This is a genomic window from Mesorhizobium sp. CA12 (assembly GCF_020165255.1).
Lineage (GTDB): Bacteria > Pseudomonadota > Alphaproteobacteria > Rhizobiales > Rhizobiaceae > Mesorhizobium.
The window spans coordinates 334,129-389,645 of sequence record NZ_JAIUHT010000003.1 but is presented as its reverse complement, the minus strand read 5'-3'; the positions used below and the strand labels follow the sequence as shown (position 1 = coordinate 389,645).

At 62.2% G+C, this 55,517-nt stretch carries 57 protein-coding genes and 1 tRNA gene (2 of these 58 only partly in view); 43 read left to right on the top strand and 15 right to left on the bottom strand.

The features are described 5' to 3' along the window. Positions 1-325, top strand: partial view of a hypothetical protein gene (locus LB520_RS08450; RefSeq protein WP_224637147.1) — the 3' portion only. The gene continues 86 nt to the left of window position 1, outside the view; the window shows 325 of its 411 coding nt (coding positions 87-411); its start codon lies beyond the left edge, outside the window; it ends in the stop codon at positions 323-325. A 365-nt stretch (positions 326-690) separates the two neighbouring features. Then, positions 691-918: a KTSC domain-containing protein gene (locus tag LB520_RS08445; RefSeq protein WP_318012080.1), complete on the top strand. Its 228-nt coding sequence runs from the start codon at positions 691-693 to the stop codon at positions 916-918. Here LB520_RS08445 and LB520_RS08440 read toward each other — a convergent pair. The 3 genes from LB520_RS08440 to LB520_RS08430 form a co-directional block, all read right to left on the bottom strand. After that, positions 915-1,097, bottom strand: a complete 183-nt coding sequence (locus LB520_RS08440) for a hypothetical protein (RefSeq protein ID WP_224637146.1) — start codon at positions 1,095-1,097, stop codon at positions 915-917. The two genes, LB520_RS08445 and LB520_RS08440, sit on opposite strands and share 4 nt — an antisense overlap. Positions 1,098-1,286: 189 nt before the next feature. Then, positions 1,287-1,559, bottom strand: coding sequence for a hypothetical protein (locus tag LB520_RS08435; protein WP_224637144.1), 273 nt, complete (start codon positions 1,557-1,559; stop codon positions 1,287-1,289). Continuing rightward, complete coding sequence (locus LB520_RS08430; RefSeq protein ID WP_224637142.1) at positions 1,510-1,698, bottom strand: DUF3606 domain-containing protein; 189 nt, start codon at positions 1,696-1,698, stop codon at positions 1,510-1,512. The genes LB520_RS08435 and LB520_RS08430 overlap by 50 nt, the downstream gene beginning before the upstream one ends. Before the next feature lie 122 nt (positions 1,699-1,820). Here LB520_RS08430 and LB520_RS08425 point away from each other — a divergent pair, with 122 nt between their 5' ends. Continuing rightward, the gene (locus LB520_RS08425; RefSeq protein WP_224637140.1) at positions 1,821-2,699 is read left to right on the top strand and encodes an RNA ligase family protein; all 879 of its coding nucleotides are present in this window, start codon (positions 1,821-1,823) and stop codon (positions 2,697-2,699) included. A gap of 1 nt (position 2,700) precedes the next feature. Here the strand turns inward: LB520_RS08425 and LB520_RS08420 are convergent, their stop codons facing one another. The 7 genes from LB520_RS08420 to LB520_RS08390 all read right to left on the bottom strand — a co-directional run bounded on the left by LB520_RS08420 (position 2,701) and on the right by LB520_RS08390 (position 6,514). After that, a complete protein-coding gene (locus LB520_RS08420; protein ID WP_224637138.1) occupies positions 2,701-2,940 on the bottom strand; it encodes a hypothetical protein in 240 nt (79 codons plus the stop codon). Between the two features lie 57 nt (positions 2,941-2,997). Continuing rightward, positions 2,998-3,237 (bottom strand): hypothetical protein, encoded by a 240-nt coding sequence (locus LB520_RS08415; RefSeq protein WP_224637137.1) that lies wholly within the window; start codon positions 3,235-3,237, stop codon positions 2,998-3,000. Further along, on the bottom strand, positions 3,234-3,527 hold the full coding sequence (locus LB520_RS08410; protein WP_224637136.1) for a CopG family transcriptional regulator: 294 nt from the start codon (positions 3,525-3,527) through the stop codon (positions 3,234-3,236). The genes LB520_RS08415 and LB520_RS08410 overlap by 4 nt, the downstream gene beginning before the upstream one ends. A 183-nt stretch (positions 3,528-3,710) precedes the next feature. Next, positions 3,711-4,403: an SOS response-associated peptidase gene (locus LB520_RS08405; RefSeq protein WP_224637135.1), complete on the bottom strand. Its 693-nt coding sequence runs from the start codon at positions 4,401-4,403 to the stop codon at positions 3,711-3,713. Between the two features lie 9 nt (positions 4,404-4,412). Next, a complete protein-coding gene (locus tag LB520_RS08400; protein ID WP_224637134.1) occupies positions 4,413-4,676 on the bottom strand; it encodes a hypothetical protein in 264 nt (87 codons plus the stop codon). Positions 4,677-4,687: 11 nt separating this feature from the next. After that, a complete protein-coding gene (locus LB520_RS08395) occupies positions 4,688-5,278 on the bottom strand; it encodes a hypothetical protein (RefSeq protein WP_224637133.1) in 591 nt (196 codons plus the stop codon). Between the two features lie 495 nt (positions 5,279-5,773). Next, complete coding sequence (locus tag LB520_RS08390) at positions 5,774-6,514, bottom strand: hypothetical protein (RefSeq protein WP_224637132.1); 741 nt, start codon at positions 6,512-6,514, stop codon at positions 5,774-5,776. 326 nt (positions 6,515-6,840) lie between these two features. Here LB520_RS08390 and LB520_RS08385 point away from each other — a divergent pair, with 326 nt between their 5' ends. The 6 genes from LB520_RS08385 (at position 6,841) to LB520_RS08360 (ending at position 15,278) form a co-directional block, all read left to right on the top strand. Then, entirely contained in the window at positions 6,841-7,056 is a 216-nt protein-coding gene (locus tag LB520_RS08385; protein WP_224637131.1) for a helix-turn-helix domain-containing protein, read from the top strand. A 139-nt stretch (positions 7,057-7,195) separates the two neighbouring features. Further along, complete coding sequence (locus LB520_RS08380; protein WP_224637130.1) at positions 7,196-7,705, top strand: hypothetical protein; 510 nt, start codon at positions 7,196-7,198, stop codon at positions 7,703-7,705. Further along, positions 7,698-10,241: a type I restriction-modification system subunit M gene (locus LB520_RS08375; protein ID WP_224637129.1), complete on the top strand. Its 2,544-nt coding sequence runs from the start codon at positions 7,698-7,700 to the stop codon at positions 10,239-10,241. The genes LB520_RS08380 and LB520_RS08375 overlap by 8 nt, the downstream gene beginning before the upstream one ends. Then, positions 10,235-11,533 (top strand): hypothetical protein, encoded by a 1,299-nt coding sequence (locus LB520_RS08370; protein ID WP_224637128.1) that lies wholly within the window; start codon positions 10,235-10,237, stop codon positions 11,531-11,533. Before LB520_RS08375 ends, LB520_RS08370 begins: the two co-directional genes overlap by 7 nt. Continuing rightward, positions 11,530-14,580, top strand: a complete 3,051-nt coding sequence (locus LB520_RS08365) for a type I restriction endonuclease subunit R (RefSeq protein WP_224637127.1) — start codon at positions 11,530-11,532, stop codon at positions 14,578-14,580. The genes LB520_RS08370 and LB520_RS08365 overlap by 4 nt, the downstream gene beginning before the upstream one ends. Then, a complete protein-coding gene (locus LB520_RS08360; protein WP_224637126.1) occupies positions 14,580-15,278 on the top strand; it encodes a M48 family metallopeptidase in 699 nt (232 codons plus the stop codon). Before LB520_RS08365 ends, LB520_RS08360 begins: the two co-directional genes overlap by 1 nt. A gap of 431 nt (positions 15,279-15,709) precedes the next feature. Here the strand turns inward: LB520_RS08360 and LB520_RS08355 are convergent. Next, positions 15,710-15,799, bottom strand: a tRNA-Ser gene (locus tag LB520_RS08355). Positions 15,800-16,125: 326 nt separating this feature from the next. On the opposite strand from LB520_RS08355, the gene LB520_RS08350 reads away from it, so the two are divergent. The 3 genes from LB520_RS08350 to LB520_RS08340 all read left to right on the top strand — a co-directional run bounded on the left by LB520_RS08350 (position 16,126) and on the right by LB520_RS08340 (position 17,903). Next, positions 16,126-16,821 (top strand): 50S ribosomal protein L21, encoded by a 696-nt coding sequence (locus LB520_RS08350; RefSeq protein ID WP_224637125.1) that lies wholly within the window; start codon positions 16,126-16,128, stop codon positions 16,819-16,821. Between the two features lie 99 nt (positions 16,822-16,920). Next, on the top strand, positions 16,921-17,190 hold the full coding sequence (gene rpmA / locus LB520_RS08345; protein WP_040991608.1) for a 50S ribosomal protein L27: 270 nt from the start codon (positions 16,921-16,923) through the stop codon (positions 17,188-17,190). A 125-nt stretch (positions 17,191-17,315) separates the two neighbouring features. Continuing rightward, positions 17,316-17,903 (top strand): GNAT family N-acetyltransferase, encoded by a 588-nt coding sequence (locus LB520_RS08340; protein WP_224637124.1) that lies wholly within the window; start codon positions 17,316-17,318, stop codon positions 17,901-17,903. Between the two features lie 180 nt (positions 17,904-18,083). Here the strand turns inward: LB520_RS08340 and LB520_RS08335 are convergent, their stop codons facing one another. Beyond that, entirely contained in the window at positions 18,084-18,947 is an 864-nt protein-coding gene (locus LB520_RS08335) for an endonuclease/exonuclease/phosphatase family protein (protein WP_224637123.1), read from the bottom strand. Between the two features lie 142 nt (positions 18,948-19,089). Between LB520_RS08335 and obgE the strand changes: the two genes are divergently transcribed. The 5 genes from obgE to LB520_RS08310 all read left to right on the top strand — a co-directional run bounded on the left by obgE (position 19,090) and on the right by LB520_RS08310 (position 24,770). Then, positions 19,090-20,118: a GTPase ObgE gene (obgE, locus tag LB520_RS08330; RefSeq protein WP_224528218.1), complete on the top strand. Its 1,029-nt coding sequence runs from the start codon at positions 19,090-19,092 to the stop codon at positions 20,116-20,118. A gap of 5 nt (positions 20,119-20,123) precedes the next feature. After that, complete coding sequence (gene proB / locus LB520_RS08325; RefSeq protein ID WP_224637122.1) at positions 20,124-21,263, top strand: glutamate 5-kinase; 1,140 nt, start codon at positions 20,124-20,126, stop codon at positions 21,261-21,263. A gap of 20 nt (positions 21,264-21,283) precedes the next feature. Further along, the gene (locus LB520_RS08320; protein WP_224637121.1) at positions 21,284-22,570 is read left to right on the top strand and encodes a glutamate-5-semialdehyde dehydrogenase; all 1,287 of its coding nucleotides are present in this window, start codon (positions 21,284-21,286) and stop codon (positions 22,568-22,570) included. Positions 22,571-22,629: 59 nt separating this feature from the next. Further along, entirely contained in the window at positions 22,630-23,262 is a 633-nt protein-coding gene (locus tag LB520_RS08315) for a nicotinate-nucleotide adenylyltransferase (RefSeq protein ID WP_224528208.1), read from the top strand. A gap of 221 nt (positions 23,263-23,483) precedes the next feature. Further along, complete coding sequence (locus LB520_RS08310) at positions 23,484-24,770, top strand: MFS transporter (RefSeq protein WP_224602142.1); 1,287 nt, start codon at positions 23,484-23,486, stop codon at positions 24,768-24,770. 27 nt (positions 24,771-24,797) lie between these two features. Here LB520_RS08310 and LB520_RS08305 read toward each other — a convergent pair whose 3' ends face one another. Beyond that, positions 24,798-25,649, bottom strand: coding sequence for a mechanosensitive ion channel family protein (locus LB520_RS08305; protein ID WP_224602412.1), 852 nt, complete (start codon positions 25,647-25,649; stop codon positions 24,798-24,800). Positions 25,650-25,893: 244 nt separating this feature from the next. Between LB520_RS08305 and rsfS the strand changes: the two genes are divergently transcribed. From rsfS to LB520_RS08260, 9 genes are all read left to right on the top strand, one after another. Continuing rightward, positions 25,894-26,271: a ribosome silencing factor gene (gene rsfS, locus LB520_RS08300; protein ID WP_095767215.1), complete on the top strand. Its 378-nt coding sequence runs from the start codon at positions 25,894-25,896 to the stop codon at positions 26,269-26,271. Positions 26,272-26,332: 61 nt separating this feature from the next. Then, positions 26,333-26,815 carry a 23S rRNA (pseudouridine(1915)-N(3))-methyltransferase RlmH gene (gene rlmH / locus LB520_RS08295; protein ID WP_224602145.1) on the top strand — a complete coding sequence of 161 codons (483 nt, stop codon included), beginning with the start codon at positions 26,333-26,335 and terminating at the stop codon, positions 26,813-26,815. Between the two features lie 196 nt (positions 26,816-27,011). Continuing rightward, positions 27,012-28,346 carry a murein hydrolase activator EnvC family protein gene (locus LB520_RS08290; RefSeq protein ID WP_224637120.1) on the top strand — a complete coding sequence of 445 codons (1,335 nt, stop codon included), beginning with the start codon at positions 27,012-27,014 and terminating at the stop codon, positions 28,344-28,346. A gap of 1 nt (position 28,347) precedes the next feature. Next, positions 28,348-29,679, top strand: coding sequence for a S41 family peptidase (locus tag LB520_RS08285; RefSeq protein WP_176477009.1), 1,332 nt, complete (start codon positions 28,348-28,350; stop codon positions 29,677-29,679). A gap of 185 nt (positions 29,680-29,864) precedes the next feature. Continuing rightward, positions 29,865-31,055 carry a divergent polysaccharide deacetylase family protein gene (locus tag LB520_RS08280; RefSeq protein WP_224637118.1) on the top strand — a complete coding sequence of 397 codons (1,191 nt, stop codon included), beginning with the start codon at positions 29,865-29,867 and terminating at the stop codon, positions 31,053-31,055. Positions 31,056-31,225: 170 nt separating this feature from the next. After that, complete coding sequence (locus LB520_RS08275) at positions 31,226-31,741, top strand: RNA pyrophosphohydrolase (RefSeq protein ID WP_140723373.1); 516 nt, start codon at positions 31,226-31,228, stop codon at positions 31,739-31,741. Positions 31,742-31,817: 76 nt separating this feature from the next. Next, positions 31,818-32,969, top strand: coding sequence for an alanine racemase (gene alr / locus LB520_RS08270; RefSeq protein ID WP_224602153.1), 1,152 nt, complete (start codon positions 31,818-31,820; stop codon positions 32,967-32,969). 87 nt (positions 32,970-33,056) lie between these two features. Further along, a complete protein-coding gene (locus LB520_RS08265; RefSeq protein ID WP_095767221.1) occupies positions 33,057-34,319 on the top strand; it encodes a D-amino acid dehydrogenase in 1,263 nt (420 codons plus the stop codon). A gap of 147 nt (positions 34,320-34,466) precedes the next feature. Further along, the gene (locus LB520_RS08260; RefSeq protein WP_224637117.1) at positions 34,467-35,039 is read left to right on the top strand and encodes a hypothetical protein; all 573 of its coding nucleotides are present in this window, start codon (positions 34,467-34,469) and stop codon (positions 35,037-35,039) included. On the opposite strand, the gene LB520_RS08255 is transcribed toward LB520_RS08260, so the two are convergent. After that, positions 35,036-35,917, bottom strand: coding sequence for a LysR family transcriptional regulator (locus LB520_RS08255; RefSeq protein ID WP_095767223.1), 882 nt, complete (start codon positions 35,915-35,917; stop codon positions 35,036-35,038). The two genes, LB520_RS08260 and LB520_RS08255, sit on opposite strands and share 4 nt — an antisense overlap. Before the next feature lie 364 nt (positions 35,918-36,281). Here LB520_RS08255 and LB520_RS08250 point away from each other — a divergent pair, with 364 nt between their 5' ends. From LB520_RS08250 to LB520_RS08240, 3 genes are all read left to right on the top strand, one after another. Continuing rightward, positions 36,282-37,778: a CoA-acylating methylmalonate-semialdehyde dehydrogenase gene (locus tag LB520_RS08250; protein ID WP_224528169.1), complete on the top strand. Its 1,497-nt coding sequence runs from the start codon at positions 36,282-36,284 to the stop codon at positions 37,776-37,778. A gap of 264 nt (positions 37,779-38,042) precedes the next feature. Then, the gene (locus LB520_RS08245; RefSeq protein WP_095767226.1) at positions 38,043-38,345 is read left to right on the top strand and encodes a hypothetical protein; all 303 of its coding nucleotides are present in this window, start codon (positions 38,043-38,045) and stop codon (positions 38,343-38,345) included. Between the two features lie 270 nt (positions 38,346-38,615). Next, entirely contained in the window at positions 38,616-38,933 is a 318-nt protein-coding gene (locus LB520_RS08240; protein WP_224637116.1) for a hypothetical protein, read from the top strand. Between the two features lie 27 nt (positions 38,934-38,960). On the opposite strand, the gene LB520_RS08235 is transcribed toward LB520_RS08240, so the two are convergent. Then, positions 38,961-39,665 (bottom strand): GntR family transcriptional regulator, encoded by a 705-nt coding sequence (locus LB520_RS08235; protein WP_224637115.1) that lies wholly within the window; start codon positions 39,663-39,665, stop codon positions 38,961-38,963. Positions 39,666-39,733: 68 nt separating this feature from the next. Between LB520_RS08235 and LB520_RS08230 the strand changes: the two genes are divergently transcribed. From LB520_RS08230 to LB520_RS08165, 14 genes are all read left to right on the top strand, one after another. Next, complete coding sequence (locus LB520_RS08230) at positions 39,734-40,669, top strand: dihydrodipicolinate synthase family protein (protein ID WP_224637114.1); 936 nt, start codon at positions 39,734-39,736, stop codon at positions 40,667-40,669. A gap of 14 nt (positions 40,670-40,683) precedes the next feature. Next, positions 40,684-41,994, top strand: coding sequence for an NAD(P)/FAD-dependent oxidoreductase (locus tag LB520_RS08225; protein ID WP_224637113.1), 1,311 nt, complete (start codon positions 40,684-40,686; stop codon positions 41,992-41,994). Between the two features lie 13 nt (positions 41,995-42,007). Next, entirely contained in the window at positions 42,008-43,009 is a 1,002-nt protein-coding gene (locus tag LB520_RS08220; protein ID WP_224637112.1) for a 4-hydroxyproline epimerase, read from the top strand. A gap of 163 nt (positions 43,010-43,172) precedes the next feature. Next, complete coding sequence (locus tag LB520_RS08215) at positions 43,173-43,874, top strand: haloacid dehalogenase type II (protein WP_224637111.1); 702 nt, start codon at positions 43,173-43,175, stop codon at positions 43,872-43,874. A gap of 393 nt (positions 43,875-44,267) precedes the next feature. Continuing rightward, positions 44,268-45,170 (top strand): branched-chain amino acid ABC transporter permease, encoded by a 903-nt coding sequence (locus LB520_RS08210; protein ID WP_224608749.1) that lies wholly within the window; start codon positions 44,268-44,270, stop codon positions 45,168-45,170. Between the two features lie 5 nt (positions 45,171-45,175). Beyond that, positions 45,176-46,771 carry a high-affinity branched-chain amino acid ABC transporter permease LivM gene (gene livM / locus LB520_RS08205; RefSeq protein ID WP_095767233.1) on the top strand — a complete coding sequence of 532 codons (1,596 nt, stop codon included), beginning with the start codon at positions 45,176-45,178 and terminating at the stop codon, positions 46,769-46,771. Next, positions 46,771-48,180: an ATP-binding cassette domain-containing protein gene (locus tag LB520_RS08200; protein WP_224637110.1), complete on the top strand. Its 1,410-nt coding sequence runs from the start codon at positions 46,771-46,773 to the stop codon at positions 48,178-48,180. The genes livM and LB520_RS08200 overlap by 1 nt, the downstream gene beginning before the upstream one ends. After that, a complete protein-coding gene (locus LB520_RS08195; protein WP_224608752.1) occupies positions 48,180-48,908 on the top strand; it encodes an ABC transporter ATP-binding protein in 729 nt (242 codons plus the stop codon). Before LB520_RS08200 ends, LB520_RS08195 begins: the two co-directional genes overlap by 1 nt. Before the next feature lie 117 nt (positions 48,909-49,025). Continuing rightward, positions 49,026-49,373 carry a DUF6867 family protein gene (locus tag LB520_RS08190; RefSeq protein ID WP_095767236.1) on the top strand — a complete coding sequence of 116 codons (348 nt, stop codon included), beginning with the start codon at positions 49,026-49,028 and terminating at the stop codon, positions 49,371-49,373. 137 nt (positions 49,374-49,510) lie between these two features. Continuing rightward, complete coding sequence (locus LB520_RS08185) at positions 49,511-50,626, top strand: branched-chain amino acid ABC transporter substrate-binding protein (protein ID WP_095767237.1); 1,116 nt, start codon at positions 49,511-49,513, stop codon at positions 50,624-50,626. Between the two features lie 270 nt (positions 50,627-50,896). After that, the gene (gene pyc / locus LB520_RS08180) at positions 50,897-54,355 is read left to right on the top strand and encodes a pyruvate carboxylase (protein ID WP_224637109.1); all 3,459 of its coding nucleotides are present in this window, start codon (positions 50,897-50,899) and stop codon (positions 54,353-54,355) included. A 268-nt stretch (positions 54,356-54,623) separates the two neighbouring features. Next, positions 54,624-54,884 (top strand): DUF2312 domain-containing protein, encoded by a 261-nt coding sequence (locus tag LB520_RS08175; protein ID WP_095767239.1) that lies wholly within the window; start codon positions 54,624-54,626, stop codon positions 54,882-54,884. 22 nt (positions 54,885-54,906) lie between these two features. After that, positions 54,907-55,347 carry a hypothetical protein gene (locus LB520_RS08170; RefSeq protein WP_140841746.1) on the top strand — a complete coding sequence of 147 codons (441 nt, stop codon included), beginning with the start codon at positions 54,907-54,909 and terminating at the stop codon, positions 55,345-55,347. A 10-nt stretch (positions 55,348-55,357) separates the two neighbouring features. Next, on the top strand, positions 55,358-55,517 hold the 5' portion of the coding sequence (locus LB520_RS08165) for a hypothetical protein (protein WP_224637108.1). The gene runs 137 nt beyond the window's last position; 160 of the gene's 297 nt are visible here — the first part of the coding sequence; its start codon is at positions 55,358-55,360; its stop codon lies beyond the right edge, outside the window.

The following is a 55,517-nucleotide window of genomic DNA, read 5'->3' as shown; positions in this document are numbered from 1 at the left end:
ATTCGCTGGGAGATCGGCAGATAGCTTCTTCTTACAGTACGGCCCGCCAGCGTCGTCCTACACCATGAATGATGGCAGACGCATGTATGTCTGGGCTGAGACGCAGCGTAATTTTCAGCTTCCCGGCAGTTCGACGTCAACGGTCAATGTGATCGGAAACACCGCCTATGTGAATACGACCACCACGCCAGGCGCCAACATCGCCATGCAATGTCAGGTTCGGTTGGTCGTCTCGAAATCGGGGATAATCGAGCAGATACAGGCGCAAAGCGATTCCATGGGCGTTTGGCAAACCAGTCGCTGCAACGAGGTCTTTGGAGGCTGAAGTTCCGGCCATTGCCCACTTGTCGCGTCCAGTGCTAGCCGCTTTCTGTAAATCCGATCTCGATAGAGCCCGCATCGTTGCCCCTCGGCCGGCTCTCTATTGCCGTAAGCGCAGCTCGGCGGCTAGACTAGAGCTTCGAGCGCCTCGACGTCAGGTGCGTAGGTTGCCGCGTGCGTTGGATAGCGCTCCTGCTGCTTTCGATAGCATCGTATCCCGTTCGGCAAGTCAGCGATCGGAAACGTTCCTGGCCATATGCCTTTCTCGAGCTTGAACGTGCCCGCCGTCGAATTGTATGTCGCAATCGCCTTCATGGGGGCGTTGTATGTTCCTGTTTGTGAAACAAAAGACCGGGCCGATCGTTTGCGATGAGCAAACAAGCGTTGTGCGCCATGCCCTCCACCTCTATCAGGAAAACCGAATACGATCCGGCAAGTAGGGTCTTATCCGTCTGGTTCGTGGCCAGCGGCAAGCGCTACGACTTTGAGGAGGTGCCGCCCGAGACGTATGCGGCGTTCCGGTCGGCATTCGTCAAAGGTCGCTATTTCAACCACCACATTCGCAATCACTTCCGGTATCGACTTATTTCGGACTAAGCGTCCATCTCAAGCGGTTTGTGCCCGGGCTGTTCGTGCCACATGACTTGGCGCAGGTCTCTCCGGTCCACTATCTGCCCGCAGGTCTCGCAGCGGTAGGTATCGGGCGTGGGAGGTGCGCCCGGCTGGTCGTGTGTGGTGAACGAGAAGGTTGGACCGAGTTCGGAGAGCTTGGTCATTTGGAAAGCTCCTCGACGGTTTGACGATTGCCGCTGATATCGCCTTAGCCTCGTTATGCAGCGACGGGCCGTAATGACCATTCACTTGGTCTTCACTCAGCAGAACGCCAGGCGGGCAATGCTCCTCGATTGTCGCCCTGATCAGCTGGAGCGCGGCGCGGCAATCCGGGTCGTTTATCCGGCTGCTGGTCATTTCGAGAAATCGCACGCCACGGGTTCCGCCAGACTGAACTCGAAGATACTGTTCTCTTCCTCATCGACGACCCGGAACCAATGCTCCTGCAAAGCTCTCGGTGAGATTGGCGCGCCAGCTACGCGCTCGGCTGCCTCTATTGGCTCGTCGACATCCACCGTTTGCGCTGAGACAACCTCTTCGCCGTACAGCTCTTCGACCTGATATCGAGGCATCTTGTCACCGCCGTCCGAAGGCTTTCGCCTCGCGCTCGAGCGTTTCGCGGTCATTGCCGTGCTTCTTAATCAGCTCGCGAACCTGCTGCGGCGTCAGCCCGACCTTCTGAGCGAAATGCTCCACCTCATAGTCTTCATCGCCGGAAATCCGATCGCGATCGCGGAAATCACTCTTGGTCTTGTCATCAGCCATGGCTGTTCCTCCTTGGCAGGAAAAACAGCGGCGATGTGCGAATGTTCCGTTTTTTAGAATTCTCTAACGGAACGCTTGCGGCTCTGTGATATTTAATCAAATCGTTCCGAGTGAGAGTGCATATGCGTAAGTCTGCCGGTGGGGATCGGCTTTCCTTTATTCGCCCGATGGAACCGGAGTTGGTCGAGCAGCCGCCCGCGGGGGTTGGGTGGAGCCATGAGGTTAAATTCGACGGCTACCGGACGCAGGTCATCAAGGATGCCGAAGGCATCCGCCTGTTCACGAAATCGGGGATCGACTGGACGGCCAAATACAAGCCGCTGGCCGCCGAGGCACAGGGGATCGAGGCGGCGAGCTTCATCATCGAGGGGGAGACGATCGTTATCAACGAAGCGGGGCTCTCGGACTTTCATGCTCTCCGTTCGGCCATTACCCGCCGACCGCAGGATCTCTATCTTGTCGCGTTCGACCTCCTGCACCTCAACGGCCACGACCTGCGCGACATGACGCTGAAGGACCGGCGCGAGGTCTTGCAAGCGCTGATACCTGCCGGCGGCCGCATTCAGTTCAGCGAGGCGCTGCCGGGCACCGGCGATGCGGTCTACCATCTTGCTTGCGAGGCGAACCTTGAGGGGATCGTCTCGAAGCGGCTGGACAGCGTTTATCGCTCCGGCTCGACCATGCAATGGCGCAAGGTCCAGTGCTACGTCGAGAAGGAAATGGATATCATCGGCGTGCAGCGAGAGGCGGGAAAACCAGCCATGGTGCTCATGGCTGACAAGGGGCACTACATGGGCGGCGCCTTCGTCACATTCAAAGCCGACAAGCGCCAGGCTCTGTGGGATCGCGTGCAGGGCAAGACCGGCGCACCGCCGCCCAAAGGTTTGGCGAGGGAAAAAGCCGAGTGGCTAAGACCCGGCCTTGTCGGCCGGGTGAAGTTTCTCAAGGGCGAGGACAAGCTGCGTCACGCATCCCTGAAGGATTTTTGGGAAGAAAAATAGGCTAGGTGGGATCAACTACGTCCGGCCCCGGAACCCCGGCCTCTTTCAGCGCCCGCGCGAGCTTCTTATACAAATTGGGGTGACCGCGCTTGCTTTCCTCATCTGCGCTAACCGTCGTATGAAACCAGCCCGAATGCGGCAGCGTCAGGTGGATGTGACCGGTTTCGACGTCATACCATGCGCCGATGCTGAGATAGGCTGTGTTGCCCCCTCGTTCGCTTTTGCGGATATCTTCGACCATGCCGCACTCCAATGCAATCGATCGGGGAACGATCAGTAGTGAGTCGAGCGCATAAAGCTATTTGCTCGCTCGCAGCCTGGCGCGCGCGATCGCCAACTCGGCTTCGACCCTGGCGTTGTCCTTCTGGGTCATGTTGTCAGCGGCGATCAAGCGGCGCAGTGATCGGATGACTTCGCCCCGCTGCCAACCGGCCTCTAACATGCAATCTACAATGGCCTGAAAGCCAGGTTCCATCGCTTCCTGGCAGTCAATCTCCCTGTCGTCGTAGCTGTCTTGCTGCCTTGGTCTGCTGATCATGCGTGGCCATCCACAGCGCTCTCGTCATCCACCGCGTACGGCACCGGCAGGTAGGCGTTAGCCACCAACCAATCGCCTACGATCGTCCGCACAAGCTCCGCCTTCGACATGCCCATCTTTGCCGCCAGGCTCGCAAGCGGCTCTTCCACGTTCGGATCGAGGACGAGGCCGGTGACATTCCTTAGCATCAGAGCCGCTCGCCTAAGCATGATCTGCAAATCCGCGCGGGAGACCTCGGCGATCTGGTCGGCCGCCGCTTCAAGGTCGCTGGCAATGGTCATACGGGACATCAACACCTCCATCACAGATAGCGCTCTCCTTCGGCTCTGTGCTCAAAGCAGAACCAATGAGGCTCCTGCTTCGGCTTGGCGAAGCCCCACCCTGCGTCCTTTCGCAGCCGTCGTGCTCGCAATAATGGTGCTGGACGCCTGGCTGCGTGGCGTATTCGGACCTAGGCAGTCGGATTTCGCCGCTCATAACAGCCTGATCGGCTCGATCAGCCCAGCGTGGTCGTTGGGCTGCTTGTTGATCGCCGCCGCGTTTACCTCGCGTCCAACGCGGTTGAATTGAAGCTGCCCGTCAATGTCGCGGGACAGCACATCCTTAAGGTCGCTCGTCGGCATCTCCGCATTCAGCCAGGCATCGTAATAGGCTGGATCGAGGATCAACGGCTGTCTGTCATGAAGCTGGCGCATTGGCTCGCCGGCCGGCTCGGTAATGATAGTGCAGCTCGTGATGTCCAGCGCCTTGTTGTAAGCCCAAAGGCCGGCGAAGGAGAAGGGCGCGTGGCCGGGCAGGAAGATGTGCCAAGGGTCCTTGCCGCGATCGGCGGGGCTGATGGTCCATTCGTAGAAGCCATCGGCAGGGATCAGGCAGCGCTTCGATTTGAACGCATCTCGAAAGGCGGGGGTGGTGTCGACCGTCTCGATACGCGCATTGAACATCGGCGCCTTGGGCATTTCCTTGGCCCAGAACGGCACCAGCCACCAGCGGCCGGTCCGAACCCTATGGTTCCCGTCATCCGCCGCGGTGACGAACGGCACCTCGTCGGTCGGGGCGATGTTGTAACGCGGCGCGTCGTTGCGGCCAGTATCGGCCGGCGCCGTGAGCCGGTAGAGCCGATGAATTTCCGACCAGGGTAGGTATCGGGTGTAACGTCCGCACATTGGCGCTGATCACTCCATGTCAGGCACGTCGCCACTCACGAATAATGTGTTCGGTGGGCCATAGTCTCCGAGCGCCGGATCGGCATCCCGGCTCCATGCGATGACGCCAGCGTGTTTGCCAGCCAATGCTTTCGCAGTACGGATCGCCCGCTCTTCGCTTTGCTGATCGGCCGGGCCGTACATGGGAAACAGCTCGCCGTCGTCGCCGCGGTCGAATGCGACAACGACAATGAGCTTCGGCTTTTTCTGCTCTGGAAGGACATGGATCGACATCAGAGTGCCTTTCAGTTGAGCGGCGCTGATCCGGCCTCAAGCGCGTCGATCGCGTCGAGCACCGCCTGGCGTTTTGGCTCGATAGGCTCTTCTGGGTGGAAGCGTGCGAGTGATAGCGAGGAATGGGCAACCGTTACAGCGCTGACGAGTTCCTGCGCTTTCGAACTGTCCGGAACCTCTGCAGTGGCGGAGAGCGCGAGGAAAAATACCCGATTGTCACTGGTCTCCCCTTGGCCATCCTCCGCCTGGATGATCTCGCGCATTCGTGCCAGCGCGGTTGTGCGGTCAGCTAGTTCCGTCTCGGGGTCGCTCAGCAGCTGTAGGCCGTGAACCTGCATGCGTTTCTCATCCGACCAGCCCTCGCAACAAGCTTCGATGGCGGCATTGCTTGCCGCCCACCAAACCTCCGCCGCAGCATACTCGTCTTCAGATGGCTCTTGGTCCGGCGGAAAGCCCATATCGTCCCATCGCTCGATAGCGGACGAGCCGCTGGCTGCGTCTTCTGCTGTCATGCCGGCTCGGTCGAGCACTGCTGTTGCAGCGGCAATACCACGCTGTTTTTCTTCAGGGGTGGCGCCCCTGGCATCCATCCTAATGTCCATGACCGGCCTCCTTGTGGCTGTCAGGAGTCTAGTGAACAAAATAGGAACATCAGAGTCAATAGCCTCTTGACCAGAGAGGAATATGTCCTCATTTCAGAGGATGCCGGAACAACCTGAAAAGTGGCCGCGAGGTCAGACTTGGACGCTAATGCATGCCCACGAGGCAGGCCAGATCGCGCGGATTTCCTGCGGCCATTGCCACATCACACGCCACTATAAACCCATCGAGCTGCGCGAGGTCATCGGGAACGTCACCATCGACGAGGTGCGAGCAAAGGTACGTTGTCAGGCATGTGGTAAGCGAGACTGGATGTCCGCCGAACTCTTTCACGCCTACGGGCAGGAGCTTGTGAGTATCCGGTTTCGGCGTCTAAGGGAAATTCGATGGGAGCGGCGCGTGATCTGGAGGGATGAGTAAAGTTGGCCGAACGGACTACACCACGTACAATACACCTGGCTCGGAAGCGCGACACGCTAACTGTCCGGGAGTCTGCGTTAGCGTGCCTCGGAAGCGGCCTTTTCCAGTTCGCGGATTTCTTCGTCGTACTGAGCAAGCGCTTTCCCCGAGCAAGCGTTTCCCAGATTCTCAACACAGGTCTCGAATTTCGAGAGCAGGTCTGCATAATGGGCGACGCCATGATGGCCATATTTTCGCGAGATCTTATATCGAGTCACCTCGGCATAGGCGGTGTTGATGTACCCCAGACCAAAATCCTTCAACTGCCTGTAGCTCAGTTGCCTAATCTCGGTTGATGGGACCGACTTCATCGCTTCGACGATCGATTTGTCCACGCCATTTCTCTCGGCGTAGCTAGCGATCTCGTCGTATTCCTTGGCAAAGTAACTGCTCACATTTTCCTGATTGATGACCACATCGCTCGGCAACTGGTCGACAGACATCCTGTGAATACCGACATCCACGTCTACGTAGACTCGCCTGTTCGCCGCCATCAGAATCAGAACGCAGGCGCTGTAGCAGTGCCCCTCGACGATCGCTGTGTCCGTGACGCTATTGACAGCGCCGCCTATTTTCAGCGCCGCACCGACTTGCCCACCATCACTGTTCAGAAAGAGCCTTCTGAAAAAGCTGTGCCCGGACTTCTGCGCAAAATCTGCGTTCTTCAGGAAGAAATATGCATCGCCATAATTTATGCGACCAACCACATGCACGTCCAACATAGCAGGTCGGGGGCAGGCATCGGCGCCATAGACTGCCGTAAGCATGAACTTCTTCATGACGTCCTCATCCACGCAAGCCATGCACTGGTAAGGCGACGTCAAGCGAGCGACATCCTTCGCTCCATCGCCGCTGTCCGAGCAGGAGATTAGCAGATCAGCTTTCGAGGGCCATATGCTCGAAATCTGGATGAGAACGACAGCAAGGGTCGCGAGCATTAGGCGGATCAATAGTCGTCTGCAAAGCCGCTTCAACATCGGTTCGTATCTTTCGTCGACGGCAGAGAAGGGGTGCAACCGCGAATCTCGAAAACCCTGCAGAGAGGTGGCAGCTTACATACTATAGTTGATAAACTCCGAATCTGTAAACTGCGATCCCTCAGCGCATGGATATGCGCAAGCTGGTAGGCCAGAACTTTGCCCGCCTACGGCGGGAGAAGGGCCTTACACAGGAGCAGGTCGAAGAACGTTCAGGCTTCAGCCAGCAATATCTCAGCGGCCTTGAGCGGGGCCAGCGAAACCCAACAGTCGTGACGCTTTTCGAACTCGCGCAAGCCCTTGGTGTGAGCCATATCGACTTGCTCCAGCCCGGTTCGGAATAGCTGGTTCCATCCATAGATATCGTTGCCACACTACAACGCCGTGCCGCGCTAAGTCGCGACGATGCGCTTGCGGCAGGAGTGCTCCTTGTGCGGGCAGATCCTATTGGCGTATCTCAACATCAAATAACGAGGGGCAGCTATGGCCAAACGGAATGAGGAACATCGCTCAAAGAGGAAAACGCCCTACAACGATCGCTCGGATTTGGAAAAGCTGCAGTCGCAGTGGAACAAGCTTTCAGGGCTTCAACTGCGGGACGAACCGTCCGCCGCAATCGTTCGGAGTGCGACCGCGGCTGAAATCGCCGCGAACTATGCAATCAGACACGAATGGGGCAGGCGAACCGATTTCGACGCTGCAATAGTCGACCAACTCCTTCTTTGGGCAAATGGTCTGAGAGGAAAGATGGAGCGACTGTTTGTTCCGGTCTATTTCGCCGAGCCTCGAAAGAGTAAGACGGCTAAGCGGCTTCTTTCCTCGGCCGAAAAGATCAACAAAATTCGCAACGAGGTCGTTCACCAAGGCCGTTTCAGCAGCGCCGACGAAGCGGAGCAAGTGATCGCTGAAGCCAAGCATTTTATCGATATGATAGTGGGCCTGTCGCGGCAAGGATTCGATATTCAGGATCGGAAGCGAACTGGGAATGAATGAGCTTCCGTTCTTTCAGAACGGCTCGCCCCATGTCGCGCGGACTGTCGCCATTTCAACCGCCGACCAGATTCAAGGCGCCCGCGCGATCGGCAAAGCGCGTGCTGCGAAGAAAATAGAGGAGAACGATAGGGTGGCGCTAAAGAAATCTGAACTTTACAGCTTTCTATGGTCAAGCTGCGACGAGCTGCGCGGCGGCATGGACGCTAGCCAGTACAAGGACTACGTCCTCTCGCTTCTCTTCATCCGCTATATCAGTGACAAATACGCCGACGTTCCCTACGCGCCCATCACCGTCCCCAAAGGCGCAAGCTTTGCCGACATGGTCGCCCTGAAGGGCACCGCTGACATTGGCGATCAGATCAATAAGAAGATCATTGCCCCGCTCGCTGCTGCGAACCAGCAGCTTTCGCAGGCGGACTTTCCCGACTTCAACGAAGCCTCAAAACTCGGGGACGGCAAGGAGAAGGTCCAGAAACTCACCAACCTGATCGCCATTTTTGAAGACCCGGCGCTCGACTTCTCATCCAACCGCGCCGACGGCGATGACATTCTGGGTGATGCCTATGAATATCTGATGCGCCACTTTGCGTCCGAAAGCGGGAAGAGCAAAGGCCAGTTCTACACACCCGCCGAAGTCAGCCGCATCATGGCGCAGATCATCGGTATTCGTCAGGCGCAGACGAGCGCCAAGACGACTGTGTACGACCCGACCTGCGGCTCGGGTTCGCTTCTGCTGAAAGTAGCCGACGAGGCCGGGACCAATGTCACGCTCTATGGTCAGGAAAAAGACTCGGCCACGAGCGGTCTTGCCCGTATGAACATGATCCTGCACAACACGCCGACCGCCCTGATCACCCAAGGCAACACGCTGGTTGATCCGAAATTCAAGGACGGCGACACCCTCAAAACCTTTGACTACGTCGTCGCCAACCCGCCCTTCAGCGACAAACGCTGGAGTACTGGCCTTGATCCGCTGCATGATGAGCATGATCGCTTCAAGACGTTTGGTATTCCGCCCGCCAAGCAGGGGGACTATGCCTATCTGCTGCATATTATCCGTTCCCTGAGAAGCACTGGCAAGGGCGCCTGCATCCTTCCGCACGGCGTCCTGTTTCGGGGTAATGCCGAAGCTGAAATCCGGCGCAACCTCGTGCGCAAGGGTTACATCAAGGGGATCATTGGGCTTCCCGCCAACCTGTTTTACGGCACCGGCATTCCCGCCTGTATCGTTGTCGTTGACAAGGAAGACGCGCAGGCGCGCAAAGGAATCTTTATGATCGATGCCAGCCAGGGCTTCATGAAGGATGGCCCCAAGAACCGACTGCGGTCGCAGGACATACACAAGATCGTCGACGCCTTCACGCGGCACACCGACATCGCCGGTTTCTCCCGCATGGTTCCGTTCGCCGAGATCGAGAAGAACGACTTCAACCTCAACCTGCCGCGCTACATAGACAGCCAGAAGCAGGAAGACCGGCAGGATATCGAGGGACATCTGCGCGGCGGCATCCCTCAAGCCGATATCGATGCGCTCCAGCCCTATTGGGCTGTTTGTCCCGCGCTGAAAAAGGCGCTCTTCAAAGAGCGCCGCCCGGGATATGTCGAGCTGACGATCGAGAAGACGGCCATCAAGTCCGCCATCTTCGATCACCCCGAGTTCGTGGCCTTCACGCAGGGCATGAACAAGCACTTTGACGCCTGGCGTGTGCGTACTGCGGAGAAGCTAAAGGCGCTCAAGCCCGGTCATCATCCGAAGGAAGTCATATTCGACCTCTCGGAGGACTTGCTCGCGCACTACACCGGTAAGCCGCTGATCAGCAAATACGACGTTTATCAGCACCTGATGGATTATTGGGCGGAAGTGATGCAGGACGACTGCTACCTGATCGCCGCCGATGGTTGGAAAGCACAGACTTACCGCATCACCGAGAAAGATAAGAAGGGCAGGGAAAAGGATCGAGGCTGGGCCTGCGATCTGGTTCCGAAATCGCTTATCGTGGCGCGATACTTTGGCGATGAGCGGGCCGCCATCGATGAAATCGCGGCGGACCTGGAATCCGTTGCGTCCACGATTGCCGAGCTTGAAGAAGAGCAAAGCGCCGAGGATGGCGCATTCACGGCACTGGAGAAGATCAACAGGGCGAACGTGGCTGCCCGGCTGAAAGAGATCAAGGGCGACAAGGAAGCGAAGGACGAGGTTGGTACCCTCAATGAGTGGCTGAAACTTTCGGGGCGGGAAGCCGACCTCAAGAAAAAGATTACGGAAGCCGAAGCGGCGCTCGATTTGGCGGCTTACAAAAAATATCGGCAACTATCAGAAGCGGAGATCAAGGTGCTGGCTGTCGACGACAAATGGCTGGCGGTCATTGATGCGCGGATTCGTGGGGAGATGGATCGTATCAGCCAAGTGCTGGCGCAGCGGGTGCGGGTATTGGCGGAGCGATATGCGGTGAGGCTGCCTGATCTGGTGTCGAATGTTGCGCAACTGGAGGTTAAGGTAGGTGAGCATCTCAAGAGGATGGGATTCTCATGGTGACCGTCGACGCCGCGCGTGCCGCGCCGACGGCGACATCAATGGAGCCATCTGTCGACCACAACGGATGCAGCGAAAAAACCGAACAGGATCTTGTTCCGGCCGGTTGGGACGTCCGGCCACTATTGTCGTCAGCACGCATCGCCAGCGGTCAAGTTGATCCTCGAATTGAGCCCTATCGCTCCATGATTTTGATCGCGCCTGATCACATTGAAAGTGGCAGTGGCCGGCTTCTGACGAAGATAACAGCGGCTGATCAAAGAGCAGTCAGTGGAAAATACTTTGTTCGTGCCGGCGACATCATTTACAGCAAGATCCGCCCGAATTTACAGAAAGCTGCTCGTGTTGATTTCGACTGCCTATGTAGCGCTGATATGTACCCGCTTACGCCGGTCAAGGGTTTTTCGGGTGGTTTCATAGCGGCCGTTTTGCTCAGCGAGCGATTCACGAATTTCGCTGTATCGGTCTCGGCAAGAAGCGGGATGCCGAAGATTAATCGTACCGAACTCTCTCAATATTTTTGCGCGTTTCCTTTGCATGAACACGAGCAGCACGCTATCGCTGGGGCGTTGGCAGATGCAGATGCGCTGGTGGAAACGTTGGAAATGCTCATTGAGAAGAATCGCGCAATAAAACAAGGCATGATGGAAAGCCTGTTTACAGGAGAAATCCGGCTCCCAGGGTTCACGACTAGCTGGCGATACACATCCATTGGCGAGCATTATGATTTCAAGAATGGCCTAAATAAAGAAAAGAAATATTTTGGATATGGAACGCCAATTATAAATTACATGGATGTCTTCCATAACAACTGTATTACAAAGAGTGACGTATGTGGCCTCGTTTCTCTCACCCCTGCTGAGCGTGAAAACTTTTCTGCAAGACGAGGAGATATTTTCTTTACGCGCACATCAGAGACCTCTGACGAAATAGGGATGTCCGCCGCGCTGGTAGACGATTTGCCCAATGGCGTATTTAGCGGTTTTCTGCTTCGGGCCAGACCAAAATCAGTTGATATTGATCCAACGTTCGCTGCGTACCTGTTCCGGTCACCTTTGGTGCGTCGACAGATTATATCAAAGGCATCCTATACCACCCGTGCCCTCACGAATGGTCGGCAATTGTCTGCTGTCGCATTCAAATTGCCATGCAAAGACGAGCAGCGGGCGATAGTCAACTCCGTCCTCGATTTGGACCGCGAACTCAGCGAGCTAGTACTGAGGAAGAAAAAAACAAAAATGTTGAAGGCGGGCATGACGCAAGTGTTGCTAACCGGGAGCGTTCGGTTGGCATGAGCAACATCGGCAAGTCTGAGGGCGCCACTCAAAAGCGTGTCATTGAGCTGTTTCGTGATGAGTTGGGATATCGCTTTTTGGGCGACTGGTCTGACAGGGACGGCAACAGCAATATCGAAGACGACTTGCTGACCGCGTCGCTTTCACGGCGCGGCTACAGCCCGGCGCAGATCAGCGCCGCCATATACAGGCTGCGCTCGGAGGCCGACAAAAACAGCCGCAGCCTCTATGCCAATAATCAGGCCGTCTACAACCTGTTGCGCTACGGCGTGCCGGTGAAGGAGGAGGCCGGGAAAGTTACCGAGACCGTTCACCTCGTCGATTGGAACGATCCGGCGAAGAACGATTTCGCCATTGCCGAGGAAGTGACGTTGAAGGGCGGACTTGAGCGCCGTCCCGATCTCGTCCTGTACCTGAACGGTATCGCCATCGGCATAATTGAGCTGAAAAACAGTCGCGTGACCATCGGCGACGGCATCCGACAGGCCCTGTCAAACCAATTGCCGGAGTTCAATCAGGGCTTCTTCAGTACTATCCAATTTGTTTTTGCCGGCAACGATACCGAGGGGCTGAAATACGGGACGATCAAAACCGAAGAAAAGTTCTTCCTTCAGTGGAAGGAGGATGAGGAGGACGACACCCGGTTCAAGCTGGACAAATATCTGCTGCGCATGTGCCGCAAGGACCGACTGCTCGAATTGCTGCATGATTTCGTGCTGTTTGACGGCGGGGTGAAAAAGCTACCCCGTGTCCATCAGTATTTCGGGATCAAGGCGGGGCAGGATCACGCCCGACAGCGCAAGGGCGGGATCATCTGGCATACGCAAGGGAGCGGCAAGAGCATCGTCATGGTGCTGCTGGCCAAGTGGATTTTGGAGAATAATCCGCACGCCCGCGTCGTCGTCATCACCGACCGCGACGAACTCGACAAGCAGATTGAGCGCGTGTTCCGGGATTCTGGCGAAGAGATGAAGCGCACCAGCAGCGGGCGCGATCTCATGAAGCAGCTTGGCCAGGGGACGCCTCGGCTACTCTGTTCGCTGGTGCATAAGTTCGGCCGTAGGGATGTCGACGACTTCGATGCTTTCATAAAAGAGTTGGAATCTGAACCCAGCAAGACGGTGGGCGAAGTGTTTGTGTTTGTCGACGAATGTCACCGGACGCAAAGCGGCCGGCTGCACCGCGCGATGAAGGCGATGATGCCGAGCGCCGTCTTCATGGGCTTTACCGGCACACCCCTCCTCAAAAAGGACAAACAGACCAGCCTCGAAATTTTCGGCGGCTATATCCATACATACAAGTTCGGCGAAGCTGTTGAGGATGAGGTCGTTCTCGATCTTGTCTACGAGGCTCGTGACGTCGACCAGAGTCTGGGATCAGAAGACAAGATCGATCAGTGGTTCGAGGCTAAGACGAAGGCCTTGAATGACTGGCAGAAGGACGAACTGAAAAAGAAATGGGGCACGATGCAAAGCGTGCTCAGCTCGAAATCGCGCATGGATCGCGTCGTCGCCGACATCGTGTTCGATTTCAGCGTGAAGCCGCGTTTGTCTAGTGAGCGGGGCAATGCGATTCTCGTAGCTTCCAGCATCTATGAAGCTTGCAAATATTTCGTGCTCTTCCAGAAAACGCCGTTCCGCAACAAGTGCGCGCTTATCACATCCTACAATCCCAACACGCAGGACATCACCAAAGAAGAGACTGGCGCCAACACCGATACCGATCGGCAGTTCATCTACAACGCCTACACCGATCTGCTGAAATCCATCGAAGCCAATGCGGGCATGTCCAAGACGGAGACATACGAGGAGGCGGCGAAGGCGCTGTTCACGAAAGAACCCGCGAACATGAAGCTGCTCGTGGTTGTCGACAAGCTGCTTACGGGATTCGACGCGCCGCCATGCACCTACCTCTACATCGACAAGTCGATGCAGGATCACGGCCTGTTCCAGGCGATTTGCCGGACCAATAGGCTGGACGGCGAGGACAAGGATTTCGGCTATATCGTCGATTACAAAGACCTCTTCAAAAAGGTCGAAAACGCAATCTCGGTCTACACGTCGGAACTCGACCGCTCCGAGGATGGACCGTCACCGGATGTGATGCTCAAAGACCGGCTGAGGAAGGGCAAAGAACGTCTCGATCAGGCCCTTGAGGGTATCATCCTCCTCTGTGAGCCCGTGGAGTCGCCGCAGGGCGAGCTGGAATACATTCACTTTTTCTGCGGCAATACCGAAATGCCGTCTGATCTCAAAGAGCGGGAACCTCAACGTGCGGCCCTATATAAGGCAACCGCCGGATTACTGCGCGCATATGCCAACATCGCGGATGAAATGGATGCGGCAGGGTACACGGCCGACGAAATAGTGCGCATCAAAAAAGAGGTTGAGCATTATCTCAATGCGCGGGACACGGTTCGTCTAGCCAGCAACGAAAGCCTCGATTTGAAGGCCTACGAGGCTGACATGCGTCATCTGATCGACACCTATATCGAGGCCGCCGAACCACGCAAAATCTCGCCATTCGATGGCATGAGCCTGTTGGAGCTGATTGTGAAGAGCGGCATTGCCGACGCAATCTCAAGTCAACTCAGCGGGCTCAAGGGCAACAAGGACGCCATCGCCGAAACGATTGAGAACAACGTCCGCAGCAAGATCATCAAGGAGCATTTGAATGACCCGGCGTTCTACGAGAAAATTTCTGCGCTCCTGGATGAGATCATCGCCAGCCGCAAGGCGAAGGCCATCGAATACGAGGTGTATCTAAGGCGCATCGCCGAGATCGCTCAGCGCGTTGAGGCCGGACAAGCGCAAGGCGTTCCACCGGCCCTGGATACGCCCGGCAAGCGCGCGCTCTATAACAATCTTGGACTGGATGAAGCACTCGCCCTCAAGGTTGACGAAGCGGTCAGGACCAGCCGCCCCGATAGCTGGCGTGGTGTCCAGCCGCGCGAGCAGCAGATCAAGGCAGCCCTATATAAAGTGCTCCAGGAGTTTGCCGAGGTGGAGCGGGTGTTCCTAATCGTCAAGGCTCAGAAGGAGTATTGATGATCACTGTGCTCGACATCGGGGAGGTTTCGGTGGACGTGGTGTTCAAGGACATCAAGAACGTCCATCTGAGCGTTTATCCACCGACGGGCCGCATTCGCATTTCTGCGCCGTCACGGATGACACTGGACAATGTCCGGCTATTTGCGATCTCGAAACTTGGCTGGATTAAGAAGCAGCGCGGAAAGCTTCTGTCGCAAGAGCGCGAACCGGCTCGCGAGTTCCTAGAGCGCGAAAGCCACTATGTCTGGGGGCGGCGTTACCTGTTGCGGCTCGAAGTGGGCAACCCGGCAGTCGAATTGGGCCATCGCGATATGGTGTTGCGGGCCGACGGCGATTCGCCGCCCGAACGGCGACGGGATCTTTTAGAGGAGTGGTATCGGCGCGAGATGCGAATGGCGGTGGCGCCTCTCGTGCGAAAGTGGGAGAGCGCACTCGACATTCACGTCTCCCGATTCTTTATCCAGCGCATGAAAACAAAATGGGGTAGCAGCAATCCAGTTCGCCGGACCATCCGGCTGAATTTGGAGCTAGCTAAGAAGCCGCCAGAATGCCTCGATTATATTGTGCTGCATGAAATGCTTCATTTTATCGTACCCAATCACAGCACACGCTTTCAGGCACTCCTCGACGAAAACCAGCCTGGCTGGCGCCACTTGCGGCAAGTCCTGAATGAAAGTCCGCTGCTCTACAATTGATCCATTGCGGACGATGCCGGTCGCCCACGATCGCTTTTGACACGCCGACAAGCAGTCGGTCCTTAAAAACATTGCTGGCGAAAATTTTCGATCACCCGTCCAACTTGGCAAGCAATGCGGGCAGAACGCCCCCCCGATCCGGCGGGGTGGGGGCAGGTAGGGTGTGGGGCACCCACAGGAAATTGAGGGTGCGGCTCTCTCTCTTGAAGACGCCCGAACTTCTTGAGAGCAGTCGCGGCCCAGGCTGCCTTTGATAGGCTGGCGTTACAATAGAGTCGGCATCCGAGAAGCATCTCTCATATGGCGTAACAGACTGAGCCACGCCAGCAATAGACTGTCGGGTCGCTCCATCATGAATTGGGGATAAGAGTGGGGAAACATATCGCCAACGACGCAATCTTTCATATTTTCAAAGACTTGCTGGCGAGATTTGGCGGAGAGGGAGGGATTCGAACCCCCGATACCCTTGCGAGTATGCCGCATTTCGAGTGCGGTGCATTCGACCACTCTGCCACCTCTCCGCGAGGTCATGGTCGGCCGTTGCCGGCGCGGCGCACTAGATAACGGCTGACTGCTGGAGTTACAAGGCCCTATTCGAGCGAATTCCAGCTTCCGCGAAAAGCAGCGGCGACGGCGCACCCGCCTCCTTTGCCGGCGGCATGGCTCGGCGTGTCGCCCGGCAGACCTGTTTGCCTTGACTCCAACGCAACCTTCGGTTAGGGACAGCCCGCATTCGGCGTGGAGGCTCTTCCGCGCCGCTTGTTTTTTGAACCCGCAGACTGACAAAAAGACGGCCGAACCGCCCGAGGCGGTTCATCGAGGCCGACCGAACAGCGAAAGGCAAAAAATGTTCGCAGTCATCAAAACGGGCGGCAAGCAGTATCGCGTCGCCGCCAACGATCTCCTGAAGATCGAGAAACTCGAAGCCAAGGTCGGCGATATCGTCGAGATCGGCAATGTGCTCGCCCATGGCGAGGGCGAGAATGTCACCTTCGGCGCGCCGTTCGTCGATGGCGCCATGGTCACGGCGGAAGTCGTCGAGCAGGGCAAGAACCGCACAGTCATCGCTTTCAAGAAGCGCCGCCGCCAGAATTCGCGCCGCAAGATCGGCCATCGCCAGCTTCTGACCACCGTGCGGATCGCCGAGATCCTGCTGGGTGGCGCCAAGCCGTCGAAGAAGGCTGCCGCGAAGCCGGAAGCCAAGGCAGAGGCGAAGGCTGAAGTCGCCGCCGAGGCGAAGGCCGAGGTGGCTGTGAAGGAGCCGAAGGCCAAGAAGGAGCCCAAGGCCGAGGCCGCTTCCGGCGAAGAGGCCAAGGCCGCGCCGCTGTTCAAGGCGCCGAAGGGCGAGCCGGACGACCTGACCGTGATCAAGGGCATCGGCCCGGTCGCGGCGAAGGACCTCGCCGAGCAGGGCATCATCACCTTCGCGCAGCTCGCCAAGCTCACCGAGAAGGATATCGCCAAGATCGACGAGCACATGCCGTTCAGCGCCGACCAGATCAAGGACTGGCGCGAGCAGGCCAAGGAACTGGCGAAGAAGTAGTTTATCCGGCGACGATCGTCGCCGGTACGGACTTGAAACGGAACGCGAACGCGTTCATAAGACCATTCAAGCGCCTCAGGGCGCATCGGAGTTAGTCAAATGGCACACAAGAAAGCTGGCGGTTCGTCGCGCAACGGTCGCGATTCGCACTCCAAGCGTCTGGGCGTGAAGAAGTTCGGCGGCGAAGCCGTCGTCGCCGGCAACATCATCATTCGTCAGCGCGGCACGCAATGGCATCCGGGCACCAATGTTGGCATGGGCACGGACCACACCCTTTTTGCGCTCGAAGCCGGCGCAGTCACCTTCAACAAGAAAGCCAACGGCCGAACCTACGTATCGGTGAACCCGATTACCAAAGCAGCGGAGTAGCCGGTTCCGCACCATAACACCGGCGCCCATCTCGGGAACCGGTGTCTGGCCAGGCCAGGAAAAGGATCAGGAGAGATGGGCTCGCCCTCTCTCCTTTTTCATTTTTTCTTGCCCTGGAGGACTAAATGGTTGCCGAAGCGGAAGACACCGAAGACGAAAGTTACGCGATCGATTGCCCGGCGCTGGCCACTGAGCGGCTGATCATGCGCGCCCCGCGCGAGAGCGATCTCGAGCAACTCGTCACGCTTGCCGACAACCGACATGTCGCCGAGATGCTGGCCCGCATGCCGCATCCTTATGGCGAAGCCGAGGGCCGGACCTTCCTCGCCATGGCGGCGTCGCGCCGCGCCGGCATCGTCTATGCCCTGACGCTCAAGGATACCGGCACCTTCGTCGGCTGCGCCGGGCTCAACACCACCGATCGTGGCCTGGAACTGGGCTACTGGATCGGCGAGCCTTACTGGAAGCGCGGCTATGCCACCGAGGCCGCGCACGCCCTGGTCGACCTCGCCTTCCAGCGGACCTCGATCCAGGTGCTGCATGCCTCGACAAGGGTGATCAATCCGGCCTCACGCCGGGTCATTCACAAATGCGGCTTCCAGTATGCCGGCCAGGGCATGCTGAACTCGATCGTCGCGGGGCAGGTGCCGGTCGAGCGCTACAGGCTCGACAGGAAGACCTGGACGAGCCTGAGTAATTGGATTCATTTTTGACGATTGCTTCACGGCGCTGGGCAAGCGCCCCTCACCCGGATTGCCAACCGAATTGCGAGGGGCAATTCGGGGCAATCCGACCTCTCCCCAAGGGGAGAGGAGCAGGTAAGCGCGGGCGCCAACCTCTTCTCCCGGGGAGAAGGTGGCCGCGTAGCGGCCGGATGAGGGGGAGTTCAGAATTCAGCCCAGCTCGGCCCAGAGCGGCAGGTGATCGGAGCCGACGGCGTCCCGGTCGGACCATAGACGCTTCAGCGATCTGGCCAGCGAGGCGCTGGTGAAGATGTAGTCGATGCATTTGTGGCGGCTTTTGTCGTCGGGGCGGTCGGGGTCGACCCAGGTGACGAGGTCGGCGACGGCAAGGCGCTGGGCGACGTCGACGGCAAGATCGGCGGTCAGCGGCATGCCAAACTCATGGTCCGGGCGGCCGGCGAGCTCGACATATTCGGGCGAGCCCGGCAGCATGTTGAAGTCGCCCATGACGATGAAGGCTTCCGGATAGGGCAGGTCCGGCAGGCCGATCTCGGGAATGCCCGACAGGCCGCCGCCTTCGAGCGCATAGTTCAAGAGGCGCTGGCGCAGGAAGCGGATCTGGCTCTGGCGCTCGACCGGGCTGCGGTGGTCGAGATGGGTGGAGTAGAAGCGGATGAAGCCGAGCGGCGTCTCGATCAGCGCTTCGAGCGCGCCGCGCTGGAAATTCATGGCCTCGAGGCTGCGGCTGCGCGGCAAAAGGAGATTGCGCGACAGATGAATGGGCGTCTTCGACAGCACCATGTTGCCGAGCTGGAAGGAAGTCGAGATGGCGCGGCCGTTCTCCAGGCGCGAGCCGATATTGACCTCGAAATTACTGCCATAGGCGGCAAAATAATCGGGCAGCGCCTCGCTGATCTCGGCCACCATGTCGCGGTCGCCGTTGCGCGGGTTGTTGCGGGTCACTTCCTGCAGCGCGACCACGTCGGCGCCGCGCACGGCGTCAGCGATGCGCCCGACATCGTATTTGCCGTCGAGGCCAATGCCGTACTGGATGTTGTAGGAAACGATCTTCATTCCCGCGCCCCTTCAGTCCCCGCCAGTGCTACCGCGTGCGCGCCGAAAGGGCATCCGGCGCTTTAGTCGCAATTCGGCCTCGCCCTCGGCCCTGCCTTGGTTTAGAGCAATCCCGCAAGTGCAATAGCAGAAACTTGAAACGATGAAATTCCTCGACCAAGCCAAGGTTTACATCCGTTCCGGCGACGGCGGTGCCGGATCGGTGTCGTTCCGGCGCGAAAAGTTCATCGAGTTCGGCGGGCCGGATGGCGGCGATGGCGGCCGCGGCGGCGATGTGTGGGCGGAAGCGGTCGACGGGCTGAACACGCTGATCGACTATCGCTACCAGCAGCATTTCAAGGCCAAGACCGGCATGCACGGCATGGGCCGCAACATGACCGGGGCCAAGGGCGCCGACATCACACTGAAAGTGCCGGCCGGCACGCAGATCTTTGCCGAGGACAATGAGACGCTGATCTGCGACCTGACCGTCGTCGGCCAGCGCTTCCTGCTTGCCAAGGGCGGCAATGGCGGCTTCGGCAACCAGCATTTCAAGACCTCGACCAACCAGGCGCCGCGGCGCGCCAATCCCGGCCTGCCGGGCGAGGAGCTGAGCATCTGGCTCCGGCTCAAGCTGATCGCCGACGCCGGCCTGGTCGGCCTGCCCAACGCCGGCAAGTCGACATTCCTTGCGGCCGTCACCGCGGCCAAGCCGAAGATCGCCGACTATCCGTTCACCACGCTCTATCCCGGCCTCGGCGTCGCCCGCATCGACGGCCGCGAGTTCGTGCTCGCCGACATTCCCGGCCTGATCGAGGGGGCGCATGAGGGGGTGGGCATCGGCGACCGCTTTCTCGGCCATGTCGAGCGCACGCGCGTGCTGCTGCACCTCGTCTCCGCGCAGGAGGAAAACCCGGGAAAAGCCTACAAGACGGTTCGCGCCGAGCTCGATGCCTATGGCAATGGGTTGACGGACAAGGTCGAGATCGTGGCGCTCAGCCAGGTCGACATCCTCGACGCCGACGCCCGCAAGAAGAAGGCGGCCTCGCTGAAGCGCGCCGCCGGCCGCGCGCCGATGCTGCTTTCGGCCGTCACCGGCGAAGGCGTCGAGGCCGTGCTGCGCGCGCTGATGGCGGTGGTCGCAGAAGCGCGCGATGCCGTTGCGGCTCCTGTCGACACGCGCTGGCGATAAGACCCATGAAATCGCTGAAATCATACCGGCGCATCACAGTGAAGATCGGTTCGGCGCTGCTCGTCGACCGCACGACCGGTTTGAAGCGCGACTGGCTGACCTCGCTTGCCGGCGACATTGCGGTGCTTGCCGATGCGGGCGCCGAAGTGCTCGTCGTCTCCTCGGGAGCCATCGCGCTCGGGCGCACCATTCTCGGCCTCGGCAGACGCGCGCTGAAGCTCGAGGAGAGCCAGGCGGCGGCCGCCGTCGGCCAGATCGCGCTTGCCGGCGCCTGGTCGGACGCGCTCGGCAAGGACGGGCTGAAATCGGGCCAGATCCTTTTGACCCTCGGCGATACCGAGGAACGACGCCGCTATCTCAATGCGCGCGCGACGATCTCGACCCTGCTCAAGATGAAGGCGGTGCCGGTCATCAACGAGAACGACACGGTGGCGACCTCCGAAATCCGCTATGGCGACAACGACCGGCTGGCGGCGCGGGTGGCGACCATGATGGGCGCCGACCTGCTGGTGCTGCTTTCCGACATTGACGGGCTCTACACGGCGCCGCCGGCCAAGGACCCGCAGGCGAAGTTCATCCCGGTGGTCGACCGCATCACGCCGGATATCGAGGCGATGGCGGGCGCGGCCGCGTCCGAACTGTCGCGCGGCGGCATGCGCACCAAACTCGACGCCGGCAAGATCGCCAATGCCGCCGGCACCGCCATGATCATCACGTCCGGCACCAGGCTGTCGCCGCTGATGGCGATCGAACGCGGCGAACGCTCGACCTTCTTCAAGCCGAGCCCCAATCCGGTGAAGGGTTACAAGACCTGGATCGCCGGGCAGCTCGAACCGGCCGGCCGGCTCACCGTCGATGCCGGCGCCGTCGGTGCGCTCATGTCGGGCAAGTCGCTGCTGGCTGCCGGCGTCAAGCTGGTCAGCGGCAATTTCTCGCGCGGCGATACGGTGGCGATCCTATCTCCGGAGGGCCGCGAGGTCGCGCGCGGCCTGGTTGCCTACGATGCCGCCGATGCCGTAAGGATCGCAGGCCTGAAGACGGCCGAGATCGAAAACGTGCTCGGCTACGAGGCGCGATCGGCGATGATCCATCGCGACGACCTTGTGGTAAGCGTTGCCGGCGACCAAGTATTGGCCGACGACTAGGTGGGGCGGAGGGATGAACCATGCTGAAGCTGCATGAAAAGTCCGGCGAAGACACCGTGGCACTGATGGCCGATATCGGCCGTCGCGCTCGCGCCGCCGCCCGACCGTTGGCCGTCGCTTCCACAAGGGCAAAGAACGATGCGCTGGTTGCCATGGCCGAAGCCATCCTGCGCAACGAGCAGGCCATTCTCGACGCCAACGCCATCGATACGTCGAATGGCGAGGAGGCCGGCTTGTCGGGTTCGTTCATGGACCGGCTGAAGCTCAATCCCTCGCGCATCAAGGCGATGGCCGACGGCATTCGCGAGATCGCCGCGCTCGAGGATCCAGTCGGCGCAACCATTGCGGCCTGGGACCGGCCGAATGGGCTCCGCATCGAGCGCGTGCGCACGCCGCTCGGCGTGATCGGCGTCATCTATGAGAGCCGGCCGAACGTGACGGCGGACGCCGGCGCGCTCTGCCTCAAGGCGGGCAATCCGGTGATCCTGCGCGGCGGTTCGGACTCGCTCAATTCCTCGGCCGCGATCCATGCCTGCATGGTCGAAGGGCTGAAAGCCGCCGGCTTGCCGCAGGACGCCATCCAGCTGGTGCCGACCACCGACCGCGCCGCCGTCGGCGAGATGCTGAAAGGTCTCGGCGGCAATCTCGACGTCATCATCCCGCGCGGCGGCAAAAGCCTGGTCGGACGCGTGCAGACCGAGGCGCGTGTGCCGGTCTTCGCGCATCTGGAAGGCATCTGCCATCTCTATGTCGACCGCTCGGCCAAGCTCGACATGGCGGTCAATATCGCCGTCAACGCCAAGATGCGGCGCACAGGCGTGTGCGGCGCGGCCGAGACCTTGCTGGTCGACCGCGCGGTGGCCGCCACGTATCTGGTGCCGATCCTGGAAGCGCTGCGCGCCGCCGGCTGCGAGATCCATGCCGATGCCGAGGTGATGGAAGCCTTCGCCGACGCCAGCCCGGCGACCGACGCCGACTGGGTGACGGAATATCTCGACGCCGTCATCGCGGTGAAGCTGGTCGACGGCATCGCCGGCGCGATCGAGCATATCGAGACGTTTTCCTCGCACCACACCGAGGCGATCGTCGCCGAGGATACGGCTGCGGTTGAGCGCTTTTTCAACGAGATCGACTCGGCGATCCTCTTGCACAATGCCTCGACGCAGTTCGCCGATGGCGGTGAGTTCGGCATGGGCGCCGAGATCGGCATCGCCACCGGCAAGATGCATGCACGCGGACCGGTCGGTGTCGAGCAGCTCACCTCGTTCAAATACCGCGTGCGCGGGTCTGGACAGGTGAGGCCTTGAAGCCGTTCGCCTTGAGGGGTTGAAGCTTGCGCCCAGGCCAGAGAGGGGGGGCTAGCACCATGCTTTCCCAAGCTGAGCAGCCAGTCCCCGCCCGCTACCTCCGCATGCCCCACGCCGCCAGGGGGCTGACGGTCGGTTTGTTCGGCGGCTCGTTCAATCCGCCGCATGCCGGTCATGCGCTGGTCGCCGAGATCGCGTTGAGAAGGCTCGCGCTCGACCAGCTTTGGTGGATGGTGACGCCCGGCAATCCGCTGAAAAGCGCGCGCGAACTGGCGCCGCTCGCCGAGCGTGTCGAGCTGTCCGAAAAGATCGCCAGGAACCCGAAGATCAAGGTCACCGCCTTCGAGGCGGCGCAGCATGCGCGCTACACCGCCGACACGCTTGCCCTGGTCAAGGCGCGCAACCCGGGCGTCGATTTCGTCTGGATCATGGGCGCGGACTCATTGCGCGACTTCCACCGCTGGCAGCGCTGGCGCGAGATCGTGCTGACCTTCCCGATCGCGGTCATCGATCGCCCGGGCGCGACGCTCTCCTTCCTGTCGTCGGTCGTCGCCAAAACCTTCGACTATGCCCGTATCGACGAGGGCGACGCGCCGCTGCTTGCCCGCATGCCGGCGCCTGCCTGGACCTTCATCCACGGTCCGCGCTCCTCGCTCTCCTCCACCGCGCTCCGCAAGGCGGCGAAGGGGTAGGGCTTTTACCTTCTCCCCTTGTGGGAGAAGGTGGATCGGCGCGCAGCGCCGAGACGGATGAGGGGTGTTCCAGGGAACGCCGATCTCACTCCGCTGGAACACCCCTCATCCGTCTTGCCGCTTCGCGGCAATCCACCTTCCCCCACAAGGGGGGAGGGGAAGTCCGGCCATGTCGCTTTTACGGCGGCTTTTTTCCTGTCCGTAGACCAAGCTGCACAAGCATGCTGAAGCAGAACCCCACCACAACCGAACCCGCCCGCGCCGCGCAATCGGCGCCGTTGATCGCCATTGCCAGCGTCATCGTGTCGATGGCGCTGATCGCGATCGGCAATGGACTGATGTTCGCTTATATCCCGGTGCGCCTCGGCGCCGACGGGTTCGACCCGACCTGGGCCGGGCTGATCGTCACCGGGCTTTCGGCCGGCGGGCTGGCCGGCTGCATCCTGACCGGGCCGCTCGTCAAGCGAGTGGGTCACGCCCGCGCCTTCATGGTGCTTTCGGCGCTGATCGCGCTTTCCAATGCCGCGATCGGCGCCGGGCCGATACCGCTTTTATGGATCGCCGCGCGGGCGCTTTACGGCTTCGCCATCTGCGGGCTGTTCATCGTCGCGCAGAGCTGGCTGAACGATGCCTTGCCGAATTCGATCCGCGGCCGGGTGATGGCGGTGTTCTATGTCGCCTATATAGGCGGGCTAGGCGTGGGTTATGCGACGCTCGCCGCGATCGACATCCACACGGCCGCGGCGGCGCTGATCGGCATCACCTTCACGGCGCTTTCCATCCTGCCGGTCGGCATGACGCGGCTGGCGCAGCCGCCGGCGCCGCAGGCCGCATCGGTGGCGCTTCGCCGCGCCTGGCGCATCTCGCCGGTCGGTGTCGCCGGCATGCTCGCCGTCGGCGGCCTGTCGATGATCGTCTCCGGCTTCGCGCCGATCCATGCCACCGCCAAGGGCTACAGCCAGGCCGACGTCGCGCTGCTGTTGTCGGCGATGCCGGTCGGCACGCTGATCCTGCAGATTCCGCTCGGCTGGATATCCGACCGCACCGACCGGCGCTACGTGCTGGCGGGCGCGGCGGCGCTCGCGGCGATCGCCAGCGTGCTTGCGATCGTCTTCGACGGCGGCGCGCTGATGGCGCTGGTGGTGATCTATCTCATCTGGGACGGAGCGTCGGAATCGATCTACGCGCTCTCCAGCGCGCATGCCGCCGACCGCGCCGGCAAGGACGAGCTTCTGGCGCTGTCGAGCTCGATGCTGTTCGCCTGGTCGCTGGCCGGCTTCATCGTGCCCGGCATCGTGACGGCGCTTTCCGCCGTCTTCGGCACCGCGACCTTCATCTATGTCGGCATCGTCATCGCATCGGCCTTCTGCCTGTTCGTGCTGTGGCGCGTGATGGCCGGCCGGCCGACACCCGCGGCCATAAGCGGCAGTTTCGCGCCGATGTCGGCGCAGACGCCCCTGCCGGTGGAGCTTGCCTTCGCGCAGGATGAGTCGGTCACTTCCAAGTGAAGAACCGGCACTGAAGAACCGGTGAGACTATTGCTTGCGCGCCTCCGGCGCCGGCATTTCCGGAGGCGGCAGCGGGATCGAGATGCCCTCGGTATCGAAAGCCTGCTTGGCGCGCTTGGTCATGTCGATCTGGGTCGAGAAATAGTCGGCGGCCGACGTCCAGTAGCGCAAGGTGAGTGAAACGGTGGTGTCGCCGAGACTGGCCACGAAGGCGATCGGCGCCGGTTCGCGCCGGATGCGCTTTTCGGCGGCGGCGATGGCAAGCAGCGTCTTTTGCGCGCGGTCGATGTCATTCCACGAGCCGATGCTCAAGGTGACGTCGGTGCGCCGCACGCCGTTGCGGGTGAAATTGCGCACCGGCTGGTTCCACAGCGTCGAATTGGGCGCCAGTATGTAGACGCCTTCGACGGTGCGCAGCTTGGTGGCAAACAGGCCGATCTCCTCGACCTTGCCGGCAATCGAGCCGACCTCGACATTTTCGCCGATGCGAAAGGGTCTCAGCGCCAAAAGCATGATGCCGGCGGCGATGTTCTGCAGCGTGCCCTGCAGCGCCAGCCCGATGGCCAGGCCGGCAGCGCCGATGGCGGCAATGATGGAGGCGGTCTGCACGCCGAATTGGCCGAGCACCATGATGACGACGAGGATCAGGATGGCGTAGCGCACGACCTGTGAGAAGAAATGCCGCAACGTCTCATCGAAGCCGTGGATATGGCCGAGGCCGGCATAGATCGAGCGCTCGGCAAGCCCGGCGACAAGATAGCCGACGACCAGAAGGATGACGGCGCCGATGGCCGAGAAGGAATAGGAAACAATCAGCGTGCTCAGCTGCGCAAGCCCGGCCTGGATGGTAATGAGGGCGCTTTGCGGGTCGGTGGGCATGGCGGGTATCCCGTTGGTCAATGCGCCGATAACCCGTGCGTCTGGCATCGGTTCCCGCCTTTTGCGGCTTGGCGGAGCGCCTCCTCAACATCGCGCGGAGATCACGCTTCGAAGGCGCCCGTCTTGAAACTGCAACGGAACTCTGCCTATCTAAGTGGTGTCACCTGATTTGCCTGGTGATTTGGTTGTTCTTGTTGGGAAAGGAAACACACTGAGAACAGCACTGCGGAAGAAGGCTGACATCATGCCTTCGCCGGCAGGGATCAGCGGAAACGACGCCGCGTCCCTCGCCATCGACACAGTCCTTGCCAGTCTGGAAGACTCCAAGGCCGAAAACATCGTCTCAATCGACATCCAGGGAAAATCGAGCCTCGGCGACTATATGGTCATCGCCTCGGGCCGATCGCACCGTCATGTCTCGGCTGTCGCCGATCATCTCCTCAAGGCGCTGAAGGATGCCGGCCTCGGCAATGCGCGCGTCGAGGGGCTGGCCAGCGCCGACTGGGTCCTGATCGATTCGGGCGACATCATCGTCCATGTCTTCCGCCCCGAAGTCCGCGAATTCTACAATCTCGAAAAGATGTGGCAGGCGCCGGATCTCGAGGAAGAGACCTTGCACTGAGCCTTGATCCGCGTGCCGTGACCGTCACGGTGCGCGTTAGGACAAGCTCGCCGGGGCGAGGATGAAGATCACCGTTCATGCCGTGGGCCGGATGAAGACCGGCCCCGAGAGAGAACTCGCCGACCGCTATTTCGAGCGCTTCGCCAAGAGCGGGCCCGCGGTCGGGCTGGAGTTTGCCGGCATTGTCGAAATCCCCGAGAGCCGCGGACAGAGCGCCGACGAGCGCCGCCGCGAGGAAGCCCAGAGGCTGCAGGCGCAATTGCAGTCGGGCGCTGTTCTCATCCTGCTCGACGAACGCGGCAAGTCGCTTTCCTCGGAAGACCTGGCCGCCCGCATCGCACAGTTGCGGGACGGCGGCCGCAAGGCGCTGGTCGTCGCGATCGGCGGTGCCGACGGCCATGACAGATCCTTGCGCGAGCAAGCCGATCTTACGCTATCCTTCGGCGCGCTGACTTGGCCGCACCAGCTGGTGCGCGTCATGCTGGGCGAGCAGCTTTACCGGATCGCGACGATCCTGGCGGGTCACCCGTATCATCGATCGTGAATGGCTCGACGGCCAAGAAGCTGGGGATTGCCGGCCCACGCCAGGATTTCTGCCTCAATCGCGCGGCAACGGGGTATTCTGTTTTACGCAATCCCGGACGGAAAACCGTTACGCACTTTTCCTGGAATTGCTCTGAGCGGCGCTTTCAACATGGTTGATGGTTCGTTAACGAAGCGGCGGATAGGTTAGGGGCCTGATGTCTGAAGGCTGGTACCCGATTACGCGCGCCTGGCGCGGCCGCTGCGGCTTGACCCTTGTCGCCGCCCTGGTCGCGCTCGGTCCGGTCCAGGCGGCCGAAAATTCGCTCGACCTTGCGCCCGACCCGGATCAGAGCCGGGCCGAATACGAGCAGGTTTCCAAGGAGATCACGCTCTCGTCGGAGCGGCTGGGCAAGCTCGCCGCCGACATCGCTTCGGTGCGCAAGGACTATGCTTCGATCACCGCGGCGCTCATCCAGTCGGCGATGACGGAGCAGAAGCTCGGTCAGGACATCGAGGACATCGGCGCCAAGCTCGAAGGGCTGAAGGCCGAGCAAAATAAGCTGCGTGCCTCGCTCATGGCGCGGCGCGACGTGCTGGCCGAAGTGCTCGGCGCATTGCAGCGCATGGGGCTCAATCCGCCGCCGGCGATCCTGGTCAAGCCCGAGGATGCGCTGTCGTCGGTGCGCAGCGCCATCCTGCTCGGCGCCGTGGTGCCGGAACTGCGCCAGCAGACCGATCGGCTGATGGCCGACCTCAAGGAGCAGACGCGTGTAACGGCATCGATCGAGGCCGAGCGGGCCAGGCTCACCACCGCCGTCACCGACCAGACCGCCGAGAAGAAGCGGCTCACCATGCTGCTCGAAGCCAAGAAAAAACTGCAGGCCGATACCCAGGCCGCGATGGCGGCAGAGCAGCAGCACTCGCAGCAGCTGGCGGCGAAGGCGAGCAGCCTCAAGGACCTGATCGCCTCGCTGGAGGCCGACAAGGCGCGCAAGGCGCAGGACCAGGCCAAGGCGGGCGAGCGCAAATCGGCGGACAACGACACCACGGCCTCGACCACCGAGCTCGCTGCGCTGCCGGTGCCGGAAGCGAACCGTCTCACTGGATCGGCGCCGTTCTCGGCATTGCAAGGCCAGATCGCGCTGCCGGTCATCGGCAAGATCAAGCTGCGTTTCGGCGCCGACGACGGCAATGGCGCGGCGATGCAAGGCGACATGGTTGCGACACAATCGGGAGCCATCGTCACCGCGCCGGCGGATGGAAACGTGCTTTATGCGGGGCCGTTTCGCTCCTATGGTCAACTCTTGATCCTCAACGCAGGCGACGGGTATCATGTCGTTCTGGCGGGGATGAGCAGAATCAGCGTCGCGACCGGACAGTCGGTGCTCGCAGGAGAGCCGATCGGCGCGATGGGAGAGGCCCGGGTGGCAAGCACCTCGGCCTCGCGGAATGGAAATGCAACACCGGAACTCTATGTAGAGTTCCGCAAGGATGGAAAACCCGTCGATCCGGCCCCATGGTGGGCGGACCGATTCTCTGGAAGGACGTGAAATGATGCGGAAACTGTCGCTTCTGTTTGCCGGCGCGCTGATGGGCGCATCGGCAATGAGCCTGGTCTACGGCGCACCGGGTTCGGCGGCGAATGCTGCGGGTTCGGAAACCTACAAGCAGCTGGCGATCTTCGGCGACATCTTCGAACGCGTGCGCGCCAATTATGTGACGCCGCCGGACGACAAGTCGCTGGTCGAGAACGCCATCAACGGCATGCTGTCCTCGCTCGACCCGCACTCCTCCTACATGAATGCCGAGCAGGCGCAGGACATGCGCGTGCAGACAAAGGGCGAGTTCGGCGGCCTCGGCATCGAGGTCACCATGGAGAACGACCTCGTCAAGGTGATCACGCCGATCGACGACACGCCGGCCGCCAAGGCGGGCGTGCTTTCCGGCGATTACATCGCCAAGATCGACGGCGAGGAGGTTCGCGGCCTCACCCTCAACGACGCGGTCGAGAAGATGCGCGGGCCGGTGAACACGCCGATCAAGCTCACCATCCTGCGCCAGGGCGCCGACAAGCCGATCGAGTTGACGGTGGTGCGCGACATCATCAAGGTCAAGGCGGTGAAGTACCGGGTCGAGAACGACATCGGCTACATGAAGATCACCTCCTTCACCGAGAAGACCTATGACGATCTCGAGAACGCCATCGAGAACATCAAGAAACAGGTGCCGAACGACAAGCTGAAGGGCTATGTGCTCGACCTGCGCCTCAATCCGGGCGGCCTGCTCGACCAGGCGGTCAGCGTGTCGGACGCCTTCCTCAAGCGCGGCGAGATCGTCTCGACGCGCGGCCGCGATCCGAAGGACGTCACCCGCTTCGACGCCAAGCCGAAGCAGGTCGACGACATCAACGGCAAGCCGATGATCGTGCTGGTCAATGGCGGCTCGGCGAGCGCCTCGGAAATCGTCGCCGGCGCGCTGCAGGACCTGCGCCGCGTCACGGTGGTCGGCACGCAGTCCTTCGGCAAGGGCTCGGTGCAGACCATCATCCCGCTCGGCGAGAACGGCGCGCTCAGGCTGACGACGGCGCTCTATTACACGCCGTCGGGCAAGTCGATCCAGGGCAAGGGCATCACGCCCGACATCAAGGTCGACCAGCCGTTGCCCCCGGATCTGCAGGGCCGCGACCTGACCCGCGGCGAATCCGACCTCAAGGGCCACATCAAGGGCGCCGACGAGAGCTCCACCGGCTCGGGCTCGGCCGCCTATGTGCCGCCGGATCCGAAGAACGACCTGCAGCTGATCTATGCCGAGCAGCTTCTGCGCGGCGAAAAGACCGATCCGTCGTTCCCGCCGAACCCGGACAAGGCCGTGCTGAACCAGTAATGCGGTCCGGCTCTGGCCGGCTGCGAGAAGCAATGCAATGCTGCCGGGGCCGCGAGGTTCCGGCAGTTTGATTCGAGGACCGCGGTCGGGGCGCCACGCGTCTGGGTACCGCTCCGGCGATTGCGAAGTTCACGCGAGATGTCACGAAAAACGTGACCCCTGGCGTGCTTCCGGGGAAACACGACTTGGCTGAGATCGGCAAGGACATCGAACGCCCGCTCGGACAGACCATCCGGCCTCAGCGCAAGGCCTCGCGCGGCATCGGCTCCGGCTCCCTCATCGCGGTGCTGGCCGTGCTTGGCGTGATCGGTGTTTCCGGCGCTATCGCGCTGCGTGAAAGGCCTTTCCGCAAGCCGGAAGAAGTCGCCGTTTCGACGCCGAAGGTCACCGCCGAGGCTGCTCCTGCGGCGACAGCGGCGCCCGCGCCGGCTCCGATGGCGGCGGCGCCACAGGCCAGCACGCCGATGAAGAGCGGCGGCCCGCAGATCATCCACGTCCAGACCGAAGAAGGCGACGGCCCGCCGAAGGCCGCTATCGTGATTCGCGATCCGTCGACGCTCGGCCAGAACCTCAAGGTCGCCCATATCCCGGACAGGGCGCTGATCGAGGCCGGCGACACCGGACCGCTGCCGATCCGCAGCGCCGACGGCCGGCGGCCCTTCGACGTCTATGCCCGGCCCTGGTCGGGCGCGCGCGGGGCACGGGTGGCGATCGTCATTGGCGGGCTCGCCGTGTCGCAGACCGGCACGCAGGCAGCGATCGCCAAGCTGCCGGCCGAAGTGACGTTGGCCTTCGCGCCGCAAGGCAACAGCATCGGCCGCTGGATGCAGGCGGCAAGGCAAAGCGGGCATGAGATCATCATGCAGGTGCCGCTCGAGCCGTTCGATTATCCGAACGTCAATCCCGGCCGCAACACGCTGACTGTCGCGGCCAGCCCGGACGAGAACCTGAAGAGCCTGCACTGGGCGCTGTCGCGCACGACCAACTATACCGGGGTCATGAACTATATGGGCGCGCGCTTCTCGGCCGACGCCGCGGCGATGGAACCGCTGATGGCCGAGCTCGGCAAGCGGGGGCTTGCCTATATCGATGACGGCTCGTCCTCGCGCAGTGTGGCGCCCGACCTGGCGTTCAAAGACGGCGTGCCGTTCGTCGCCGGTGACATGGCGATCGATGCCGTCCAGGATCGCGGCGAAATCCTCAAGAAGTTGGACAGCCTCGAAGCCACGGCGCGGGCCAAGGGCAGCGCCGTCGGCATCGGTTCGGCCTTCGATATCACCGTTGACACGGTGACGTCGTGGATTGCCGAAGCGAAGAAGCGCGGCATCGAGATCGTGCCGATCTCGGCGGTGGCGATCGATCCGCAAAAAGGCTAGCTGGGTGAATGGTTAGTGGTGAATAGTGAATAGTGAGTAGTAAGTAGTAAGTAGTAAGTAGTAGAAGATTTTCAGTGCCGCGCCACGGTTTTTGATGCCGTCACCATTCACCATTCACTACTCACTACTCACTACTCACTACTCACTACTCACACGGAACGCTGCCCCCCATGGCCAAGACGATCGATCCCGAAACGCTGCCTTACCGTCCGTGCGTCGGGCTGATGATCCTCAACAAAGCAGGTCTGGTCTGGGTTGGGCACCGCATCGCCGAACCGGACAGCGAGTTTGCCGGCACGACGCAGCTTTGGCAGATGCCGCAAGGCGGCATCGACAAGGGCGAAGAGCCGATCGAGGCCGCCGGGCGCGAGCTCTACGAGGAGACCGGCATGCGCAGCGTGTCGCTGCTTGCCGAGGCGCCGCGCTGGATCAATTACGACCTGCCGGAGCATCTGGTCGGCGTCGCCTTCAAGGGCCGCTATCGCGGCCAGACGCAGAAATGGTTCGCCTACCGCTTCGAGGGCGACGAAGGCGAGATCGAGATCAATCCGCCTCCTGGTGGCCATAAGGCCGAGTTCGATGAATGGGCCTGGCGGCCGATGCGGGAGCTGCCCGACCTGATCGTGCCGTTCAAGCGCAAGGTCTACGAGCAGGTGGTGGCGGCGTTCCAGCATCTCGTCCCTTGAGCGGCCTCCATCTGTCCCGGTTGTCGCGGGCGCCCCGTGGCCGTATTGATTGCCGATGCAATGAGCGGGGGTCGCCATGAGCGACGACACCGGACGCGGGTTTCCGGCACATAATGCAAGCAGTGGCTCGACCGTGAGCGAGGCCGCCGCCGGCGCGATCCTGACGATCGACCTCGGGGCCATCCGGGAAAACTACCGCCGGCTGAAGGCGCGGCTGGACGGCGTCCGCTGCGCCGGGGTGCTCAAGGCTGACGGCTACGGACTTGGCGCCGCGCAAGTGGCATCGGCGCTGGCGAAAGAGGGCTGCGACATCTTCTTCGTCGCGCTGCTCGGCGAAGGTATCGCGCTGCGCAAGGCGATCGGCCCGGGGCCGGACATCTTCGTGCTGAACGGGCTGCCTCCGGATTCTGAACCGGAAGCCGCGGCGGCCGGGCTTTGGCCGGTCATCAACAGCGCCATGCAGCTTAAGGCCTGGCGCGAGACCGCGCGAGGCATGGGCCAGAGCCTTGCCGCCGCCATCCAGGTCGACAGCGGCATGGCAAGGCTCGGCATGGCGCCGGCGGAAGTCGAGGCGGTCGCGGGGGAGATCGGCGCCTTCGATGGCGTCGACATTCGTTTTGTCATGAGCCATCTCGCCCGCGCCGACGAGCCGCAACAGGCGGCGAACGAGAGGCAGCGGCACGAATTCGAAAGGCTGCGCAGGATGCTGCCCGCGGCGCCCGCCTCCTTGGCCAACTCGTCCGGCATCTTTCTCGGGCCGGCCTATCACTACGACCTTGCCCGCCCGGGAGCCGCGCTTTACGGCGTCAACCCGACACCACACACACCCAATCCGATGCTGCCGGTCATACGGCTGCAAGCCAAGGTGGCGCAGACGCGGCAGGTCGACGCCGGCGCCGGCATCGGCTATGGCCATACCCACCAGGCGGATGGACCGCTCGATCTCGCGACCATTTCGCTGGGCTATGGCGACGGCTGGCACCGTCGCGCCGCTTCGGCCGCCTGGTTCGAGGGCGTGCGACTGCCCTTCGTCGGGCGCGTGTCGATGGACTCGATCATCCTCGACATTTCGGCGCTTTCGGCAGGTAGGCTCGGCGAAGGCGACCTCGTCGAGCTCATCGGTCCGTCGCAAAGCGTCGACGACGCGGCCGGCCATGCCGGTACCATCGGCTATGAGATATTGACTAGTCTGGGCGCGCGCTTTCACCGCCGTTACATCGGCGGATAACGCAGCCCTTGGCGGGTGCCGCAAAATCCGGCAGACAGGGAATGGCCATGCCTCGGGCGGCATGATCGGCCTTTGAGGGAGCCTTGAATGAAAGTCATCGTGCTGGGCGGCGGCGTGATAGGGGTCACCACCGCCTACTTCCTCGCCGAGGCCGGTCATGAAGTGACCGTCTACGATCGCCAACCGGGGCCGGCGCTCGAAACCAGCTTCGCCAATGCCGGCGAAGTATCGCCGGGCTATGCCTCGCCTTGGGCCGGGCCCGGTATCCCGGTCAAAGCCGTCAAATGGCTGTTGATGAAGTACGGCCCTCTGGTCGTGCGGCCCGCCTTCGACCCGAACATGTGGACCTGGCTCCTCAAGATGCTGCGCAACTGCACGGCCGAGCGCTACGCGCTCAACAAGTCGCGCATGGTGCCGCTTGCCGAATACAGCCGCGACACGCTGAAGGCGCTGCGCGAGGCGACCGGCATCACCTACGACGAACGGACCAAAGGCACGCTGCAGCTGTTCCGCAAGCAAAAGCAACTCGACGGCACCGGCGGCGACGTCGAGGTGCTGAAGAAATACGGTGTGCCTTACGAGATCCTCGACCGCGACGGCTGTATCGCCGCCGAGCCGGCCCTTGCGGCGGTGCGCGAGAAATTCGTCGGCGGCCTCAGGCTTCCGGGCGACGAGACCGGCGACTGCAAGATGTTCACCGACAAGCTCGCGGAACTTTGCGTGGCGCGCGGCGTGACCTTCGAATATGGCTCGACCATCCGGCGCATCGTCAGGAACCGCAATCGCCTCACCAACGTCCTCACGGAGGGCGGATGGAAATCCGCGGACGCCTTCGTGATGGCGATGGGCAGCTATTCGGCGCAGTTCATGCGCTCGCTGGGGCGGCCCATACCGGTCTATCCGGTCAAGGGCTATTCGATCACCGTGCCGATCGACAATGTCGAGGCCGCGCCTGTGTCGACCGTCATGGACGAGACCTACAAGGTGGCGATCACCAGGCTCGGCGACCGCATCCGGGTCGGCGGCACGGCGGAGATTTCGGGCTATGACCTTCGCCTGCAGGAATCGCGCCGCCGCACGCTCGAACACTCGGTCGGCGATCTCTTCCCCGGCGGCGGCGATCTCAAGGCGGCGAGCTTCTGGTGCGGCTTGCGGCCGATGACGCCGGATGGACCGCCCTTGATTGGGCAAAGCGAGGTTGCCAACCTCTATCTCAACACCGGCCATGGCACGCTCGGCTGGACCATGGCCTGCGGCTCGGCCAAGGTGCTCGCCGACATCATGTCCAACCGGGTGCCGGAGATCAACGCGCGCGACCTCAGCCCGGAGCGGTATCTCAAACCTATCTGAGGGGCTTTGCATCTGCTTCGGCGGGCTTGCCTCGGAACGCTTCCCCGACCCAGCTGTCGCCGAACAGCTGCTGGTAGAGCTTGGCGCTGGCAAGGCGGCGGCGACCAACTGCCTGTGATAGGATCGGCCGCAGCGAGGGGACTTTGGATGCGTCTTTTTCTTTTTGCGGCGGCCGCCTATCTGACCTGCGCCCCGGCGGCGCTGGCAGCGGACAAAACCGTTCACGACAAGGAGCACGGCTTTTCGCTGACCTATCCCGAGCAATGGGCGAGCGAAACCGCCTTTGACAACACCATTCGGCTCAAGATCAAATCCGGCGAAGGAGGGCTCACCTGCCGCGTGTCGGAAAATGCCTATGATCCGACCGCTCCCGACAATCCGCCCGATGTCAGGGCGTTCATGGAGGAAGACTGGAAGGTGAGCAACTGGCAGACCATGGTCGGCGTCGCCTATCAGTCGGCCGCCTTCCGCCAGGACAGGTTGGCGCATTTTCCGGACGGCTATCCGGTGCGCATGGCCGAGATGGATTTCCACTATGCCGACGAAAATGTCAGCTTCTACGGCCATTCCCGCATCGCGCTGACGCTGCGCAGCTCGCATTACGGCTTCGTCGATTGCGGGGTCGCGGGCGACAACTCCGAAGAGGTGGAGCGGAAATGGGCGCCGCTTGCAGACGAGGCCAATAAGATCGTGAGCTCGTTCGTGCTCGACGCGGATTAGACAAAAAGGCCGCGCTCGCGTTCCACGGCCTTGGTGATGAAGTTGGCGACCAGCTGCACGCGGCGCAGCGGCCTGACCGATTCATGATAGACCAGCCAATAGGCGCGGCGGATGGGCGCGACGATGTCGACCGGCACCAGCTCCGGCATCGAACGGGCGACGAACGTGTGCAGGATGCCGATGCCCGCGCCGGAGCGCACCGCTTCGGCCTGGCCGAGCGCCGAGGAGATGGCAAAGCTGGTGCGCCATTCGGGGCTGAACTCGGCGGCATAGTCCAGCGAGGGGCTGACGATGAGGTCCGGCACATAGCCGATCAGCGTGTGCCGGCCGAGTTCGGCCGGCGCTTTCGGCAGGCCGTTGGCTTCGGCATAGGCGCGGGAGGCGAAGAGGCCGAGCGTATAGTCGACCAGCTTGCCCGCCACCAGCCGCCCTTCGCTCGGCCGCTCGACGGTGATCGCAATATCGGCCTCGCGCCTGGACAGCGAGAAGGAGCGCGGCACCGGCACCAGCTGGATGGTGAGCTCGCGGTGCAGCGCAGTCAGCTCGCCCAGCCGCTTTGCCAGGAAGGCGACGCCAAATCCGTCCGGCGCGCCGATGCGCACCGTGCCCGAAACGTCGTCGCCCTCGCCGGCAATGGTCGAGCGCGCGGCGATCATGTCGCTCTCCATGCGCTCGGCTATGTCGAGGAAGCGCTCGCCGGCCGGCGTCAGCTCGCTGCCGGTGGTCAGGCGGCGGAAGAGCTTTGTGCGGAGCGCCTCCTCGAGCGCGGCGATGCGGCGCGAGACGGTGGCGTGGTTGAGCTCCAGGCGCTTGGCCGCACCGAGAATCTGGCCGGCGCGGGCGACTGCAAGGAAGATGCGGACGTCATCCCAGTTCATGGGAGTGGTCCACTCCGTGATTGTCAACGCTGTGTTCCTTCGCGCCCCCCGCTGGCCTGCCGGCCATCTCCCCCTCTAGGGGGGAGATCAGATGTTGCGGCGGATTTCGCCAACCGCCGAAAGCGCTGTCGGTGAAGCTGCCAATCTCCCCCCAAGAGGGGGAGATGTCCGGCAGGACAGAGGGGGGCGCGACAAAACTCAATCTATGAAATCCTTCACGGCAGGCAATCCGTCATTTGCGGCAATTAATGCACACCTCGGGATCGTTGTCTATTTTCCGCACAACGGTTGCGTTTTGGCTCGCGTTGCCATCGCCGCCGCAAAGGCAGACAATGGGTCATCATCAGAACAGGGAGAGAAAAGCATGATCGAATACGGTCATTTCATCGGCGGCAAGCGTGTCGCCGGCACCAGCGGGCGCAAGCAGGATGTGATGCAGCCGATGGACGGCTCCGTGCGCGGCACGGTGGCGCTGGCCTCGCAGGCGGAACTGCGCGCCGCGGTCGAGAACGCCAAGGCGGCGCAGCCGAAATGGGCGGCCACCAACCCGCAGCGTCGCGTGCGCGTGCTGATGAAATTCCTCGAGCTGGTCGCCCGTGACTACGACGAGCTGGCCGACATCCTGGCGCGCGAGCACGGCAAGACCATTGCCGATGCGCGCGGGGACATCCAGCGCGGCCTCGAAGTGGTCGAGGTCTGCATCGGCGCGCCGCACATGATGAAGGGCGAGTTCACCGACGGCGCCGGCCCCGGCATCGACGTCTATTCGATGCGCCAGCCGCTCGGCGTCGTCGCCGGCATCACCCCGTTCAACTTCCCCGCAATGATCCCGTTGTGGAAGATCGCCCCGGCCATCGCCTGCGGCAACGCCTTCATCCTGAAGCCGTCCGAGCGCGATCCGGGCGTGCCGTTGCGCATTGCCGAGCTCTTCATCGAGGCCGGCCTGCCCGAGGGGATCCTCAACGTCGTCAACGGCGACAAGGAAGTGGTCGACGCCATCCTCGACGATCCGGACATCAAGGCCATCGGCTTCGTCGGCTCGACGCCGATCGCGCATTACATCTATTCGCGCGGCACCGCCTCGGGCAAGCGCGTGCAGTGCTTCGGCGGCGCCAAGAACCACATGATCATCATGCCCGATGCCGACATGGACCAGACTGTCGATGCGCTGATCGGCGCCGGCTACGGCTCGGCCGGCGAACGCTGCATGGCGATCTCGGTGGCTGTCCCGGTCGGCAACGACACCGCCAACCGTCTGATGGAAAAGCTGGTGCCTCGCGTCGAGAGCCTCAAGGTCGGCCCCTCGACCGACTCTTCCGCCGATTTCGGTCCGCTGGTGACCGCGCAGGCGCTGGAGCGCGTCAAGGGTTACGTCGATATCGGCGTCAAGGAAGGCGCCAAGCTCGTCGTCGACGGCCGCGGCTTTAAGATGCAGGGCTATGAGAACGGCTACTATATGGGCGGCTGCCTGTTCGACAACGTGACCGCCGACATGCGCATCTACAAGGAAGAGATCTTCGGGCCGGTGCTCTCGGTGGTGCGCGCGCCGCGCTACGAGGATGCCATCAAGCTCGCCAATGACCACGAGATGGGCAACGGCGTCGCCATCTTCACCCGCGACGGCGATGCCGCGCGTGATTTCGCCAGCCGCGTTCAGGTCGGCATGGTCGGCGTCAACGTGCCGATCCCGGTTCCGATCGCCTATTACACGTTCGGCGGCTGGAAGGCGTCGTCCTTCGGCGACCTCAACCAGCACGGTCCGGACGCGTTCCGCTTCTACACCAAAACCAAGACGGTCACCTCGCGTTGGCCGTCGGGCATTAAGGACGGCGCCGAGTTTGTCATCCCGACGATGAACTAGCCCGAACGGTCGTCCAAACCAACATTGAGAAGGCGCGGCGCGAGCCGCGCTTTCTTTTTATGGACGAAGGCGAAGCACAACTTCAGGCGCATGAATTCCGGCGCATCGCGTCATGCGTGCGTCCGCATATTCTAATAATTCCATCGCCGTGTGATGGAACCAACAGACCACCATCTGCCTTAGGCTTTATTCCTGCCATGCGTGCAGGCAACCAAGCAGCGCCGGTTCAAGCCGGGGTTCTCGTCTGGCGCGAGGAGGTGTCAGATGACACGATTTGTTGTGGCGGCAATATTGGCGGCGACGGCGATGACCGTTGGAGCCGTGCCGGCGAGCGCGGCGGCGCAATGCGCGGCGCGCGCCGACATCATCAAGGCGCTTGGCGACAAGTTCCACGAAACCGAGGCTGGGCGCGGCCTGATCAATCCGAACGTCGTGCTCGAGATATTCGTCTCCGACCAGGGAAGCTGGACGGTGCTCGCCTCCGATACCAAAGGCCAGAGCTGCGTGCTTTCCGTCGGCGAGGGCTGGGACAGCCCGACGATCACGGCGGCGATGCCGGGCGCCTGAAACCGGCGGGGAGCCGGGGTGCGCGCCACAACGGCTCCCACGGTCCGGCGTCAAGTGGCGCCAAGCAAGGCGCTCTCCGCAGCGCCGCTTGTTTACGGAGCGGAGCTTCACCATATCGAATCCCAGGGAGTCCTGATCTCCCGACGACAGACCGGAAGCCAGAAGGAGTGACGCGATGAAGACGTCCAATCCGGCCTGGAGCCTTCCGGCACACTGAGGCGGCCGAATGTGCCTCCCTTTGCCGGAATGCGACGGCAAAGGAGGTGCCCCATGGCACGCGAATTTTCGTTTCGATGGGTCAAGCTTGCGGCCGTTGGCGCCATGATGGCGCTGTCGGCAGTTCCGGCGCAGGCGCAAGTCATCTGCGGCGGCCATGACTATCTGGTCGCGAGGTTGGCGGAGGCATTCGAGGAGAAGCGGCTGGGCTATGGCGTGGCCGGACAAGTCGCCATCTTCGAGGTATTCGTCTCGGCAGGCGGAACCTGGACCATCCTGATGACCGACGTCAAAGGCCAGAGCTGCATCCTGGCCGCCGGCGAGGGGTGGGAAGACACGCTGGCCACCGCGGTCGGGCAGCCGGGTGGCTGAAGTGCCTCGAGCAGGCGCTGGTCCTGCTCAGCGCGTGGCGGCCACCTCGGCATGACCGCGCAGCAGCGCTATCAGCTTCTTGGCGTCCTTGGCGGCGGCTTCCTCGTCGCCGTCGAGGATGGAACGGATCAGCGCCACGTGGTGCTCGGCCGATTCGGCGAGACCGGTGTCGGCCTTGTAGCGATACCAGAAGCGGCGGCTGTGGGTCTGCAAGGGGGCCGCCACACGCGCCGCGAACGGGTTGTCGGCGGCGATGGCCAGCGCTTCGTCGAGCGCCTTGTCGGCCTGGATGAAGGCAAGCACATTGCTCGAGATCACCGCCTTCTGCATGGCCAGGGCCGCTTCATGGAACAGGTCGGCGGCCTCGCGGGTGACGAAGCGGGCGGCCGAGCGGGCGAGCACCACCTCGATGCCGCGCCGCGCATCCAGCACCCGCAGCCAGTCGCCGGCGTGAAGCGGTGCGACCGCGATGCCGGCCCGAGGTCTGATGTCGAGAAGCCCTTCCCAGGCGAGCCGCTGGATAGCCTCGCGCACGGGGGTGCGTCCGAGGCCCAGCCGCTCGATCAGCGCGCCTTCGGTGACGAAGCCCGACGGCGCCAGCTCGAGCGTGACGATCATATGCTCAAGCGCGCGATAGGCCTTGGTCGCCGCCGGCTCGGCGGTCGCGTTCGCCTCGATGGATATCAGCGGGGAGATCAATGGCACGCTCCTGATATATTTTTCATATATCATAATTGATTCAGCGTTGACAGGCTAATTCCTAATAGATATACGACTGATATATCAGAGGAGAAGTAGCCATGTGGGCCGGAGTTTTCCCCGCCGTCACGACCAAATTCACCGCCGACGACCGTCTCGACCATGCCGAGATGGAGCGCTGCTACGGGCTACAGATGGAGGCCGGCTGCGACGGCATCATCGTGTGCGGCTCGCTCGGCGAAGGCCCCATGCTGTCGCCTGACGAGAAGATCGAGGTGCTGAAGGCGGCGCAGAAGGTTGCCGGCAAGAAGCCGGTGCTTTTGACCGTCAACGAGCCCGGCACGCGTGAGGCGGCTGCTATCGCCAAACGCGCTGCCAAGGAAGGCGCCGACGGCCTGATGGTGGTGCCGAGCCCGATCTATCACACCGACCCGCAAGAGACGGTCGCCGCCCTTCGCGCCGTCGCCGAAGCAGGCGACCTGCCGGTGATGATCTATTCCAACCGACTCGCCTATCGCGTCGACGTCACCGTCGACCTAATGGAGGAGTTGGCGTCGGACAAGCGTTTCGTCGCCATCAAGGAATCCTCCGACGACATCCGCCGATCGACCGAGATCATCAACCGGTTCGGCGACCGCTACGACCTCTTCACCGGCGTCGACAACCTTGCCTTCGAGGCGCTGTCGGTCGGCGCCATCGGCTGGGTCGCCGGCCTCGTCACCGCCTTCCCGCGCGAGACGGTCGCGATCTACCAGTTGATGCAGCAGGTCCGACGCGACGAGGCGTTGGCGATCTACCGCTGGTTCCGGCCCTTGCTCGACCTCGATGTCTCGACCTATCTGGTCCAAAACATCAAGCTTGCCGAAGTGCTGGCGATCGGTACCAATGACCGCGTGCGCATGCCGCGCCAGCCGCTGTCGGGTGAACGCCGCAAGGCGGTCGAAAAGATCGTCCGGGATGCGCTGGCGATGCGGCCGAAGCTGCCGCCGCTGCAGACGTCTCCTCGATCGACGAAGCAGATGGTGGCGGCCGAATAAGGGACAGCCCTGACGTGCAACGAAATTCCAAATCCTGGGAACAGGAGCGGCGCTCAGCCACCGGGGCATCTTCTGCCGGTGCGCGGGGAGAAGCGGAAGACATCGCCATCATCGGCGGCGGCATCATCGGCATCTGCGCTGCGACCCTGCTCTCGGAAGCGGGGCGCAGCGTCACCGTCTTCGACCGCACCGGCATCTGCGAGGAGACGAGCTCCGGCAATGCCGCCGCCTTCGCCTTCTCCGACGTGCTGCCGCTGGCGCATAAAGGCATGATCCGGCAATTGCCGAAATGGCTCGCCGACCCGCTCGGGCCTTTGACCATTCCGCCGGCCTATCTGCCGAAACTTCTGCCTTGGCTGATCCGCTTCTGGCGGGCCGGTGCGGCGAAGCACTACGAGACGAGCCTCGCCACGCAGGCGGGCATGATGAAGCTCGCCGAAGCCGAATGGATGGGGCTGCTCGACCGCTCCGGCACGCGGCCGATGCTGCGCGAGGATGGATCGCTGGAATTCTATGAGAGCGAGGCGGAGTTCCGCGCCTCGCTGCCCGGCTGGGCCGAACGCGAGCGTTTCGGCATCGGCTTTCGCCATGTCGAGGGCGAAGAGATGGCGGCGCTGCAGCCAGGTCTTTCGCCGCGCTTCGTCAAGGCCACCTTTGTGCCGGGCTGGAAGACGGTCGCCGACCCGAAGCTGCTCGGCAAGGCGGTCTGGGCCTATGCGGAAAAACGCGGCGCCCGTTTCGAGCATGCGCGGGTCGAGCGCGTGGAAGCGGCCGCAAACGGCGCGACGATCATCCTGGCCGACGGCAGCAGGCGCACGGCCAAGAAGCTCCTGATCGCCGCCGGCGCCTGGTCGCATCTCCTGGCAAGGAATTTTGGCGACCGCATCCCGCTCGAAACCGAGCGCGGCTACAACACGACGCTGCCTGTGTCGGCTTTCGACGTGAAGCGGCAGCTGATCTTTTCCGGGCATGGCTTCGTCATCACGCCGCTCGAAACCGGCTTGCGCGTCGGCGGCGCCGTCGAGCTCGGCGGCATCGAGCGGCCACCCAATTTCGCCCGTTCCAAGGCGATGCTGGAGAAAGCGAAGCGTTTCCTGCCCGGTCTCGATCCGTCCGGCGGCCGCGAGTGGATGGGCTATCGTCCGTCGCTGCCGGATTCATTGCCGGTCATCGGCACGGCGCGCGCGCCGAACGTCTACTACGCCTTCGGCCACGGCCATCTCGGCCTGACCCAGTCGGCGGCGACCGGCCGCTTGATCCGCGATCTCGTTCTCGGGCAGACTCCGCCGCTCGATCTCACGCCCTTCAGCCCGCAGCGTTTCTGAAAAAGAGTGCATCATGGCGAAAAAATCCTTCTTCTGCATCGACGGCCACACCTGCGGCAACCCGGTGCGCTTGGTCGCCGGCGGTGGGCCGCTGCTCAAGGGCGCGACCATGATGGAGCGGCGGGCGCATTTTCTCGCCGAATATGACTGGATCCGCACCGGGCTGATGTTCGAGCCGCGCGGCCATGACGTGATGTCGGGCTCGATCCTCTACCCGCCGACGCGCGAGGACTGCGACATCGCCATCCTGTTCATCGAGACCTCGGGCTGCCTGCCGATGTGCGGGCATGGCACGATCGGCACCGTCACCATGGCCATCGAGCACGGGTTGGTGACGCCGAAGACGCCGGGCGTCTTGAGGCTCGACACGCCGGCCGGCCTGGTCATCGCCGAATACAAACAGGTCGGCGAATATGTCGAGGAGGTGCGCATCACCAACGTGCCGTCCTTCCTCCACGCTGAAGGCCTGACCGTCGAATGCCCGGTGCTTGGCGAGATCAGCGTCGACGTCGCCTATGGCGGCAATTTCTACGCCATTGTCGAGCCGCAGAAGAATTACCGGGACATGGCCGATCATTCGGCCGGCGACCTCATTGCCTGGAGTCCGGTTGTGCGCCAGCGCCTCAATGAGAAATACTCCTTCGTGCATCCGGAGAACCCCGGCATCAATCGGCTGTCGCATCTGCTGTGGACGGGCAAGCCGAAACATGCCGAGGCCGATGCGCGCAACGCCGTCTTCTATGGCGACAAGGCGATCGACCGCAGCCCTTGCGGCACCGGCACCTCGGCCCGCATGGCCCAGCTCCATGCCAAGGGCAAGCTCAAGCCCGGCGACAGTTTCGTCCATGAATCGATCATCGGCTCGCTGTTCAAAGGCAGGGTCGAAAAGGAGGTCAGCGTGGCCGGCAAGCCGGCGATCATCCCCTCGATCGGCGGCTGGGCACGGATGACGGGCCTGAACACCATCTTCATCGACGACCGCGATCCGTTCGCGCATGGATTCATCGTCACATAAGCCTCGCGGCCTCAGCCGGTCGAAGCCGGTATCGGGCTCGCTCAAATTGTCGGCAACAGCCAATCGGCCTGACGTCCGAGAGTGGTCATGCCAGGGTTCTGAAACAATGCGAGGCGACCCGTTCAGCGGTCCCTTCCATCAGATCGTCAAGAAAGGATAATCGATGCTTTCCGGCCCAAAACCCGAATGGCTGACCTTCGATTGCTACGGCACCCTCATCCAGTGGGATGAAGGTCTGCTTGCCGCCGTCAACACGATCCTCGCCAATCACCCAGCCTCCAATATCGAACCCCAGACGCTGATCCGCGTCTACGACAAGCACGAGTACGCGCTCGAGACCGCGCGGCCTCACAAATCCTTCCGCAGCGTGGCCGGCGAGGGGCTGGGGCTGGCGATGGAGGAGCTGAAGCTCGCCCGTTCGCCGGACGACATCGAGGTGCTGACCGGGAGCATCTCCCGAATGCCGCCATTCCCCGAGGTCGTCCCCGCGCTCGGCGCGCTGAAGGCCCAGGGTTTCAAGCTTTGCATCATTTCAAACACCGACGATGACATCATCGCCGGCAATGTCGCCCAACTAGGCGGGCATATAGACCGCGTCGTCACCGCGCAGCAGGCCGGCGCCTACAAGCCCGCGCGGCAGATCTTCGATTTTGCGCACAATGCGCTTGGCGTCGGTCGGGGCGACGTCGTACATATTTGTGCCAGTCCGCATCTCGATCTCGCCGCCGCCCGCGACCTCGGCTTCCGCTGCATCTGGATCGACAGGGGAACCGGCCGCAAACCGCTGCCCGACTACACCCCGAACGCGGTTTTCCCGGCGCTCGATGATGTGCCGCCCTTCCTGCGGTCGACGATCTGGAACTGAGCCCGGCGCGGATGTCAAACGGTGTCGCCTCGCCGTCACATGGCCGTCACACGCGACGGAATCCTGACCTTGCGGAATGTGTGGCGATCCGAAACGACCTAGCCCGATCATTGCAAGGATTCTTCTCATCAACTTGTTTTGACGCCGATTTCTTCGACACGAAGCTCGTCATAAGGTCGAATCGTCAAAGACATTGCGTTGTGCCAATGATAGGTTCCGCGATAGTCCAGGGGGCCGGGTACGAAAAACGGACAATCGGGCGGCGTGCTTCCAAAACACGCCCGGCGATTGAAAAATCACGTTGCAATCCGGGCTCGAGACTTTACGACTAGGGGAAATACGAAAAGGAGTGCGACCCGGAAACGGGCGACATTCCAGGGGAGCCGCGTAAATATGCAGTATTTCGTCCAGCAGCTTATCAATGGGCTGACGCTGGGATCTATCTATGGCCTGATCGCAATCGGCTACACGATGGTCTACGGCATCATCGGCATGATCAATTTCGCCCATGGCGATATCTTCATGGTCGGCGCCTTCACCGCCCTCATCGTCTTCCTGATCCTTGGCGCGTTGTTCTATTCGGTGCCGGTCGTGGTGGCGCTTCTGATAATGATGATCGTCGCCATGCTTCTCACCAGCCTCTACAACTGGACGATCGAGAAGGTGGCCTACCGGCCGCTGCGCGGCTCGTTCCGGCTGGCGCCGCTGATCACCGCCATCGGCATGTCGATCGCGTTGTCCAATTTCGTGCAGGTCACGCAAGGCCCGCGCAACAAGCCGATCCCGCCGCTGGTCAGCCAAGTCTACACTGTTGATGGTGTGAGCGTTTCGCTGAAGCAGATCCTCATCGTGATCGTCACCATCATTCTGCTGGCGATTTTCTGGTATCTCGTCAACCGGACAGCGCTCGGGCGGGCGCAACGCGCCTGCGAGCAAGATCGCAAGATGGCAGCACTACTCGGTATCGACGTCGACCGCACCATCTCCATCACCTTCATCATGGGCGCAGCTCTCGCCGCCGTCGCCGGCACGCTGTTCCTGATGTATTACGGCGTCGTGGTGTTCTCGGACGGCTTCGTGCCGGGCGTGAAAGCCTTCACGGCGGCCGTGCTCGGCGGCATCGGCTCGCTGCCCGGCGCCGTGCTCGGCGGACTGCTGATCGGCTTCATCGAGAGCATGTGGTCGGCCTATTTCTCGATCGACTACAAGGACGTCGCCGCTTTCTCGATCCTGGCGATCGTGCTCATCTTCCTGCCCTCCGGCATCCTCGGCCGGCCTGAAGTCGAAAAGGTCTGATCCTGATGGCCGTTACCGTGTCTTCGGAGCGCGATGCCGTCGCTACTCCAGTCCAGCGCGCTTTTCGCGAAGCGCTCTATGCAGGCGCCATCGCGCTCGGCCTGTTCGTGCTGTTTATCGGTCTCAGGACCGACCAGAATATCTCCAACGAACTGATCCTGGTGCAGCGCTGGGGCCTGCTCGCCCTGGTGGTCATCGCCACCGCCGGGGGCCGCTTCCTCTATGTCGCCTATGGCCAGCCCTTCGTAGCCAGCCTGAAGATCGCCGACATCGACACAGGCCTGCTGCCCGACACCATGGCGGCACGCTTCTTCAGGATGCCCTATTTCGTAGCAGCGGTCGTTGTCGCAGCCCTGCTGTTCGTGCTGGCCGGCTCGCTTGACGGGCTGCTCGGACCCGACCTTGCCGGCTACGCACGCTTTGTGCGGGCGCTGGCGATCATTTATGCCGTCGCCTGGGTTATGTATTATTTCCGGGCCTTCATCCACGCCCACTTCTCGGCGTTGGGCATCAGCGCGCTGGCGCTCTATCCGATCATCGTCGTGCTGGTGCTTGCGCTGGTAACAGGATCGATAGCGGGAGGGTTTCAGGGCTCTTTGAAGTGGGTCGACAATTTCGGCATCCAGATCCTGATCTATGTGATGTTGGCCTGGGGGCTGAACATCGTCATCGGCCTCGCCGGCCTGCTCGATCTCGGCTACGTCGCCTTCTATGCCGTCGGCGCGTATGCCTACGCGCTGCTCGGCACGCATTTCGGCCTGTCCTTCTGGATCCTGCTCCCGGCCGCCGGCTGCATGGCCGCCTTCTGGGGCGTCATGCTCGGTTTCCCGGTGCTGCGGCTGCGCGGCGACTATCTGGCGATCGTCACCCTTGCCTTTGGCGAGATCATCCGCCTCGTCCTGATCAACTGGCGCGAGGTGACAAACGGTTCGGCCGGCATTTCCGGCATTCCAAAGGTCTCCTTCTTCGGCCTGATGTCGTTCAACGTCTCGGATCCGAACTACATCGCCAAGGTGCTGCACATCGCCACATCGAGCGCCTATTACAAGATCTTCCTTTACTATCTGATCCTCGGACTCTGTCTTTTGACTGCCTTCGTTACCATCAGGCTGCGCCGGTTGCCGGTCGGCAGGGCGTGGGAAGCGCTGCGCGAGGACGAGATCGCCTGCCGCTCGCTCGGCATCAACACCACCACCACCAAGCTGACGGCGTTTGCCACCGGCGCCATGTTCGGCGGCTTTGCCGGCTCGTTCTTCGCCGCACGGCAAGGTTTCGTCAGCCCCGAATCCTTCGTCTTCCTGGAATCGGCGATTGTCCTCGCCATCGTCGTGCTCGGCGGCATGGGTTCGCTGGTCGGCATCGCCGTAGCGGCGCTGGTGATGATCGGCGGCACCGAAGCGTTGCGGGAGCTCGACTTCCTGAAGCGGGTCTTCGGTCCCGATTTCACGCCTGAACTCTACCGCATGCTGCTTTTCGGGATGGCCATGGTCATCGTCATGCTGTGGAAGCCGCGCGGTTTTGTCGGCAGCCGCGAGCCGACGGCCTTCCTGAAGGAGCGAAGAGCGGTTTCAAGCTCCTTCACCAAGGAGGGGCACGGCTGATGAACGCGACCCCTTCCTCGAACGATTTCATCCTGCAGGTCGAGCATCTGTCGATGAAGTTCGGCGGCCTGGTCGCCATCGGCGACCTGTCGTTCCAGGCCAGGCGCGGCGAGATCACCGCGCTGATCGGCCCGAACGGCGCCGGCAAGACCACGGTGTTCAACTGCATCACCGGCTTCTACAAGCCGTCTGAAGGCATGATCACGCTGAACCGGGGGGACGGCTCGACCTATCTGCTCGAGCGCCTGCCCAACCACGAGATCCCGGCGCGCGCCAAGGTGGCGCGCACCTTCCAGAACATCCGCCTGTTCTCGGGCATGACGCTGCTGGAGAACCTCCTGGTCGCGCAGCACAACAAGCTGATGAAGGCTTCGGGCTATACTCTCCTCGGCCTGTTCGGCTTTCCGAGCTATCGCCAGGCCTCGGCCGAGTCGATCGAGCTCGCCAGGCACTGGCTGGAGAAGGCCGATCTTGTCGATCGCGCCGACGATCCGGCCGGCGACCTGCCCTATGGCGCGCAGCGGCGCCTGGAAATCGCGCGCGCCATGTGCACGGGGCCGGAGCTTCTGTGCCTCGACGAACCGGCCGCCGGCCTCAATCCGAAGGAATCTGCGGCGCTCAACGAGCTGTTGATGGGAATCAAGAGCACCGGCACGTCGATCCTGCTCATCGAGCACGACATGTCGGTGGTGATGCAGATCTCCGACCATGTCGTCGTGCTCGAATACGGCCGCAAGATCTCCGACGGCAATCCGGCGTCCGTCCGCACCGATCCGCGCGTCATCGCGGCCTATCTCGGCGTCGACGACGAGGAGGTCGAGACGGTGCTGACCGAGGTCGGCGATGAGGACGTGATCGAGCAGCTCGATACCGGCCCCGATTCCGCGCATGGGCCGGGAAATTCCGCCTCGATGATGGCGGGGCCGGTTTCCGATTCGGTCGAACATGGGAATGAGGGCGAGCGGGTCACGGTGTCGAAGGGCGCCTCGAAGGCGGCGCAAGTCGACGCGCGCGCCGCATCGATAGCCAGCAAACCGGTTCCAGCGCCAGCGACAAAGTCGGCCGCCGCGAAAGGCAAGCCGACGGCGAAAGCCCCTGCAAAGAAGGCCCTCGGCAAGGCGCCGGCGAAAGCCGGCGGCATCTCCAATCGCCTCGACGCGCCGCGCGGCGGCAAAGCCGATAGCCTGATCCGCATCAAAGGCATCGGCCCGGTCAACGAGCGCAAGCTCAACGAGCACGGCATCTTCCATTTCGACCAGATAGCGGCCTGGAAGAAGGCCGACATCGAGGCGGCGGAAGCCTATCTCGCCTTTGACGGGCGCATTGCCCGCGAAGACTGGATCGGCCAGGCGAAGACGCTGGCGAAGGAAGCAGCGGCCAAGCCCGCGACGCGTGGAGGGCGTAAATAATGGCCGGCACAACGCTGCTCGACATCAAGGGTGTCGAGACTTACTACGGCAACATCCGGGCGCTGAACGGCGTCGATGTCAGCGTCAACCAGGGTGAGATCGTGGCGCTGATCGGTGCCAATGGCGCCGGCAAGTCGACGCTGATGATGACCATCTTCGGCGCGCCGCGCGCCCGCACCGGCACCATCACCTTCGCCGGCACCGACATCACCAAGATGCCGACGCATGAGATCGCACGCATGCGCATCGCGCAATCCCCGGAAGGCAGACGCATCTTTCCGCGCATGACGGTGATGGAAAATCTGCAGATGGGCGCCAGCCTCGACAACCTCAAGCATTATGACGAGGACGTCGAGAGGGTGTTCACGCTGTTCCCGCGGCTGAAAGAGCGCATCGCCCAGCGCGGCGGCACGCTGTCGGGCGGCGAGCAGCAGATGCTGTCGATCGGGCGCGCGCTGATGGCGCGGCCGAAGCTTTTGTTGCTGGACGAGCCCTCGCTGGGCCTCGCGCCGCTGATCGTCAAGCAGATCTTCGACGCCATCCGCGAGCTCAACAAGACGCAGGGGCTGACCGTGTTCCTGGTCGAGCAGAACGCCTTCGGCGCGCTCAAGCTCGCCACGCGCGGTTATGTCATGGTCAACGGCAATGTGACGATGAGCGGCACCGGCAAGGAATTGCTCGCCAATCCGGAAGTGCGCGCCGCCTATCTCGAAGGCGGACATCATTAGAGCGCGATGACTTTCCCAGGATCGCCATCTCGCTCTAGGGTTTTGTTCTTGAAGCATGATCTTCTCCGAAAAGTCTGTAACTTTTCGGAATCATGCTAAGATCTGGGGACATCGATCATGCAGGGCATTATCTACGAAGAAGCCTCGATCTGGCAGTTTCTGTTCGTCACAGGCCTGCTTGGCGGCGGGGCGGCATGGATGACAGGCAAAGCGGCGGCTCAGACTTGGAGCACGTATCTGCGGCTGTTTTTCTTCCTGCTCGGTCTCGGTATCGGCGTCAGGTTCATCCATCACGCCTTGTTCGGCGGCACGATGTTCTCGCTGCATTACTATATCGTCGACACCATCGTCCTGATGATACTGGGCTTCCTCGGCTATCAATACACGCGCACCAACCAAATGGTCACGCAGTATAACTGGCTCTATGAAAGAGCTTCCTTGTTAAGCTGGAAACCGAAAGGTTGACGTTCACCATTTACGCCGTTTCGGGGATGAATCGGCGTGACAAGTGCCTGAAAATCGGCATTCTATGCTTTCTGCGATAAGGGTGGGCATCGCATGAAAGTATCATCCACGCCCACTCCGTAAATGGGAGCGTTTCAATGAAAAAATCACTTTTGTCCGCCGTGGCGCTGACCGCGTTCGTCGCGTTCAGCGGCAGCGCGTGGGCCGACATCCTGATCGGCGTCGCCGGTCCGATCACCGGCCCGAACGCCGCCTTCGGCGCGCAGTTGCAGAAGGGCGCGGAACAGGCGGTCGCCGACATCAACGCGGCGGGCGGCATCCTCGGCCAGCAGCTCAAGCTCGAGATCGGTGACGATGTCTCCGATCCCAAGCAGGGCATCTCGGTCGCCAACAAGTTCGTCGCCGACGGCGTCAAGTTCGTCGACGGCCACTTCAACTCCGGTGTGTCGATCCCAGCCTCGGAAGTCTACCAGGAAAACGGCATGCTCGAGATCACGCCGGCTGCGACCAACCCGAAGTTCACCGAGCGCGGCATGTGGAACACCTTCCGCACCTGCGGTCGTGACGACCAGCAGGGCAAGGTGGCCGGCGACTACATCGCCAAGAACTTCAAGGATGCCAAGATCGCCATCATCCACGACAAGACGCCTTATGGTCAGGGCCTCGCCGACGAGACCAAGAAGAACCTCAACGCCAACGGCATCACGGAAGTGTTGTACGAAGGCGTGAATGTCGGCGACAAGGACTTCTCGGCCCTCATCGCCAAGATGAAGGAAAACGGCGTCACGCTCATCTACTGGGGCGGCCTGCACACCGAAGCCGGCCTGATCATCCGTCAGTCGGCCGATCAGGGCCTGAAGGCGCCGCTGTTCTCGGGCGACGGCATCGTCTCCAACGAACTGGCCTCGATCGCGGGCGACGCCGTTGCCGGCACGCTCAATACCTTCGCTCCGGATCCGCGCAAGAATCCGGCCGCCAAGGAAGTGGTCGAGAAGTTCCGCGCCAACGGCTTCGAGCCGGAAGCTTACACGCTCTACTCCTATGCCGCGGTGCAGATCATCGCCCAGGCCATCGCCAAGACCGGCTCGGCCGACGACGCGCAGAAGGTTGCGGAGACGATCAGGGCCAACACCTGGAAGACCGCCATCGGTGACATCGGCTACGACAGCAAGGGCGACATCACCCGTCCTGACTATGTCATCTATGAATGGAAGAAGGGCGACGACGGCAAGTACAGCTACTTCGAGAAATAAGCCGGCAAACTCGAGCCGACTTTTCGGGGATGCCCGGCGCTCGCGCCGGGCATTTTCGTTTGCGGGCGAGGCCAACCGGAAGCTCCGCGCCGCGCCTCGGGCAATACCCGTCCACCACCCATGATCCGTGTTCGAAGAACAGCAATGACGATTTGCCGCAAACAGGCGACTTAAATCGTTTTAGCTGTCGCGCAAATTTGTTTGCGCTGCAGCATTTTCACGTTAATCATTGCGGCGGTTCATCTCCCTTCCGCTGCTGGAGCCTACTCCTTGGCCATCACGAAGATCCTCGTCGCCAACCGGTCCGAAATCGCCATCCGCGTGTTCCGCGCGGCCAACGAGCTCGGCCTCAAAACCGTGGCGATCTGGGCGGAGGAGGACAAATATTCGCTGCACCGCTTCAAGGCCGACGAGAGCTATCAGGTCGGCCGCGGACCGCATCTGGCCAAGGACATGGGTCCGATCGAGAGCTACCTGTCGATCGAGGAGGTGATCCGGGTCGCCAGGCTGTCGGGCGCCGATGCCATCCATCCCGGCTACGGCCTGCTGTCGGAAAGCCCGGAATTCGCCGAGGCCTGCGCCGAGGCCGGCGTCACCTTCATCGGCCCGAAACCGGAAACGATGCGCCGGCTCGGCAACAAGGTCGCCGCGCGCAACCTGGCGATTGAAGTCGGCGTCCCGGTCGTTCCGGCAACCGATCCGCTGCCGGACGACATGGACGAGGTCAAGAAGCTCGCCGCCCAAATAGGCTATCCGGTGATGCTCAAGGCCTCGTGGGGCGGCGGCGGCCGCGGCATGCGCGCCATCCGCGCCGAGGCCGACCTCGCGCGCGAGGTGATGGAAGGCAAGCGCGAGGCCAAAGCCGCCTTCGGCAAGGACGAGGTCTATCTCGAAAAGCTGATCGAGCGCGCCCGCCATGTCGAGGTGCAGGTGCTGGGCGACACGCATGGCAATGCCGTGCATCTGTTCGAGCGCGACTGCTCGATCCAGCGCCGTAACCAGAAGGTCGTGGAGCGTGCGCCGGCCCCCTATCTCAGCGAGGAGCTGCGCCAGGAGCTTTGCGGCTATGCGCTCAAGATCGCGCGCGAGACCAGCTATATCGGCGCCGGCACGGTCGAGTTTCTGCAGGATGCCGACACCGGCAAGTTCTACTTCATCGAGGTCAATCCGCGCATCCAGGTCGAGCACACCGTCACCGAGCAGGTGACCGGCATCGACATCGTCAAGGCGCAGATCCACATCCTCGACGGCTTCGCCATCGGCACGAAGCAATCGGGCGTGCCGGCGCAGAAGGACATCAGGCTGAACGGCCACGCGCTGCAGTGCCGCATCACCACCGAGGATCCGGAGCACAATTTCATCCCGGACTATGGCCGCATCACCGCCTATCGCGAGGCGGCGGGCTTCGGCATCCGGCTCGACGGCGGCACCGCCTATTCGGGCGCGGTCATTACCCGCTTCTACGATCCGCTCCTCGAAAAGGTAACGGCCTGGGCGCCGACGCCCGGCGAGGCGATCTCGCGCATGAACCGGGCGCTGCGCGAGTTCCGCATCCGCGGCGTCGCCACCAACCTCACCTTCCTCGAAGCGATCATCAACCACTCGCGCTTCGCCGACAATTCCTACACGACCAGGTTCATCGACACGACGCCGGAACTGTTCGAGCAGGTGAAGCGGCAGGACCGCGCCACCAAGCTGCTCAACTACCTCGCCGACGTAAGCGTCAACGGCCATCCGGAGACGCGCGGCCGGCCGATGCCGAAGGCGAATGCGGCCGCACCCGTGGTGCCCTATCTCAACGGCCATGTTCCGGACGGCAGCAAGCAGAGGCTCGATGCGCTTGGCCCCGAGAAATTCGCGGCCTGGATGCGAGAGCAGCGCCAGGTGCTGGTCACCGATACGACGATGCGCGACGGCCACCAGTCGCTGCTCGCCACGCGCATGCGCACCTATGACATCGCCGGCATCGCCGGCACCTATGCGCGGGCATTGCCGCAGCTCTTGTCGCTGGAATGCTGGGGCGGCGCGACGTTCGACGTCGCCATGCGCTTCCTCACCGAGGATCCGTGGGAGCGGCTGAGCAAAGTGCGCGAGGCGGCGCCCAACCTTCTGCTGCAGATGCTTTTGCGCGGCGCCAACGGCGTCGGCTACACCAATTATCCCGACAATGTCGTCCAGCATTTCGTCGCCCAAGCGGCGGCGGGCGGTGTCGATCTGTTCCGTGTCTTCGACTGCCTTAACTGGGTCGAGAACATGCGTGTCGCCATGGACGCGGTCGGCGCCGAGGGCAAGCTGGTCGAGGCGGCGATGTGCTATACCGGCGATATCCTTGATCCGGCCCGCGCCAAATACGACCTCAAATACTACGTCGGGCTGGCCAAGGAGCTGGAGGCGGCCGGAGCGCATATCATCGCCGTCAAGGACATGGCCGGCCTTTTGAAGCCGGCCGCGGCGCGCGTGCTGTTCAAGGCGCTGCGCGAGGCGACCGACCTGCCGATCCATTTCCACACGCACGACACGTCAGGGCTGTCGGCGGCGACGGTGCTGGCGGCGGTGGAGAGCGGCGCCGACGCTATCGACGCAGCGATGGATTCCTTCTCCGGCAACACCTCGCAGCCCTGCCTCGGCTCGATCGTCGAGGCGCTGAAGGGCACCGAGCGCGACCCCGGTCTCGATCCGCAATGGATCCGCCGCATTTCCTTCTACTGGGAAGCGGTGCGCAACCAGTACGCAGCCTTCGAGAGCGATCTTAAGGGACCTGCCTCGGAGGTTTACCTGCACGAGATGCCGGGCGGCCAGTTCACCAACCTCAAGGAACAGGCGCGCTCGCTCGGGCTCGAGACGCGCTGGCATGAGGTGGCGCAGGCCTATCACGACGTCAACCTGATGTTCGGCGACATCGTCAAGGTGACGCCGTCGTCCAAGGTGGTTGGCGACATGGCGCTGATGATGGTCAGCCAGGATCTCACCGTCGCCGATGTCGAGAACCCGGCCAAGGACATCGCCTTCCCGGACTCCGTCGTGTCGATGCTGCGCGGCGATCTCGGCCAGTCGCCTGGCGGCTGGCCGGCTGCGCTGCAGAAGAAGGCGCTGAAGGGCGAGAAGCCGATTACGGTTCGACCGGGCTCGCTGCTAAAGCCCGCCGACCTCAAGGCGAGCCGCAAGGACATCGAGGGCAAGCTCGACCGCAAGCTGTCCGAATACGAATTCGCCTCCTGGCTGATGTATCCGAAGGTGTTCACCGACTTCGCGGCCGCGCAGGAGACCTACGGGCCGGTGAGCGTGCTGCCGACGCCGACCTATTTCTACGGCATGAAGCCGGAAGACGAGATCTTCCTCGACATCGAGAAGGGCAAGACGCTGGTGGTGCGCTGCCAGGCGTTCGGCGATGTCGACGACAAGGGCATGGTCACCGTGTTCTTCGAGCTCAACGGCCAGCCACGCCGCGTCAAGGTGCCGGACAGGGCGCATGGCGCTTCCGCGGCCAAGGCACGCCGCAAGGCCGAGCCCGGCAATGAGGGACATGTCGGCGCGCCGATGCCCGGCGTCGTATCGGCGCTTGCCGTCGCGCCCGGACAGGCGGTCAAGGCGGGCGACGTGCTGCTTTCGATCGAGGCGATGAAGATGGAAACCGCGCTGCATGCCGAACGCGACGGCGAGATCGCCGAGGTGCTGGTGAAGGCCGGCGATCAGATCGACGCGAAGGATCTGTTGATCGCATTCAAATAAGGTGTGCCGATATTCAGGTGAGGCCGGCCTGCAAACGCCGGCTTCCTGCGCTTCCGGTGCTCACGTACTTTAAGTACGCTCCGCTCCGGTTCTCGGAATCCATCGTTTTCGACTCGGCCTGACCTGAATCTCGGCACACCTTTAGATGTGCCCAGCCGTCCACAGGTGCTCGACAAGTGTCTTGACCCGCCGCGCCCGCTCGGGCAGTGAACCCGCTCCAATTTGCCGTGGCGGGAATCGCCACTGCTCCAGAAGACGCGGAGAAAAAATGGCCGACGAAATCACCGAGACCAGCCAGACTGTAGCCGCCGGCCAGCTGCGCACCATCATCGAGCGCATCGAGCGGCTCGAGGAAGAGAAGAAGACGATCTCCGACGACATCAAGGATGTCTATGCCGAAGCCAAGGGCACCGGCTTCGACACCAAGGCGATCCGCACCATCGTGCGGCTGCGCAAGAAGGACCAGGCCGAGCGCCAGGAAGAGGAGTCCATCCTCGACCTCTACAAGGCCGCTCTCGGCATGGCGTAAGCCTCATGGCCGGAGGCCGGCCATGAACGAATTCGACTTCGGCGGCCGTCGCGCCTCGGAGTTCCGCCACCGCGGCTTCTGGGCGCTGTTCGCCGAACGGCACCCGCAAGAAAGGCAAAGGCTCGCTCGGCGCGGGCCATGGTTCTGGCAGCGCGGGCTGCCGGATTTCGCTTTGGTTCTTTCGATGTATGTCGCGCCGGCGCAGAACCATGTCGGCGTCTTCTTCGGGCGCAACGAGAAGTTCGGCGCCACGGAGTCCTGGTCGCGGTTGAAGCCGTTCCAACCGGCGATCGAGGCCAGACTGAAGCTCAGGCCCGAGCAGAGCTGCGAAGGTCTCGGCATCAACTCGATGTGGCGGGTGAACTGCTACGCCGAGGACAATTGGCCGGCCATGAGCGACTGGCTGGTGCGGGAATGCTCACGCTTCGAAGAAGCCGTGACCGAAATTCTCGGGCAGCGATAGGTCGCGGGCGATGAGGGATTTTTTCCGTTCGCGCTGGAGAGGCCAGGTTCCGCTCGACCGGCTGTTCTGGCGCGATATGCTGCTGGTCGGTACCATTCTGAGCATCGCCTCTTCGGTGCTGGCGCTGGTCCTGCTCGGGTTGAAGCTGCCGCTCTGGCTGGTGCTGGCGG

What these genes read in the sequence shown, in the direction of transcription:
- LB520_RS08445 (WP_318012080.1), top strand. Translation starts at nt 691, where the DNA reads ATGAGCAAACAAGCGTTGTGCGCCATGCCCTCCACCTCTATCAGGAAA.
- LB520_RS08440 (WP_224637146.1), bottom strand. Translation starts at nt 1,097, where the DNA reads ATGACCAAGCTCTCCGAACTCGGTCCAACCTTCTCGTTCACCACACAC.
- LB520_RS08435 (WP_224637144.1), bottom strand. Translation starts at nt 1,559, where the DNA reads ATGACCGCGAAACGCTCGAGCGCGAGGCGAAAGCCTTCGGACGGCGGT.
- LB520_RS08430 (WP_224637142.1), bottom strand. Translation starts at nt 1,698, where the DNA reads ATGGCTGATGACAAGACCAAGAGTGATTTCCGCGATCGCGATCGGATT.
- LB520_RS08425 (WP_224637140.1), top strand. Translation starts at nt 1,821, where the DNA reads ATGCGTAAGTCTGCCGGTGGGGATCGGCTTTCCTTTATTCGCCCGATG.
- LB520_RS08420 (WP_224637138.1), bottom strand. Translation starts at nt 2,940, where the DNA reads ATGGTCGAAGATATCCGCAAAAGCGAACGAGGGGGCAACACAGCCTAT.
- LB520_RS08415 (WP_224637137.1), bottom strand. Translation starts at nt 3,237, where the DNA reads ATGATCAGCAGACCAAGGCAGCAAGACAGCTACGACGACAGGGAGATT.
- LB520_RS08410 (WP_224637136.1), bottom strand. Translation starts at nt 3,527, where the DNA reads ATGTCCCGTATGACCATTGCCAGCGACCTTGAAGCGGCGGCCGACCAG.
- LB520_RS08405 (WP_224637135.1), bottom strand. Translation starts at nt 4,403, where the DNA reads ATGTGCGGACGTTACACCCGATACCTACCCTGGTCGGAAATTCATCGG.
- LB520_RS08400 (WP_224637134.1), bottom strand. Translation starts at nt 4,676, where the DNA reads ATGTCGATCCATGTCCTTCCAGAGCAGAAAAAGCCGAAGCTCATTGTC.
- LB520_RS08395 (WP_224637133.1), bottom strand. Translation starts at nt 5,278, where the DNA reads ATGGACATTAGGATGGATGCCAGGGGCGCCACCCCTGAAGAAAAACAG.
- LB520_RS08390 (WP_224637132.1), bottom strand. Translation starts at nt 6,514, where the DNA reads ATGAAGAAGTTCATGCTTACGGCAGTCTATGGCGCCGATGCCTGCCCC.
- LB520_RS08385 (WP_224637131.1), top strand. Translation starts at nt 6,841, where the DNA reads ATGGATATGCGCAAGCTGGTAGGCCAGAACTTTGCCCGCCTACGGCGG.
- LB520_RS08380 (WP_224637130.1), top strand. Translation starts at nt 7,196, where the DNA reads ATGGCCAAACGGAATGAGGAACATCGCTCAAAGAGGAAAACGCCCTAC.
- LB520_RS08375 (WP_224637129.1), top strand. Translation starts at nt 7,698, where the DNA reads ATGAATGAGCTTCCGTTCTTTCAGAACGGCTCGCCCCATGTCGCGCGG.
- LB520_RS08370 (WP_224637128.1), top strand. Translation starts at nt 10,235, where the DNA reads ATGGTGACCGTCGACGCCGCGCGTGCCGCGCCGACGGCGACATCAATG.
- LB520_RS08365 (WP_224637127.1), top strand. Translation starts at nt 11,530, where the DNA reads ATGAGCAACATCGGCAAGTCTGAGGGCGCCACTCAAAAGCGTGTCATT.
- LB520_RS08360 (WP_224637126.1), top strand. Translation starts at nt 14,580, where the DNA reads ATGATCACTGTGCTCGACATCGGGGAGGTTTCGGTGGACGTGGTGTTC.
- LB520_RS08350 (WP_224637125.1), top strand. Translation starts at nt 16,126, where the DNA reads ATGTTCGCAGTCATCAAAACGGGCGGCAAGCAGTATCGCGTCGCCGCC.
- rpmA (WP_040991608.1), top strand. Translation starts at nt 16,921, where the DNA reads ATGGCACACAAGAAAGCTGGCGGTTCGTCGCGCAACGGTCGCGATTCG.
- LB520_RS08340 (WP_224637124.1), top strand. Translation starts at nt 17,316, where the DNA reads ATGGTTGCCGAAGCGGAAGACACCGAAGACGAAAGTTACGCGATCGAT.
- LB520_RS08335 (WP_224637123.1), bottom strand. Translation starts at nt 18,947, where the DNA reads ATGAAGATCGTTTCCTACAACATCCAGTACGGCATTGGCCTCGACGGC.
- obgE (WP_224528218.1), top strand. Translation starts at nt 19,090, where the DNA reads ATGAAATTCCTCGACCAAGCCAAGGTTTACATCCGTTCCGGCGACGGC.
- proB (WP_224637122.1), top strand. Translation starts at nt 20,124, where the DNA reads ATGAAATCGCTGAAATCATACCGGCGCATCACAGTGAAGATCGGTTCG.
- LB520_RS08320 (WP_224637121.1), top strand. Translation starts at nt 21,284, where the DNA reads ATGCTGAAGCTGCATGAAAAGTCCGGCGAAGACACCGTGGCACTGATG.
- LB520_RS08315 (WP_224528208.1), top strand. Translation starts at nt 22,630, where the DNA reads ATGCTTTCCCAAGCTGAGCAGCCAGTCCCCGCCCGCTACCTCCGCATG.
- LB520_RS08310 (WP_224602142.1), top strand. Translation starts at nt 23,484, where the DNA reads ATGCTGAAGCAGAACCCCACCACAACCGAACCCGCCCGCGCCGCGCAA.
- LB520_RS08305 (WP_224602412.1), bottom strand. Translation starts at nt 25,649, where the DNA reads ATGCCCACCGACCCGCAAAGCGCCCTCATTACCATCCAGGCCGGGCTT.
- rsfS (WP_095767215.1), top strand. Translation starts at nt 25,894, where the DNA reads ATGCCTTCGCCGGCAGGGATCAGCGGAAACGACGCCGCGTCCCTCGCC.
- rlmH (WP_224602145.1), top strand. Translation starts at nt 26,333, where the DNA reads ATGAAGATCACCGTTCATGCCGTGGGCCGGATGAAGACCGGCCCCGAG.
- LB520_RS08290 (WP_224637120.1), top strand. Translation starts at nt 27,012, where the DNA reads ATGTCTGAAGGCTGGTACCCGATTACGCGCGCCTGGCGCGGCCGCTGC.
- LB520_RS08285 (WP_176477009.1), top strand. Translation starts at nt 28,348, where the DNA reads ATGATGCGGAAACTGTCGCTTCTGTTTGCCGGCGCGCTGATGGGCGCA.
- LB520_RS08275 (WP_140723373.1), top strand. Translation starts at nt 31,226, where the DNA reads ATGGCCAAGACGATCGATCCCGAAACGCTGCCTTACCGTCCGTGCGTC.
- alr (WP_224602153.1), top strand. Translation starts at nt 31,818, where the DNA reads ATGAGCGACGACACCGGACGCGGGTTTCCGGCACATAATGCAAGCAGT.
- LB520_RS08265 (WP_095767221.1), top strand. Translation starts at nt 33,057, where the DNA reads ATGAAAGTCATCGTGCTGGGCGGCGGCGTGATAGGGGTCACCACCGCC.
- LB520_RS08260 (WP_224637117.1), top strand. Translation starts at nt 34,467, where the DNA reads ATGCGTCTTTTTCTTTTTGCGGCGGCCGCCTATCTGACCTGCGCCCCG.
- LB520_RS08255 (WP_095767223.1), bottom strand. Translation starts at nt 35,917, where the DNA reads ATGAACTGGGATGACGTCCGCATCTTCCTTGCAGTCGCCCGCGCCGGC.
- LB520_RS08250 (WP_224528169.1), top strand. Translation starts at nt 36,282, where the DNA reads ATGATCGAATACGGTCATTTCATCGGCGGCAAGCGTGTCGCCGGCACC.
- LB520_RS08245 (WP_095767226.1), top strand. Translation starts at nt 38,043, where the DNA reads ATGACACGATTTGTTGTGGCGGCAATATTGGCGGCGACGGCGATGACC.
- LB520_RS08240 (WP_224637116.1), top strand. Translation starts at nt 38,616, where the DNA reads ATGGCACGCGAATTTTCGTTTCGATGGGTCAAGCTTGCGGCCGTTGGC.
- LB520_RS08235 (WP_224637115.1), bottom strand. Translation starts at nt 39,665, where the DNA reads ATGATATATGAAAAATATATCAGGAGCGTGCCATTGATCTCCCCGCTG.
- LB520_RS08230 (WP_224637114.1), top strand. Translation starts at nt 39,734, where the DNA reads ATGTGGGCCGGAGTTTTCCCCGCCGTCACGACCAAATTCACCGCCGAC.
- LB520_RS08220 (WP_224637112.1), top strand. Translation starts at nt 42,008, where the DNA reads ATGGCGAAAAAATCCTTCTTCTGCATCGACGGCCACACCTGCGGCAAC.
- LB520_RS08215 (WP_224637111.1), top strand. Translation starts at nt 43,173, where the DNA reads ATGCTTTCCGGCCCAAAACCCGAATGGCTGACCTTCGATTGCTACGGC.
- LB520_RS08210 (WP_224608749.1), top strand. Translation starts at nt 44,268, where the DNA reads ATGCAGTATTTCGTCCAGCAGCTTATCAATGGGCTGACGCTGGGATCT.
- livM (WP_095767233.1), top strand. Translation starts at nt 45,176, where the DNA reads ATGGCCGTTACCGTGTCTTCGGAGCGCGATGCCGTCGCTACTCCAGTC.
- LB520_RS08200 (WP_224637110.1), top strand. Translation starts at nt 46,771, where the DNA reads ATGAACGCGACCCCTTCCTCGAACGATTTCATCCTGCAGGTCGAGCAT.
- LB520_RS08195 (WP_224608752.1), top strand. Translation starts at nt 48,180, where the DNA reads ATGGCCGGCACAACGCTGCTCGACATCAAGGGTGTCGAGACTTACTAC.
- LB520_RS08190 (WP_095767236.1), top strand. Translation starts at nt 49,026, where the DNA reads ATGCAGGGCATTATCTACGAAGAAGCCTCGATCTGGCAGTTTCTGTTC.
- LB520_RS08185 (WP_095767237.1), top strand. Translation starts at nt 49,511, where the DNA reads ATGAAAAAATCACTTTTGTCCGCCGTGGCGCTGACCGCGTTCGTCGCG.
- LB520_RS08175 (WP_095767239.1), top strand. Translation starts at nt 54,624, where the DNA reads ATGGCCGACGAAATCACCGAGACCAGCCAGACTGTAGCCGCCGGCCAG.
- LB520_RS08170 (WP_140841746.1), top strand. Translation starts at nt 54,907, where the DNA reads ATGAACGAATTCGACTTCGGCGGCCGTCGCGCCTCGGAGTTCCGCCAC.